Source organism: Gordonia desulfuricans NBRC 100010, assembly GCF_001485495.1.
GTDB classification, from domain to species: domain Bacteria; phylum Actinomycetota; class Actinomycetes; order Mycobacteriales; family Mycobacteriaceae; genus Gordonia; species Gordonia desulfuricans.
Map to the genome: position 1 here is coordinate 1 of NZ_BCNF01000004.1, position 57,671 is coordinate 57,671.

The following is a 57,671-nucleotide window of genomic DNA, read 5'->3' on the forward strand; positions in this document are numbered from 1 at the left end:
CACCCCAACCCGTTCAGTGGGCACCCCAACCCGTTCAGTGGGCACCCGGATCCGTTGACTGGGCCCCCGAACACGTTCAGTGGGCACCCGAACACGTTCACTGGGCCCCCGAATTCGTTCACCGGGCACCGCAGTGGTGCTATCAGCCGCCGACGAGTTCCCCCGCGACCTCGGCGCCGGTGGTCAGCACGAGATGCAGGACGGTCAGCAATCCGATGTCGGCGAGCCCACCGAAGGGAAACGTGTAGTACAGCAGGACATCGGTGGTCACCCCTTCCGGATCGGACCGCCGCAGACTGCCGAAACTGAGTCGGGCGTCGTGGTTTTCGACGTCGTCTCGTAGTTCGGGTGTATTGGGTAGATTCAGTGCGATCAGCTGGGTGATGGTCAGTACCCGCAGTTCCTCGGCGAGGTCGATCGCCCGCACCGATGCGCGGGTCCGGCCCACACGCACGACCACCGAGTCGGCGTCGGAGTCCACCACCTCGCCAACCTCGGCAAGCAGGTCGCGTACGCGTGAGATCGGTTCGGCAGCAGGAGTTTCCGGACTCATTGCGGTTTGACCCCGCCGAACCTGCGGTCACGCTTGGCGTACTCGACGCACGCATCCCACAGATCGCGACGATCGAAATCGGGAAACAGCTTCTCCTGGTACACCATCTCGGCGTACGCCGACTGCCACAACAGGAAGTTGGAGATACGCTGCTCCCCCGACGGTCGCAGGAACAGGTCGACGTCGGGCATGTCCGGCTCGTCGAGGTACTTGGCGAACGACTGCTCGTTGATCCGTTCCGGGTCGATCTCCCCGGCCGCGGCCCGACGGGCGATCTCCCTTGCGGCATCGGCGATCTCGGCTCGACCGCCGTAGTTGACGCACATCGTCAGCGTCATCACGTCGTTGTCGCGGGTCAGTTCCTCGGCGACCTCGAGCTCCTTGATGACGCTGCGCCACAGGCGAGGCCGACGCCCGGCCCACCGAACCCGCACACCCATCTCGTTCATCTCGTCACGCCGACGACGGATCACATCGCGGTTGAAGCCCATCAGGAACTTCACCTCGTCCGGGCTCCGCGACCAGTTCTCGGTGGAAAAGGCATACGCCGACAGCCATTTCACGCCCAGATCGATGCAGCCACACACGGTGTCCATCAGGACGGCCTCACCGCGTTTGTGACCCTCGGTGCGCGGAAGACCCCGTTCGGTGGCCCAGCGACCGTTGCCGTCCATCACCAATGCGACGTGCTTGGGCACGAACTCGGCAGGCAACGCAGGTGGTTTCGCACCGCTGGGGTGCGGGTCGGGCGGACGCACCGTCACCGGCCGGGTCGCACCGGCCTTGCGTGCCGACGATCCGGGACGTAACGCCATCAGCCGACTCCTCTCACCGCTTCCTCGACCAGCCTATGGGGAGCTGCCCGCTCGATCAGCGGCAGGGTGCGCAGCTGACGCTCGAGGTGCCATTGCAGGTGGGCGGCGATCAGCCCGCTGGCCTGACGCCGCAGCCCGTCGGTTGCCGACTCGGTGGCCTCCCACTGTCCGGCGAACATCGCCTCCATCAGATCCAGCACCCCGGGCGAGGGCGTCGCGGCACCGGGCGGGCGGCAGTGCAGGCACACCGCACCGCCGGCGGCGACGTGGAACGCACGGTGCGGCCCGGGCTGCGCGCAGCGGGCACACACCTCCAGGGCGGGCATCCAGCCGGCGCAGTGCATCGCGCGCAGCAGGTAGGCGTCGAGGATCAGCTGGTTGGGTCGTCGATGGTCGGCGAGGGCTTCCAGCGCGCCGACGGTGAGCCGGTGCAGCCGCGGTGCCGGTGCACGTTCTTCACCGGCCAGACGCTCGGCGGTCTCCAGCACCGCGCATGCGGTGGTGTAGCGGGCGTAGTCGGCGACGATCGCGTCGGAGAACGCGTGCAGGCTGTCCACCTGGGTGATCACGTCCAGGCTGCGCCCCGGATAGAGGTGCACATCGACATGTGCGAAGGGCTCCAGCCGCGCCCCGAACTTGGAGCGGGTGCGGCGCACGCCCTTGGCGACCGCACGCACCAGTCCGTGCTCGGCGGTGAGCAACGTGATGATCCGGTCGGCCTCGCCCAGCTTGTGCTGGCGCAGCACGACGGCCTCATCCCGGTAGAACCTCACCGGGTCATTGTCCCACCGGGCACCGACGGCGCGTGGCCGGGACACTCCGCATCCTGCTCACACCCGGGTCTCGTCGGGCTCCGCCTCCCCCGACGACTCGTCGGATCGTGCCCCGGCGGCGGCCCCGTCGTTCGGCACCCCGTCGCTCGGCGCCCCGTCGTTCGCACCCTCATCACTCGGCACCGCAACCTCATCACTCGGCACCTCGTCGGGTCCGGGATTCAGAACGGACTGACCGGCAGCAACCCTGCGCGGTGCCGTCCCGGCGACGTGATGCGGTGCCGGGACGGTGATGGTCGGGGTGCCGGTCTTGTCCAGTGCGGCGGCCAGCCTCGCCGGCAACTGCATGCCGCCCGGGTAACGATGCCATCCCTTGCGATCGTAGAACTTGGTGCCCAACCATCCCAGCAACAGCCCGACGCCCAGCCCGACGAAGGTCTGGATCACCGAGCGTCCGAGCCCGGCGTCCCAGTCGGCGTCGAAGAACAGGATCGCCCTCGCGCCCAGGTAGACCAGGTGCATCGGCTCGATCGCGGCGATCCACTCGAAGATCCTCGGACTGGCCTCCAAGGGGACCGTCCCGCCCGACGACGGCAGACCGAGGATCACGAAGAACACGAGGTTGACGATCAGGCCGGCATTGCCGAACACGGCCATCATCGAACTCGCCGACACCCCGACCGCGAAGATCACCAGCGTCCCGAACAGCCACAGCGAGAACGCATTGGGCAGGGAGGTACCGACGGCCGCGCACACACCGATGAACAGTGCCGACTGGATCACGGCGATGATCGCCATCACCGTCCACTTGGCGGCGAGGGTGCCCCATCGGGAGATCGCCAGACGCATCCGCAGTTGGTAGAAGGGACCGAACTCCACCGGTGTCTGACCCAGGATTCCGTCGACGACGATGCTCACCATCATCGCGCCGGTGAACCCGGCCAGGATCAGCAGCAACGTGTAGTAGAAGGCCGACAATCCGTTGCCGGAGCCGTCCGGCAGCGGCGTCGGTTCGATGATGTCCACCTTCACCGGATTCCACAGCGCCAGCTGCGCCGCGCCGGAGAAGTTGACGCCGGCCTTGGCCAGCTGGGACCGCACGGTCGCGGTGAGCTGTTCGCCCATCTGGTCGTTGACCTGCTCCGACACCCGCTCGGCGAAAGTCGTGGTGATCGCCGAGGCGAAGGTGCCCGACCCGCGGTTGATGTAGATGTCGATGGTCACCGGGTCCGGCCGCGCGGTCAGCACGGCGGCCCGGCCCAGGGAGATGGTCGAATTGGTGAAATTGGGTCCGATCACGACGACGCCGTAGACCGTGCCCGAGTTGAGTTCGTTGAGGGCGGTGGTGCGGTCGGCGCGGTGCACCACGATCCCGCTCTCGGCGGCGTTGGTGATGATCCCGTCGCCGACCTGTTTGCCGTAGTCGACGGCGGTGGTGGTGCCGTCACCGTTGTCGAGGGTGCCGCCGGAGTCCTCGTCGACGAGCGCGATCGGGAAGTCGTGCAGGTTCTTCTCGGGGTCGGCGATGGCACCCATGTACAGCGCCGCCATGAACGACATGACGACGACGACCAGCAGCACCGGCATCAGCCAGAAGCGGGGTGAGCCGAGAACCTCGGAGATGGTCTTGGTGGCCTGGGCCTCCACCTCGTGTGCCTCGTGGGCGCCCACATCGGGGGTCACGACTGTGTCGGACTCCCCGCCCACCTCATGCTTGCCCACCCGATGTTCTCCCTCCGGTCGGTGGGGCGCAACTCAGAAACCCATGCGCCCCAACTGTTTTGGATCACGCTGCCAGTCCTTGGCGACCTTGACGTGCAGATCGAGGTACACCTTGACCCCCAGCAGCGCCTCGATCTGGCCGCGCGCGGCGGTACCCACCGCCTTGAGCCGGGCACCCTTCTTGCCGATGATGATGCCCTTCTGGCTGTCGCGCTCGACGTACAGAATCGCATGGACGTCGACCATCGGCGTCTGCTCGGGGGTGCGATCCTCGCGCGGGATGATCTCCTCGATCACCACCGCCAGCGAATGCGGCAGTTCGTCGTGCACACCCTCGAGCGCGGCCTCACGGATGAACTCCGCCATCAGCACCTGTTCGGGCTCGTCGGTGAGCTCGCCGTCCGGGTAGAACGCGGGGCCCGGCTCCATCAGCGAGACCAGGACATCGCCGAGGACGTCCATCTGCTTGCCGGAGCGCGCCGACACCGGCACCACCTCCGACGACGGACCCAGCAGTTGCGACAGTGCCAGCAGCTGGGCGGCCACCTTCTCCTGGCCGACGGTGTCGATCTTGGTGACGATGCCCAGCACGGTGGTCCCGGGCGCCATCTGACGCACCTGCTCGACGATCCAGCGGTCGCCCGGACCGATCTTCTCGTCGGCGGGGATACACACGCCGATCAGGTCGACCTCGGAGTAGGTGTCGCGGACCAGGTCGTTGAGGCGCTGGCCGAGCAGGGTGCGCGGACGGTGCAGGCCGGGGGTGTCCACCAGCACGAGTTGTGCGTCGGGGCGGTTGACGATGCCCCGGATGGTGTGACGGGTGGTCTGCGGCCGGTTGGAGGTGATCGCGATCTTCTCCCCCACCAGCGCATTGGTGAGGGTGGATTTGCCGGTGTTCGGCCGGCCGACGAAACACACGAAGCCGGAACGGAATTCGCTCATCCCTCGGCGTCCAGACGGGTCAGCGGCGTACCGGCCGGGTCGGTGACGACGAGGGCGGCGGCCGGGCTGATCTCGGCGAGGGTGGCGCGGCCCGGGTCGTCGGGGTCTCCGCCGACGACCACTGCGGCCTCGAACGATTCGGCACCACTCGACAGGGCGGTGGCGACGGCGACCTGCAACGCCGACAACGTCAGCGTGGTGGTGGTGACGTCGGCGCCGGCGTAGGTGCGGCCGTCGCCGTCGCGCACCGCCGCCCCGGAGACGGACTGGGCGCGGCCACGCGCGCCGCGGGCCAGGACCACCAGTTTCTGGTCCTCGTCGGTGAGCGCTTCGCTCACATCGCCTCCTTGCGTGGGTTGTCCCCAGATCGGTTGTCCCGGGATCGGTTGTCCCGGGATCGGTGGTCGGCGTGCTCAGGGTATTCGGTGCGGTCGGTATCGGATTCGGCGACACGGGGTTCGGCGCGGGTCACCACCACGGTGGTGATGCGCTGACGCCCCTGCCGGTTGGGCCCGCCCTCGGCCACCAGGTGCAGGCCGTGGCTGAACACCTGGGCGCCGGGCAGCGGCACCCGGCCCAGTTCCAGCCCCACCAGGCCGCCGACGGTCTCCACCTCGTCGTCGTCGATGTCGACGTCGAACAATTCGCCGAGGTCCTCGACGGGCAGTCGTGCCGAGACCCGGTAGCTGCCGTCACCGAGGTCCTCGACGGGCGCGACCTCGCCGGTGTCGTACTCGTCGGTGATCTCACCGACGATCTCCTCGAGGACGTCCTCGATGGTCACCAGCCCGGCGATACCGCCGTACTCGTCGACGAGCAGTGCCATGTGGTTGTGGGTGCGGCGCATGTCCTCGAGCACCTTGTCGAGGGGTTTGGAGTCGGGGATGAACTCGGCCGGCCGCATCATCTCGGCCACCGGGACGGTCTTGCCGTCGTTTCCGGAGAGGCCTTGGGCGACGAGGTCTTTCAGATAGACGACGCCGAGGATGTCGTCGGGGTTCTCGCCGATCACCGGTATTCGCGAATGGCCGCTGCGCACGGCCAGGCTGACCGCTTGTGCGGCGGTCTTGTCGTGTTCGATCCAGATCATCTCCGGGCGCGGCACCATCACCTCGCGGGCATTGGTGTCACCGAGATCGAAGACCGACTGGATCATCCGGCGCTCGTCGGCATCGACGACGCCGCGGGCCTCGGCCAGGTCGACGACCTCACGCACCTCCACCTCGGTGGCGAACGGACCGTTGCGGAATCCCTTGCCCGGGGTCAGGCCGTTGCCGATCAGGATCAGCAGGCGGGTCACCGGCTTGAGGAGCACACCGATGGCCTGCAGCACGGCCGCCGACATCAGCGAGATCGAGTAGGCATGCTGACGTCCCAGCGTGCGCGGACCCACCCCGGCAGCCACATACGACACCACCGCCATCCCGAGGATGGTCACGGTCAGACCCCAGCCCAGACCGAGCCCGTCGACGGCGATCACCGCGATGAAGGCCACCGCGGCGGTCTCGCAGACCACCCGCAGCAGAACCGCCAGACCCACATAGGTGGCCCGCGATTCGAGCACTTTCACCAGCCGGGCCGCACCGGCGCGGTGCTCTTTGACCATGTCCTCCACGCGCGCCATCGAGACGGTGGAGACGGCGGTGTCGGCGGCGGCGAAGACCCCGCTGAGCGCGACGAGCAGGATCGCGCAGATCCCGAGCCAGATGTCGGTGGTGGTACTCACCGTTCGTCCGGGGTCGCGCCACCGAGCGCGGGACCGGATTCACCTCCGGCGGTCTCGGTGAACCCGATGTTGGTCAACAACCGGCTGTCCCGGTCGGACTGTCGTTGTCGTTGCGCGGCGCGGTGACGTTCGGCGTAGAACTCTTCGAGCAGCTGGTTCTGCAGACCGAACATCTCCTTCTCCTCCTCGGGCTCGGCGTGGTCGTAGCCGAGGAGGTGGAGCACGCCGTGGACGGTGAGCATCGCCAGCTCGTGTTCGAAGGACCGGTGCGCCTCACGGGCCTGCTTGGCCGCGAACTCCGGGCACAGGACGATGTCACCGAGGATCGCCGGGCCGGGTTCGGCGGCGTCGGGCCGGGCACCGGGCACCAGCTCGTCCATCGGAAAGCTCATCACGTCGGTGGGGCCGGGCAGGTCCATCCACTGCACGTGCATGTCGGCCATCGTCGGCTCGTCCACACACAGCACCGACAGTTCGGCGCCGGGATGGACGTCCATCGCGGCGATCGCGAACCGGGCGGCGTCCAGCACGAGGTCGGCGGGGACGTCGACCCCGGATTCGTTGGCGAATTCGATACTCATGAGCGTCGTCCATGGTTTCCAGCGCGCCGGGCGGCGCGGTTTCCGGGCAGTCGGTCGGTGTCGCGGAGTCGCGGGTTGGCGCGTTCGGCCTCTTCGGCACGTCCGTAGGCGTCGACGATGTCGGCAACGAGCCTGTGTCGCACCACATCTGCGCTCGTGAGAATCGAGAAGTGGATGTCGTCGATCCCCTCGAGGATGCGGCTGGCGGCCACCAGACCGCTCTGCGCCCCACCGGGTAGGTCCACCTGGGTGACGTCGCCGGTCACCACGACCTTCGAGCCGAACCCAAGGCGTGTCAGGAACATCTTCATCTGCTCGCCGGTGGTGTTCTGCGCCTCGTCCAGGATGATGAAGGCATCGTTGAGCGTGTTGTGGGTCAGCAGGAAATCCTCTGTCACATACAGCGAATCCGCTGCCGCCACCCGGATGCACACGGCCTCGTCGGTACCGGCCGATTCGATCGACTCGATGTAGCGTTCGGGCTGGTCGGACTCGGTGACCGCGTACTCCGCGATCTTCCCGACCGACCGGAACGGCATCATCCCGGCCGGCAGGCGGATGTCGAGTACATGGTCGTCGGCGACGGCGCGGCCCCCGGCTCCTCCGGCTGCCCGGCCCTCCGCGACACGGATACGCCGGGAGACGACGCCACCCAAGGACTGCACGAGGAACGTGACATCGTCGGCCAGCCGATCCGACACCGTCGTGTACTGCACCAGCGGGGTTCGTGCCGCCGCGATCACGAGGCCGTCATCGGTGTCCATGAGTCCCTGCAACACCGCGAGCCGAACATCTGCGGTGTTGAACAGGTACTGCCGTGGGATGGACTCCGAGATCGCGGTCTCCGACGCCTCCCCCGATCCGGGATCGGTGGAGGACGGCGTGGTCTGAGCAGCCGTGCCGCCGGCACCGAGCCGGAGCCCGAGCGCATACGGGTCGAGCGGAACCGGCTGCGACGCGAAGTCGACCGGCGCACTCAGCAGCGGGAGTTCGTATCGGAGACCGTGCGCGGCACGGAGGTTCCCGATCATCTCCTTGGTCTCGAGGACCCTCGGTCCCGCACCGCTGTGGCGATCGGACCGCGTGTACACCGACCACAGGTGGTCGGTCGAACACAAGGTGGTCGAGCCGTCCTGAGTCGTCACCCGCACGATGTCCTTGAACCCCTGCGGGTACACACCGAGGACCTCGGTGGGTCGTCCGTCCGAGCCGATCACCTCGTCCCCGACGCGCAGCTCACCGATCGGACGGAAACCCGACGGTGTCAGTACGGGCGTGGACACCGGTTGCGCGCGTCCCCGCATGTACGCCAGCGGCGCCACCTCGATCACCCCGGCCGCCATGAGCTTGGGGATCGACTCCGGATCCATCATGTCGTGCAGGGCGTCGTACAGCGGCCGGAGGTACGGGTCGATCTTCTCGCTGAGCGTGCCGGGCAGGAATCCCAGACGTTCACCGGCCTCCACCGCCGGGCGGGTGAGGATGATCCGGGTGACGTCCTTGGCCTGCAGCGCCTGCACGGCCTTCGCCATCGCCAGATAGGTCTTGCCGGTACCCGCGGGACCGAGCCCGAACACGATGGTGTTGTCGTCGATCGCGTCGACGTACTTCTTCTGGTTGAGCGTCTTGGGCCGGATGGTCTTGCCGCGCCGGGACAGGATGTCCAGCGACAACACATCCGCCGGCGACTCCGAGACCCCCTCGGACAGCATCGACACGCTGTGCCGCACCAGATCCGGGGTCAGCGGGGTGCCCCGCCCGACGAGGTCGACCAGTTCGGCGATCACCCGCTCGGAGGCTGCGACGTCGGCAGCCGTTCCGCGAAGGGTGATCTGATCGCCGCGGACGTGGATGTCGGCGGGCAGCAGTTGTTCCAGGGTGCGCAGGTTGACATCACTGGCACCGAGTAGCCCGAACACCACCTCGGAGGGAACCTCGACATTCGATGTGACCACAGGTCGGCCCGGTGGGGTCCCGCGCTTGGCGGCGCTCACGTCGGGGTCGTCGTCACTCACGTATGAGATCACTCCTGAAAAGTTCGGGGCACGCCCGGAACGTGGTGTCCCGGGCGTCGGGGTGTTGTCAGTCTATCCCTCGCCACCGACGCACCCACCACCGAATATTCCGGTTCGCGCATCGACGGTTCACAGACCCAGTGCGCGGATCGTCCGCCGATTGCACGCGCTACGCGGGTCCACGAAGGCGTCGTGGCCTTCCTCGCCGACGACGATGAGCTCCACCGACTGCCCGCGCTCGGCGACCCGGCGTACGTACTCGCGGCTGTGCTCCACCGCGATCGCGGTGTCCTTGTCGCCGTGGATCACCACGATGTGGGCGTCGATCGGCTCGAGATCCACCGGCGACGCCGAGCGATACCGTTCCGGGCGGGACTCGTAGGGGCCGCCGAGCAGGTTGACCACCGACGGTCGCGCAACCCGGCCTGCCGCAACGAGATCCAGTGCCGCGGCCTGCGCGACGACGGTGTCGATCCGGGTGGTGGCGGTGCGCGCACCGAGCTGGGCGGAGGCCCACACCGCCAGTTGCCCACCGGCGGAATGACCGACGACGGCCACCGCATCCCAGTCGACCCGGGCGGCCACGTCAGGGTCCAGACCCGCGCGGACCGGGCCGTCGAGGGCGCCGATCGCGGCGACGACATCGCGTCCGGTGTTCGGCCAGCCGCCGCCCTCCTCCCCGACCCGGCGGTACTCGATGTTCCACACCAGCGCACCGCGTTCGGCATACTGCCGGGCGATCGCGGTCTCGATGGTCAGCGCGAACTCGGTGGTCCAGTAGCCACCGTGGACGAGCACGATCGGACGCATCACCTCGGGCCGGTCGGCCTGATCGGCGGCGTGGTACAGGTGCCCGAACTGCGAGGGTCTGTCGGCGTAGTGCACCCGGGATCGGTGGACCGCACAGCGCTTCATCGTTTTCGGGGCTTCATCGTTTTCGGGTTCTCATCGTCGTCGGGGTTTCATGCTCGTCGGGTCGTCGCGGTCCGGTTGGGGTCATCGGGCCCACCGGTCGGTCAGTGCGCCGATCGCACCGAGTGCCACCGCCGCCGCGGTCGAGGTGCGCAGGACCTCCGGGCCCAGGATCACCGGTCGCGCACCGAGTGCGGTGAGGTCGGCGATCTCGGCGTCGTCGAGGCCCCCTTCGGGCCCCACCACCAGCACCACCTCGGGTGCATCTGCCAGCGGCAGGTCGCGCAGCGGTTCGGCGGCCTCCTCGTGCAGCACCGCCACCACCCCACCGGCGCCCACGACCTCGGCGCAGCGGGCACGGACGTCGGTCGTCGTCGCCAGGTCGGTGACCTCGGGAATCCAGGGGCGTCGGCTCTGTTTGGCGGCCGCCGACGCCGCGGCGGTCCACTTGGCGACCCCCTTGTCGGCCTTGCCGGTCCATCGGGACACACAACGGGCCGCCTGCCAGGGGACGATCCGGTCGGCACCGGCTTCGGTGGCGAGGTCGACGGCCAGTTCGGACCGTTCTGATTTGGGCAGCGCCTGCACCACCGTGACCAGGGGTGTGGCCCGGTCGGTGAACTCGTAGCGGCCGACGCGGGCATGGAGGGTGTCCTTGCCGCCGATGCCGGTCACCTCACAGGTGGCCAGCGATCCGGCGCCGTCGCCGAGCAGGACGGGCTCGCCGACACGCAGCCGTGCGACGGTCACCGCGTGCCGGCCCTCGGGCCCCGACAGCGTGGCCTGCGCCCCGGCGGAGGGGACGTCGTCGACCCAGAACAGCGGTGGGCTCACGCCGATCCGATCAGCGGCCGGCGAAGGCGTTGCGCAGCCGGGAGAACAGTCCGCCCGGTGCGGCCGCCGCTGCGGTGGTGACCAGGTCGATCGAGTCGTCGGAGGCATCCCGGAACTTCTTGAGCGCCTCGGTCTGTGCCGAATCCAGCTTGGTGGGCACCGTCACGTCCAGGTGCACGTGCAGGTTGCCACGCACACCGGTGTTCACGTGCGGCATACCCTGACCGCGCAGTTTGACGACCTGCCCGGGCTGGGTGCCGGCGTCGATGGTGACGGTGACGGCGTCGCCGAGGATGGTCTGCACGTCGAAGGTGCCACCGAGCGCGGCGTCGACGATCGGCACACGCAGCGTGCAGTGCAGGTCGTCCTTGTCCCGGATGAACACCTCGTGCGGACGTTCGGTGATCTCGACGTAGAGGTCACCGGCGGGACCGCCGCCGAGACCGACCTCGCCCTGACCGGCCAGACGCACCCGCATGCCGGATTCGATCCCGGCCGGGATGCGGACGGTCATGGTGCGGCGCGAGCGGACGCGGCCCTCGCCGCCGCACTTGCGGCAGGGATCGGGAATGATCTCGCCGACACCGTGGCAGGTGGGGCATTCGCGCACGGTCATCACCTGGCCCAGCAGGGAGCGCTGGACCGCCTGGATCTCACCGGCACCGTGGCAGGTGTCGCAGGAGACCGGCTTGGAGTCACCGTTGGTGCCCGCACCCTTGCAGACCTCGCACAGGATCGCGGTGTCGACGGTCAGTTCCTTGTTGACCCCGGCCGCACACTCCTCGAGGTCGAGTTCCACGCCGACCAGGGCGGGCTCGCCCGGCTGGACCCGCGAGCGGGGCCCACGGCCGGCGCCGAAGCCGCCACCGAAGCCTCCGCCACCGCCGCCGAAGAACGCCTCGAACACGTCGCCCAGGCCACCGCCACCGAACCCACCGGCGAAGCCGCCCTGGCCGGGGCCCGCGAGCGGGTCGCCACCGGCGTCGACGATGCGTCGCTTCTCCGGATCGCTGAGCACCTCATAGGCGGTGGTGACCTCTTTGAAGCGGTCCTCCTCGCCGGGGTTGACGTCGGGGTGCAGCTCCCGGGCCTTCTTCCGGTAGGCGCGCTTGATCTCCTGATCGGTCGCGCCCTTGGCAACGCCCAGCAGTCCGTAGTAGTCAGTTGCCACGGTCGTCTCGGTCCTTCGTTCTCACAAACTCACTGGTTGCGCAGCCTGATGCGTTCCGCAGGGCCGATTCCGGCCCGGGGACGCCCGGCCGCGGGCTCACCGTTCGGCGAGTACCTCGCCCACGTACTTGGCAACGGCGGCCACCGACGCAATGGTTCCCGGATAGTCCATGCGGGTGGGCCCGACCACGCCGACACTGCCGAACACGGTGCCCGAAGCACCGTACCCCGTGGACACCACCGAGGTACCACGCAGGTTCTCGGTCTGGGTCTCCTCACCGATCTGAACCGTCACCCGACCCATCCGCTGGGTGGTGGCGAGCAGTTTGAGCACCACCACCTGCTCTTCGAGCGCCTCGAGCACCGAGTCCATGCCGCCGTAGCTGGGCGCGAAATCCGCCGCCGCACGCGCCAGGTTGGACGTGCCGCCGAGCACCAGCCGGTCCTCGCCGCGTTCGACCAGGGTCTCCACCAGCACCGTGGCCACGGTGACCACGGCCTGACGCAGGTCTTCGGGGGCGGCGTTGGCCAGTTCGGCCACCGACGCCGACGCCTCCTCGAGCCGTTTGCCGTCGAGGGCCTCGGAGAACATGTCCCGCAGGCGCGCGGTCTCGTCGTCGGTGAGTTCGTGGGCCAGGGCCACCATGCGCTGTTCGACGCGGCCGGTGTCGGTGATCACCACGAGCAGCAGCCGCGACGGGGCCAGCGACACCACCTCCAGGTGCCGGACGGTGGCGGTCGAGAGCACCGGATACTGGATCACCGCGACCTGTCGGGTCAGATGCGCGAGCAGCCGCACCGAGCGGCGCAGCACGTCGTCGAGGTCGACCCCGGAATCCAGGACCGACAGGATCGCGCGGCGTTCGGCCGCCGACAACGGCTTGACCTCGCTGATCCGGTCGACGAACATCCGGTAACCCTTGTCCGTCGGCACGCGACCGGAACTGGTGTGCGGCTGGGCGATGTATCCCTCTGCCTCCAGTACCGCCATGTCGTTGCGGACCGTCGCGCTCGACACTCCCAGCTGGTGACGCTCCACCAGTGCCTTCGAGCCGATCGGCTCCTGCGTGGAGACGAAGTCGGTGACGATCGCGCGCAGAACCTCGAACCGTCGATCATCGGTGCTCGACACCGGCCAGACCTCCTCTCGGTCCCGCTGTCTGCCATACAGTGGGTGAGATCCATTCTACGAAACCGCAGCGCACCTCGGCGGTGCGTGATGCCGGCGAGCCGCCTGATCACGCGTCACCGCAGGTGAGGACCCAGCACAGGACGAATCACCATGATCTTCAAGGGGGTTCGGGAGGGCAAGCCCTATCCCGACCACGGACTCAGCCCGCGGGGCTGGGCCAAGATCCCGCCCCGTCAGTTCCGGCTCGACGAACTGGTGACGGTGACCACCGTCCTGGCGCTCGATCGACTCCTCAGCGAGGACTCCACCTTCTACGGCGACCTGTTCTCGCACGTGGTGCGCTGGCAGGGTGAGATGTACCTCGAGGACGGCCTGCACCGCGCGGTGCGTTCGGCACTGCGCAACCGGCATGTGATCCACGCGCGGATGCTCGACCTCGACGCCTTCGACCTGCGGCCGGGCGCCCCGACCCTCGACGAGCAGCTCGGCGACGCCCAGGCGCTGCCGATCGTCTCCGACACACCGCGGGATCCGGCCACCCGCGACGCGGGCGCGCACCGGCGTACCTCACGCTCCACCGGCTGGACCCCGCCGCCACCGCAACAACGCTGGTAGCAGGGCCGCGTCAGCCGCGATCGCCGGCCACGACGATGTCCCGGATCACCGCATCGGCGAGCAGCCGGCCACGGTCGGTGAGCACGAGGACGTCATCGCCGACGACGAGCAACCCGTCGTCGACGAGCCGCCGTGCCTGTGCGGCCTCGGCGGCGTCGAGCAGGGCCAGCGGCAGCCCGCTGCGGCAGCGCGTGGTGAGCATGACGGCCTCGAGGTGGCGGTCGGCGGGGGCCAGCACCTCGTGTGAGGCCACCGGGATGGCGTTGCCGGCGAGGGTCGTGGCGTAGCGGGCCGGGTGTTTCACCGACGACCAGCGCACCCCGTTGATGTGCGAGTGGGCGCCCGGGCCGACACCCCACCAGTCGTGGCCGTACCAGTAGGCGAGGTTGTGGTGACACTGCCCGGCGGTGCTGCGCGCCCAGTTGGAGACCTCGTACCAGTCGAAGCCGGCGCCGCGGAGCCGTTCGTCGATGCGCGTGTAGCGGGTGGCGAGGACGTCGTCGTCGGGGGCCGGGATCTCCCCGCGCCGCACGCGCCGGGCCAGCGCGGTGCCGTCCTCGACGATCAGCGCATAGGCCGACACGTGGTCGACCGGGGCGGCGAGCACCGCGTCGAGGCTGGCGTCGAGGTCGGCGTCGTGCTCCCCCGGGGTCCCGTAGATGAGGTCGAGGTTGATGTGGTCGAAACCCGCCGCAGCGGCCTCGTGGGCAGCGGCCACGGCCCGGCCCGGGGTGTGGGTGCGGTCGAGGGTGGCGAGCACGTGCGGGGCGGCCGACTGCATCCCGAGGGAGATGCGGGTGTAGCCGGCGGCGCGCAGCGTGTCGAAGAACTCCGGCGACGTCGATTCCGGATTCGACTCGGTGGTGACCTCCGCGTCGTCGGTCAGCTCGAATCGGGCCGTGATCGCGCCGAGCAGACGGGCCAGACCGTCGCCGCCGAGCAGCGACGGGGTGCCGCCGCCGACGAAGATCGTCGACACCGGCCGCGTCGGGTTCAGCGCCGCCGCGGCGATGTCGAGTTCGGCGGTCACGGCGTCGAACCACGACTCGGGCGAGGCGGATGTGCCGAGCTCACCGGCGGTGTAGGTGTTGAAGTCGCAATAGCCGCAGCGTGTGGCGCAGAACGGGACGTGGACGTAGAGGCCGAATCCGACGGTGGGGTCGACCGAGGCGGCCGCTGCCCGGATGTCCGATTCGGGTACCGACGCGGAGATGTCGGGGACCGACGGACTCATACTGCTCACCCGTCCATCATGCGCGTGAAGTCCGTCCACCCCAATTCGGCGCCGGGTGCGCGGAATACACCCGGACACAACCGTCGTTGTGTCCAAGATCACTGTCGGCGTCGTCCGAGGTCACCGGCAGTACCTCATGGAACGACTTTGACTCAGCGTGGCGAAAAGTATTCCCAAGTAGACGCGCGACAGACGGACGTGGCACTATGGGCAACGTGAATTTCCCCGGGGTGTGGCTCGCAGCTCGACGCCACGTTGATCTCAAGCGCGTCTGCAGCGCTTGCTGTCGTCTCTAGACGACGCTCCCGGCCCCGAGAAGCCCCGCCGCACGTTCGCGGGTGTGCCGTCACGTCACGTTCATTGCCCAGCCCTTGATCGGCCGGAGCACGCGTGCCCCGGCGCAGGAGAATCCATGACGTCTACGACCGATATCACCGCGACCGGCGACGCCGCCGCCGAGCCCGCAGCGCCGTCGGCCCGCGCCGAGCGTCCCGCTCGCGCCGCGGCGACCGGTGATCGCCCGGCCCGTGCTGCGGCCACCGGCGATCGTCCGGCGCGCAAGAAGGCCCGTCCGGCCAAGCGTCGTGCCGAGGGGCAGTGGAAGCTCGGCTACCGCGAACCGCTCAATCCCAACGAGCAGGCCAAGAAGGACGACAACCCGCTCAACGTGCGTGCGCGGATCGAGAACATCTACGCCCACCAGGGCTTCGAGTCGATCGACAAGCAGGACCTGCGCGGCCGGATGCGCTGGTGGGGCCTCTACACCCAGCGGGCCGAGGGCTACGACGGCACCTGGACCGGCGACGAGAACATCGACATCCTCGAAGACAGCCACTTCATGATGCGCATCCGCTGCGATGCGGGCGCCCTCAACGTCGAGCAGCTGCGCACCCTCGGCGGGATCTCCACCGAGTTCGCCAGGGACACAGCCGATCTCTCCGACCGCGAGAACGTCCAGTACCACTGGATCCGGATCGAGGACGTCCCGGAGATCTGGAAGCGCATCGAGGGTGTGGGCCTCAAGACCACCGAGGCGTGCGGCGACTGCCCGCGCGTGGTTCTCGGTTCGCCGCTGGCCGGCGAGGCCCTCGACGAGGTGCTCGACCCCACCCCCGCGATCGACGAGATCGTTCGCCGCTACATCGGCGACCCGCAGTACTCGAACCTCCCCCGCAAGTTCAAGACCGCGATCTCCGGTCTGCAGGACGTCGCGCACGAGATCAACGACGTCGCCTTCATCGGTGTCGAACATCCCGAGCACGGTCCGGGACTGGACCTGTGGGTCGGTGGCGGCCTGTCCACCAATCCGATGCTCGCGCAACGGGTCGGTGCGTGGATCCCGCTCGACGAGGTGCCCGATGTGTGGGAGGGCGTGGTCTCGATCTTCCGCGACTACGGTTACCGCCGCCTGCGCACCAAGGCCCGCCTGAAGTTCCTGATCAAGGACTGGGGCATCGAGAAGTTCCGGCAGGTCCTCGAGGACGAGTACCTGGGCCGCAAGCTGATCGACGGCCCGGCCCCCGAGCCGCTGACCGCCCCGCGTGACCACGTCGGCGTGCAGAAGCTCAAGAACGGCCTCAACGCCGTCGGTTTCGCCGCGATCGCCGGCCGCGTGTCGGGGTCCAAGCTCACCGCCGTCGCCGACGCGGCCGAGCGCGCCGGGTCCGACCGCATCCGCTTCACCCCGTACCAGAAGCTGATCGTCCTCGACGTCGCCGACGACAAGGTGGAGCAGCTCATCACCGAGCTGGCCGCCCAGGGGCTCTCCGCCCGGCCGTCCAACTGGCGTCGGAACCTGATGGCGTGCAGCGGGATCGAGTTCTGCAAGTTGTCGTTCACCGAGACCCGCAAGCGGTCGCAGGTGCTGGTGCCCGAGCTCGAGCAGCGTCTGGCCGACATCAACTCCGCACTCGACGTCCCGATCACCGTCAACATCAACGGCTGCCCCAACTCGTGCGCACGTTCGCAGATCGCCGACATCGGGTTCAAGGGTCAGCTCGTCGAGGACGGCGACGGCGGCCAGACCGAGGGCTTCCAGGTACACCTCGGCGGCAGCCTGGGCATGGACTCCGGCTTCGGCCGCAAGCTCCGCCAGCACAAGGTGCTCTCCACCGAGATCGGTGACTACATCGAGCGGGTGGTGCGCAACTTCATCGACCAGCGCGACGAGGGAGAGCGGTTCGCCCAGTGGGCCGTTCGTGCAGAAGAGGAGGCACTCCGATGACCACCGCCACCACTGACGCCGACACCGGCCGCCGGTTCGACGAGGACGAGCTGCGGGCGATCGCCGAGCGTGGTGCCGCCGAACTCGGTGCCGACGCATCGCCCGAGGATCTGCTGCGCTGGACCGCGGAGACCTTCGGCACCAACTTCGTCGTCGCCTCCAACATGCAGGACGCCGCACTGGTCGACCTCGCGGTCAAGCACGTCGATCGCGAACTGCTCGGTGGCGCACCGGTGAAGGTGTTGTTCCTCGACACCGGCTATCACTTCGCCGAGACCATCGGCACCCGTGATGCGGTGGAGCAGGTGTACGGCGTCGACCTGGTCAACCTGACCCCCGAGAACACCGTCGCCGAGCAGGACGAACTGTTGGGGCGCAACCTGTTCGCGCGTGATCCCGGCGAGTGCTGCCGGATGCGCAAGGTGGTTCCGCTCAAGGCCGGTCTGGCGCGATTCGACGCGTGGGTCACCGGCATCCGACGGGTGGAGGCCCCGACCCGGGCCAACGCCCCGCTGATCTCCTTCGACGAGGGGTTCGGTCTGGTGAAGATCAATCCGATCGCACCGTGGTCGGACGAGCAGATGAACGGCTACATCGCCGACAACGGTGTGCTGGTCAATCCGCTGGTCGAGGAGGGGTATCCGTCGATCGGATGCGCCCCCTGCACCGTCAAACCCGAACCCGGATCCGATCCCCGAAGCGGCCGGTGGGCCGGCCGCACCAAGACAGAATGTGGGCTGCACGCATGACCATCACCGATTCCTCGACCGGCGCCGCCCGCGACGTCGCCGAGTCCGACGACTTCACCACCCTCGACGCGCTCGAGTCCGAGGCCATCCACATCTTCCGCGAGGTGGCCGGCGAGTTCGAGCGTCCGGTGATCCTGTTCTCCGGCGGCAAGGACTCCACCGTCCTGCTGCATCTGGCGCTCAAGGCGTTCTGGCCTGCGCCGCTGCCGTTCTCGTTGCTGCACGTCGACACCGGCCACAACCTGCCGGAGATCATCCAGTTCCGCGACGAGATCGTCGAGCGGCACGGGCTGCGCCTGCACGTCGCCTCGGTCGAGGAGTACCTCGCCGACGGCCGGCTGACCGAGCGTCCGGACGGCATCCGCAACCCGCTGCAGACCATCCCGCTGCTCGATGCGATCACCGAGAACCGCTTCGACGCGGTGTTCGGCGGTGGCCGTCGGGACGAGGAGCGTTCGCGCGCCAAGGAGCGGATCTTCTCGCTGCGCAACGCCTTCGGTCAGTGGGACCCCAAGCGCCAGCGTCCGGAGCTGTGGAACCTCTACAACGGTCGCCACGCCCCCGGTGAGCACGTCCGCGTGTTCCCGCTGAGCAACTGGACCGAACTCGACATCTGGCGTTACATCGCCCGCGAGCAGGTACTGCTCGCACCGCTGTACTACGCGCACGAGCGTGAGGTGTACTCGCGGGACGGCATGTGGATGACCAGCGGTCCGTGGGGCGGACCGCGAGAGAACGAGACCGTCGAGACCCGCACCGTGCGTTACCGCACCGTGGGTGACGGATCGACCACCGGCGCAGTCCTTTCCGAGGCCGCCGACAACGAGGCCGTACTCGCCGAGGTCGCCGCGTCGCGGCTGACCGAACGTGGCGCCACCCGTGGTGACGACCGGGTGTCCGAGGCGGCCATGGAAGACCGTAAACGAGAAGGATACTTCTGATGACCGACGCCACCGCGGGCCTCGCCCCGGCCCCTGATCTTCTCCGCATCGCCACCGCAGGCAGTGTGGACGACGGCAAGTCGACCCTGGTCGGCCGGCTGCTCTACGACACGAAATCGGTTCTCGCCGACCAGATCGACGCCGTCACCAAGGCATCGGTCGATCGCGGACTCGACACCCCCGACCTGTCGCTGCTGGTCGACGGTCTGCGCGCCGAGCGCGAGCAGGGCATCACCATCGATGTGGCCTACCGCTACTTCGCCACGCCCGCACGCTCTTTCGTGCTGGCCGACACCCCCGGCCACGTGCAGTACACCCGCAACACCGTCTCCGGCGCCTCCACCGCACAGCTGGTGATCCTGCTGGTCGACGCCCGTAACGGTGTGGTTGCCCAGACGCGGCGCCATGCCGCAGTGATGGCCTTGCTCGGTGTGCCGCAGCTGGTGCTCGCGGTCAACAAGATCGATCTGGTCGACGACGCGGAGTCCGTGTTCGCCTCGATCAAGGCCGATTTCGCCGAACTGACCCGCACGCTCGGGTGGTCGGACGAGCAGGTCACCTCGATCCCGGTGTCGGCGCTGCACGGCGACAACATCGCGTCGCGGTCCGAGAACACCCCGTACTACTCGGGTCCCACGCTGATCGAGCATCTCGAGACCGTGCCGAACGTGACCGACCGTCACGAGGTGGGTCTGCGGTTCCCGGTGCAGTATGTGATCCGTCCGCGCACCGCCGAGTACCCCGACTACCGCGGGTACGCCGGTCAGATCGCCGCGGGTCGTGTCAGTGTGGGCGACGAGGTGGTGGTGCTGCCCAGCGGCACCCACACCACCATCACCCAGATCGACACCGCCGACGGCCAGCTGTCGACGGCGCACACCGGTCGTAGCGTCACGCTGCTGCTCGCCGACGACGTCGACATCTCGCGCGGCGACCTGATCAGTGCGGTGACCGATGCGCCCGAGCCGATCCAGCAGTTCACCGCAACGGTGTGCTGGCTGGCCGACAAGCCGCTGCGCCCCGGTGCACGTCTGCTACTCAAGCACGGCACGCGTACCACCCAGGCCATCGTCGGCGCGTTGGACACCCTGTTCGACGAGCAGAACCTGACGCTCAGCGATGCCCCGGATGTGCTGGAGCTCAACCAGATCGGTCGGATCTCGGTGCAGACCGCCGAGCCGATCCCGGCCGACGACTACCAGGTGAACCGCGAGTCGGGCAGCTTCTTGCTGATCGATCCGCAGGGCGGCAACACCCTGGCCGCCGGCCTGGTGGGGGACGCACTGGCGTCGCTGCATCTCAAAGAGCTGGTGTGAACGCACCGCACGACGACGTGACCGGCGGCGGCGCCGCGGGCACTCCCCCGACGCTGCTGCTCGTCGCGCACGGCAGCCGTGACCCCCGGTTCGCCGACACGGCGTGCCGGGTTCGGCGGGCGGTGGCCCGGCAGTTGCCGCATGTCGCCGTGCGGATCTCGTACCTGGATCTGAATTCTCCGCTGGTCGCCGACGAGGTGGCCGCGGTGTCGGGGGCGGCAGTGGTGGTCCCACTACTGCTGGCCCCGGGATATCACTCGTCGGTCGACCTGCCTGCGATCATCGCCGACGCGGCGCCTGCGGCACCGGTCGTGACGACCGATGTCGTCGGTACGACGTCGCTGGCCGAGGCGCTGGCCGACCGTCTGCACGAGGCCGGGATGCGGCCCGACGACGGCATCCTGCTGACCGCGGTGGGTTCGTCACAGCCGTGCGCCGAACGCCTCATCCGCCGTCGTGCGGTGGAGCTGTCGACCCGTCTGCACCGGCCGGTCGACGTCGTCTTCGCCACCGCATTGGGTGTCGGGAACATCAAGCTGCGCACCGCTGTTCGTCGCCTGCACTACGCCGGCGCCACCCGCATCGTCTTGAGCCCGTACTTCCTGTCGGCCGGTCTGCTGACCGAGCGCGCCGAGCAGGCGCTCGACACCCTGGCCCCGGGTTCCCTGGTGGCCGGTCCGATCGGTGCGCACCCCGCCCTGATCGACGCGATCTGCGACAAGTACCGCGCCGGTGTACGCCAGATGCAGCCCGATCACGTTCTCGCACCACGTCGCTGACGTCTCCCCATCGGTGGTCGAGCAGGACGATCCCAGACGATGGTTGGGCCAGACGCCGTCACACGATGGTCGAGCACGACACACCCCACACGATGGTTGAGCAGGACGTCCTCGCGCAGCGAGGCCGACCGTCCGTCGAAACCTCCCTGCACCATCACGCCCGAACGCAGCCACCACCGAGGTGCGTACGTTCCAACGTCGGCCTGCGGAGATTTCGACACGCGTCGTCGCTACGCTCCTCCGCGGCTCAATCACCAACAACCGCTCCCCACACGATGGTCGAGCACGACACACCCAACACGGTGGTTGAGCAGGACGTCCTCGCGCTAGCGAGGCCGACCGTCCGTCGAAACCTCTGCAAGCTCACGCCCGAACGCACCCACCACCGAGCGGGTCACCTACCGACACCAGCCGACGGAGATTTCGACACGCCTCGTCGCTACGCTCCTCCGCGGCTCAATCACCAAAAACCGCTCCCCACTCGATGGTTGAGCACGACGTTGCCCCCACGATGGTTGAGCAGGACGCCCTCGCGCCAGCGAGGCCGACCGTCCGTCGAAACCTCAGCACCGTCACGCCCGAACGCACCCACCACCGAGGTGCGTACGTTCCAACATCGGCCTGCGGAGATTTCGACACGCCTCGTCGCTACACTCCTCCACGGCTCAATCACCAAAAACCGCTCCCCACACGATGGTTGAGCACGACACACCCCACACGATGGTTGAGCAGGACGTCCTCGCGCAGCGAGGCCGACCGTCCGTCGAAACCTCTGCACCATCACGCCCGAACGCACCCACCACCGAGGTGCGTACGTTCCAACATCGGCCTGCGGAGATTTCGACACGCCTCGTCGCTACGCTCCTCCGCGGCTCAATCACCAACAACCGATGGTTGAGCAGGACGACCTCGCGCCAGCGAGGCCGACCGTCCGTCGAAACCTCTGCACCGTCACGCCCGAACGCACCCACCACCGTCATGCTTCGGTGAGTGCTGCCACCTTGGTCGCGCGGGCGTAGACGGTCTCTCCTGCCTGCAGGTTGAGGGCGTTCTGGTCGCCCCGGGTGATCTCGGCGGCGAATTCCTCGCCCGACGCGGACGCGATGAGCTCGACCCGGGTCTCGAATCCGAGGTTCACCACGCGCTGTACGGTCGCCTTGAGCACACCGGTGTCGAGCGATGCATCGGTGGACGGCGATGCCATCTCCGGGGTGCGGCCGAGCCGGATGTCGTGCGGGCGCACCAGATCGCCGTTGAGCCGCACCGTCGAACCGAGGAACGAGGCGACGAAGGTGTTGGTCGGGCGGTCGTAGAGGTCGTCAGGTGTACCGATCTGCTCGATCCGCCCCTTGTTGAGCACCGCGATGCGGTCGCTGACGTCGAGCGCCTCCTGCTGGTCGTGGGTGACCAGCACGGTGGTGACGTGCACTTCCTCGTGCAGACGACGCAGCCAGCGGCGCAGGTCGTCACGGACCTTCGCATCCAACGCGCCGAACGGTTCGTCGAGCAGCAGCACCTTGGGGTCGACGGCGAGTGCCCGGGCCAGCGCCATCCGCTGTCGCTGACCACCCGACAGCTGCGCCGGGAACCGCTTCTGGAAGACGGTGAGCCCGACGACGTCGAGCAGCTCGTCGACCTTGACGTCGATCTCCTTCTTGGGCCGCTTGCGGATCTTGAGGCCGAAGGCGATGTTGTCGCGCACGGTCAGATGTTTGAACGCGGCGTAGTGCTGGAACACGAACCCGATGTCGCGCTTCTGCGGCGACTTGCGGGACACGTCGTCGTCGTCGATCAGCACGGTGCCCGAGTCCAGGGTGTCGAGCCCGGCGATCGCGCGCAGCAGTGTGGACTTGCCCGAGCCGGAGGGGCCGAGCAGCGAGGTGAGCTGTCCGTCCGGGATGTCGATGGAGACGTTGTCGAGGGCGGCGAAGTCGCCATAGCGCTTGTTCGCGCCGATCACCTTGATGGACATGTCACACGCCTTCCTTGTGCTGGTGGACGAGCTGCTTGGCATCGACGGGTTCGGGACCATGCGGCGGGGTGAGGTCGGGTTCGACGAGTTCGACGTCGCCCGAGGTGGATTCGCTGGCGTCGGCCAGACGTGACTTGGCACGCCGTTCGATCAGCGACATGAGGATCAGCACCACGATGGCGACGAACATCAGCAGGGTCGCCGCGGCGTAGGCACCGAATTCGTTGTAGTCGTCGGTGTATCGGGAATGGACCAACAGTGTCAGGGTCTGCGAGATACCCGGATAGTTCGACGACACCATGGTGACCGCGCCGTACTCGCCGAGTGAGCGGGCCACGGTGAGGACCACGCCGTAGGTCAGACCCCAGCGGATGGCCGGCAGGGTGACCCGCCAGAACACCTGCCAGGCATTGGCTCCGAGGGTTGCCGCGGCCTCTTCCTGTTCGGTGCCGATCTCGCGGAGCACCGGCTCCACCTCACGGGCGACGAACGGCAGGGTGACGAACAGCGTCGCGAGCACCATGCCGGGGAATCCGAAGATCACCCGGAAGCCCAGGCTCTCGATGCCCCCGAACCAGCCGCCGTAGCCCCACAGCAGGATCAGCGCGACACCGGCGACCACCGGCGACACGGCGAACGGCAGGTCGACGACGGCCTGGAGCAGCCCCTTGCCGGGGAACTTGCCGCGGGCCAGCGCCAGGGCGGTGACCACACCGAACACCACGTTCAGCGGCACCACGATGACGACGATCAGCAGGCTCATCTGCAGGGCGGAGATCGCCGCGGGGGTGGTGATCCACTCCCAGAACTGCACGATGCCGTGTTCGAACGACCGGTAGAAGATGGTGCCGACGGGCACGATCAGCAGGATGAACAGGTAGACGAGTGCGATCGTGCGCAGCCCGTACTTGGTCAGTGGCGAAACCTTCATCGGTCGGCGTCCTCTCGCTTGGACTGCCACCGGCCCGCGACCCGCAGGACGAGCAGTGTCACGAACGCGATCAGTAGCAGGACCACCGAGATCGCGGCCGCGTCGACCGGGGCGTCGATCTCGATCTGCTGCTGGATGTACTGCGACGCCACCTGGGTGTCACCGGGGATGTTGCCACCGATCAGCACCACTGAACCGAACTCGCCGATGGCCCGGGTGAACGCCAGGCCGGCTCCGGTGAGGATGGCCGGCAGCAGCGACGGCATCACGATCTTGCGGAAGATCGTGAGGTTCTTGGCGCCGAGTACTGCCGCGGCCTCCTCGACGTCGACGTCGAGTTCGATGAGCACCGGCTGCACCTGCCGCACCACGAACGGGAGGGTGACGAAGGTCAGGGCGATCACCAGCGCCGGCTTGGTGGCGTTGAGCTGGATGTCGATGGGACTGTTGGGCCCGTACAGCGACAGCAGCACGAGGCTGGCGACGATGGTGGGCAGCGCGAACGGCAGATCGATGATCGCGTTGACGAACCCCTTGCCGGGGAACTCGTCTCGAACCAGCACCCAGGCGATCAGGGTGCCGAACACGACGTTGATCAGTGCCGCGATCACCGAGACGAGCACGGTGATCCACAGGGTGTCGAGGGCTGCGGGTGCGGTGACCGCATCCCAGAAGCCGCTCCACCCGTCGTCGAAGGACTGCACGGTGATCGCGGCGAGCGGCAGCAGCACGATGATGCTGAGCCACAGCCAGGCGATACCGATGGTCGCCGGGCTGACGCCGGCGAAGGTGCGCGAGCGTCCGAGGAATCCGCCCGGTGGGCGGGAATCGGGAACCGGCGTCGCGGTTGCCGACGTCGTCGAATCGACCGAGGTCACTGCCTACCCCCTGCGTCGTAGATCTTGGTGATGGCGCCCTTCTTGCCGAAGAGCGCTTCGTCGACGGCCTTCCAGCCGGTCAGGTCCTTGCCGTCATTGTCCTCGGCGGTGCCCTCACCGAGGACCTTGCCGAGTTCGTTGATGGTCCACAGCTTCTCGATGTCACCCGGGAACAGGTCACGGGTCTGCTCGATGATGGCCGGGTCGACGGGGCGGAAGCCCTGTTCGGCCCAGATCCGCTGTGCCTGCGGGGTGAACAGGTAGTCCACGAACGACCGGGCTCCGGCCAGATCGTCGGAGGTGTTCACCACCGCCACCGGGTTCTCGATCTTGAAGGTCTGCGGCGGGATCACATACTCGACCTGGCTGTTCGCACCGGCGATCGCATTGGCCCGATCGAGCATGATCGCCTCGTTCTCGTAGCTGATCAGCACGTCGCCCTGGCCCTGCTCGAAGGCCGTGGTGGCCTCGCGACCGGACTTGGGCACCACCTTGATGTGGTCGCGAACCAGTTCGGAGATGTAGTCGAGGCCGGCCTGGGAGTTGCGGCCACCGTCGCTGAGTGCGGCATACGGTGCCAGCAGGTTCCACTTGGCGGAGCCGGAACTGCCCGGGTTGGGGGTCACCACCTGCACACCCGGCTTCAGCAGGTCGGCCCAGTCGTGGATGTTCTTCGGGTTGCCCTTGCGGACCACCAGTGCGACCACCGAACCGAACGGGGTGCTGTTGTTGGGTGCCTGTTTCTTCCAGTCCTTGTCGACCAGACCGGCCTTCACCAGACGGGTGATGTCGGGTTCGACCGAGAAGTTCACCACGTCGGCGGGAACTCGGCGGGCGACCTTGCGGGACTGGTCACCGGAGGCGCCGTAGGACACCGAGAAACCGATGTCGTGGCCTTCCGGGGTGGCGCGGAACGCCGGGATAATCTCGTCGTAACCGGTCTTGGGAACTGCGTAGGCGACCAGATCGAGGTGCCGACTGCCGCTGGAGATATCCACTCCACCGGGTTCGTCGGTCGATCCGCCTCCACAGCCCGCGACGAGCACCATCGCCAGTGCCAACAAACACACCAGTACGGGGGTGCCGCGTCGCGTGACGGGGCCAGCGCTCACTGCTTCCTCCAGGGCTCAGCGGGGCCGGTCGAAAGGGCTGCGACCGGCGGGGACCGGATAAAACTAACAACCGCTGAGCCTGCCGATCGCCACCGGAAAACCGGGTCTGGAGTTACGCAGGGCGACGTGCTATCGGGTCAACAGCCACGCCAGGAGAACCAGAATGATGAGCGCCAGCAGCGCCATGGTCACGCGTGAACGGATCACGTCCTACAAACCCTTTCCGTCGTCGTCGGCGAACCGTCGACGATCGATCACCGACATCACGCCATCGACCAGCAGATTCAGCACGATCGCGACCGCGATGGCCAGTGGGACCACCACGATCAGCGTGACCAGCAGCTGAGGGACGAACGACAGTCCGGTGAGCCATTCCTCGACGCCGTCCCACCACGCGAGCACGCCGTCCACAGCCATCACCTCGTCCACTCCGGTCGCCACCGGACTTCAATTCAGCGTGATTCGAACTGGTCTCCCGAGCGCTCCAGGTCGAGCGACGCCGGAGGCGAGTCCGTGCCCATGGTATCGCCCGCGCCGAGCCGAAGAATTCCGCCACCACCACCGCGCCGGGCCAGGCACTGTGCGCCCGGCCGGCCGGGTTCAGTCCAGTCGCCAGTTCTCGTAGGAGCGCGCATCCTCGATCGGTTCGACGTGGATGGTGGGCCGGATGTGGTCGAGGCGGGCGGCGAGGGCGGTCTCGACCTCTTCGGCGAGGTCGTGGCCGCGGGCCACCGACCAGTCCCCCGGCACCAGCATGTGGAACTGGATGAACCGTTCGTGCGCCGATTCGCGGGTGCGCACGTCGTGGAATCGCACGTCGCGGTCGGCGAAGCCGGCCAGTACCTCGTCGATCACGGCGCGGTCGGCGGCGGGCATCGCCGCATCCATCAGACCGGCCGCCGACCGCCACATCACCCGGCCCCCGACGACGAGGATGTTGATCGCCACCGCGATCGCGACCAGCGCATCCAACGGCAGCCATCCGGTGAGTGCGACGAGCGCCACGCCGACGACGACGCCGGCCGACGTCCACACGTCGGCCATCAGGTGTTTGCCGTCGGCCTGCAGGGTCAGCGACCGGTATCGGCCGCCCGCACGCAGCAGCACCACCGCCACCGCCCCGTTCACCGCGGCGGCGATCAGCGAGATGATCAGACCCAGACCGATGCGTTCGAGTTCCTGCGGATGCAGCAGCCGGTCCACCGCGCTCATGATGATCACGACGGCCGCGACGACGATCAGCACACCCTCGAACACCGCCGAGAAGTACTCGGCCTTGGAGTGCCCAAAGTTGTGGCCGGCATCGGCCGGGCGCGCCGCGACCCGCAGGGCGAGGAAGGCCGCCACCGCCGCGGCGAGGTTGACCAGCGATTCCGCGGCATCCGACAGCAGACCCACCGACCCCGACACCTGCCACGCCGAGACCTTCAGCGCGATGGTCACGATCGCCGCGGCGATGCTGAGCAGCGCGAAGCGGGACAGGTCCGGACGTTCGTCGGCGGTCACCCGACCATCAGATCACAACGGTGACGGTGCCGCCGGTGGTCTCAGCCGTGGGCCTCGACCAGGCCCCGACGACGCATCAGCGGTTCGATCCCGGCCTTGCGGCCGATCAGCTTCTCGTGCGCCACAAGCGGATCCACACTGTCGCCGCGGGACAGCGTGGACTCGGCGAATCGGCGCCCGCTGTCCCGTCGGAGTCCGCCCTCGGCCAGGAACCACTGCTCGGTCTCGGCGTCGAGCACCTCCGACCAGATGTAGGAGTAGTAGCCGGCCGAGTACCCACCACCGAAGATGTGGTTGAAGTAGGCGCTGCGATACCGCGGCGGGATGAGTTCGGTACCCACCCCTGCGGTGCGCAGCGCGTCGGCCTCGAAGGCCTCCACGTCGGTGACGGCGGCCGCGGCCTCGGTGGACAGCCGATGCCAGGCCAGGTCGAGGGCCGATGCGGCGAGGTACTCGATGGTGCCGTGCGCGGTGTCGGCACCGGCGTTGGCACGGGCCGCCTCGGCCAGTTCGGCCGGGATCGGTGCGCCGGTCTCGTGGTGACGGGCGTAGTGCGCCAGCACCTGCGGGTGCAGCGCCCACATCTCGTTGACCTGGGACGGGAACTCGACGAAGTCGCGCGGCACCGAAGTGCCCGACTGGGACGGATAGGCCACCGCCGACAGCAACCCGTGCAGGGCATGCCCGAACTCGTGGAACAGCGTGGTGAGCTGGTCGATCGAGAGCAGGCACGGCTCACCGGCGTCGGGTTTGGTCAGGTTGAGCACGTTGACGATGATCGGCGCGGTGGCGAGCACCGCCGACTGGTCGACGATGTTGTTCATCCACGCCCCGCCACGCTTGGACGGCCGCGCGAAATAGTCACCGAGGAACAATCCGATGCTGGTCCCGGCCTCGTCGAAGACCTCCCACACCCGGACGTCGGGATGGTAGGCGTGCAGGTCGGGGCGTTCGGTGAAACTCAGCCCGTACAGGGCGCCTGCCGCGTAGAACACGCCGTCGGTGATGACAGTGTCGAGTTCGCAGTAGTCGGTGAACGCCTCGAGCGACACCTCCGACTGTGAACGTCGTTGCCGTGTCAGCCAATAGGTGACGTCGGCGGCGCCGATGCCTGCGCCGGCCCCCTGGCTGCCCGCGAACTCCGAGATCGCGGCAAGTTCCCGTTCCCCGGCGCGCATCGCCGATCCGATGAGCTCGCCGAGCAACTCGTCGACAGCGGCCGGACTCGGGGCGGTCTGTTCGGCGATCACGTACTCGGCGTGGTCGCGGTAGCCGAGCAGTTCGGCCCGGCGTGCCCGCAGCCGGACGATCTCGAGCACCATCTCCCGCGTGTCGAACTCGTTGTCCCGCGAGCACCGGTGCACCGACGCGTCGAAGACTCGCCGGCGGGTGGCCGGGTCGTTCAGTTCGGTGAGCACCGACTGGCTGGTCGGCAGTTCCAGGGTGATCAGGTGACCTGTGTCGTGGCCGGCCTCGGCGGCCGCACGCCGGGCCGCGGCGATCTCCGCGGCACCGAGGCCGTCGAGGGCCTCGGCGTCGTCGACGAGTACCGCCGAGGCGTTCGTGTCGTCGAGGATCCGCTGCGAGAAGGTGGTGGTCAGGTAGGCCAGCCGGGAGGAGATGGTGCGCATCTCCTGCTGTCCGGCGTCGTCGAGACCCGCGCCCGCGCGCACCGCCTCCCGGTAGCGGGTGTCGAGCAACCGCCGCCGGTCCTCGGTGAGGTCGAGGGTGTCGGCAGCATCGTGCAGCGTCGAGATCCGCTGGAACAGACCCTGATTCATCGCGATGGTGTTCGCATGGTCGGTCAGCAGGGTGGACAGTTCCTGCGAGATCTCGTTGCGCCGCGGGTTGGTGTCGGGCCCGACGAGATTGAAGAAGACACCCGCTGCCCGCGCCAGATCGCGGCCCGACAGTTCGAGCGCCTCGATCGTGTTGGCGAAGGTCGGCGGCTCCGGGTTGTCGGCGATCGCCGACACCTCGCCCAGCTGCGTGGCCGTCGCCGCGGCGAACGCGGGCAGGAAGTCGTCGTCCGAGATCGACGCGAAGTCCGGGAGCCCATGAGGCAGATCACTCTGTGCGAGAACAGGATTCACGTTCGATTCGGCAGACGCCATTACTTCCCCTTCGGTTTGTCACCCGCCGAGTCGGTCGAGAGTGCCGCCACGAAGGCCTCCTGCGGCACCTCGACCCGCCCGATGGTCTTCATCCGCTTCTTGCCTTCCTTCTGCTTCTCGAGCAGCTTGCGCTTACGGCTGATGTCACCGCCGTAGCACTTCGCGAGCACGTCCTTGCGGATCGCCCGGATGTTCTCGCGCGCAATGATCTTCGATCCGATCGCGGCCTGCACCGGAACCTCGAACTGCTGGCGCGGGATCAGCTCCTTGAGCTTGGTGGCCATCTTGTTGCCGTAGCCGTAGGCCGCGTCGCGGTGCACGATGGCACTGAATGCGTCGACGGCCTCTCCCTGCAACAGGATGTCGACCTTGACCAGATCGGCCTCCTGCTCGCCGGCTTCCTCGTAGTCGAGGCTGGCGTAGCCGCGGGTGCGGGACTTCAGCGAATCGAAGAAGTCGAAGATGATCTCGGCCATCGGCATCGTGTAGCGCATCTCCACACGGGTCTCCGACAGGTAGTCCATGCCGCCGAGTTCGCCGCGGCGGGTCTGGCACAGCTCCATGATCGCCCCGATGAACTCGCTGGGCGCGATGATGGTGGTCTTGACGATCGGCTCGAAGATGTTGCGGGCCTTGCCGTCCGGCCAATCCGACGGGTTGGTGACGATATACTCGGTGCCGTCCTCCATCACCACGCGGTAGACCACGTTGGGTGCGGTGGAGATCAGGTCCAGGCCGAACTCGCGCTCGAGCCGCTCCCGGGTGATCTCCATGTGCAGCAGACCGAGGAAGCCGCAGCGGAAACCGAAGCCCAGCGCCACCGACGTCTCCGGCTCGTAGGTCAGTGCGGCGTCGTTGAGCTGCAGCTTGTCCAGTGCGTCACGCAGCACCGGGTAGTCCGAACCGTCCAGCGGATACAGGCCGGAGTACACCATCGGGCGCGGTTCGCGGTAGCCCGTCAGCGGTACGGTCGCACCGTTGCGGGCCGCGGTGACGGTGTCACCGACCTTGGACTGGCGCACATCCTTCACGCCGGTGATCAGATAGCCCACCTCGCCCACGCCGAGCCCCTTGGACGGCTTGGGCTCGGGCGAGACGATGCCCACCTCGAGCAGCTCGTGCGTGGCGCCGGTGGACATCATCGCGATCTTCTCGCGCGGGACGATCTTGCCGTCGACGACGCGGACGTAGGTCACCACACCGCGGTAGGTGTCATAGACCGAGTCGAAGATCATCGCGCGGGCCGGGGCGTCGGGATCGCCGACCGGGGCCGGGATCTGCCGGATCACCTCGTCGAGCAGCGCCGGCACACCCACACCGGTCTTGCCCGACACCCGCAACACGTCGTCGGGTTCGCAGCCGATGATGTGCGCGATCTCCCCGGCGTAGCGGTCGGGGTCGGCGGCGGGCAGGTCGATCTTGTTGAGCACCGGGATGATGGTGAGGTCGTTCTCCATCGCCAGGTACAGGTTCGCCAGGGTCTGCGCCTCGATGCCCTGTGCGGCGTCGACGAGCAGCACCGCACCCTCACACGCCTCGAGGGCACGCGACACCTCGTAGGTGAAGTCGACGTGCCCGGGGGTGTCGATCAGGTGCAGGACGTACTTGTCGTCGCCCACCGTCCACGGCAGCCGCACGTTCTGCGCCTTGATGGTGATGCCGCGCTCACGCTCGATGTCCATCCGGTCGAGGTACTGCGCACGCATCTGCCGCTCCTCGACGACTCCGGTGAGCTGCAGCATCCGGTCGGCCAAGGTGGACTTGCCGTGATCGATGTGCGCGATGATGCAGAAGTTCCGGATCTGCGCGGGATCGGTGAACGTGGTGTCGGCGAAGCTGGAAATCGGGATCGGCTCCTGGTTGGCGCGCCCGGCGGCACGACAGGCGAGGTGGGTGTTTCCCTCCAGTTTGTCATGTCGCCCCGTCCGGGCACCGGGCAGCGGCTCCGATCAGGCCCGGGCGGGGCCTACGCTTGCTGTCCATGACGGTCTCGCCCTTCACCGCCGACGGTGTCGTCGCCGATGTGCACCGCCCCCACACCGACCCGATCGGGCTGGTCGTGCTCGCCCACGGCGCCGGCGGCAACCGCGACGCGAAAATCCTGCACGCCTATGCCGACGAGTTCTGCGGGCGCGGATTCGTCGTCGCCCGCATCGACCTGCCGTACCGGCAACGCCGCCCCAAGGGGCCGCCGAGTCCGTCGACCGCCCCCGCCGACCGGGACGGTATCCGGGCGGCCGTCGCGTCGCTGCGCGGTGAGGCCGACGGCCCCCTCGTGGTCGGCGGTCACTCCTATGGCGGCCGCCAGGTGTCGATGGTGATCGGCGAGGACGGGGGTGGCGCCGACCTGCTCCTGCTCAGCAGCTACCCGCTGCACCCGCCGGGCAAACCGGAACGGGCACGCATCGAGCATCTGCCCGACATCACCGTGCCGACCGTCGTGGTGCACGGTTCCAACGACCCGTTCGCCACCACCGACGAGATCACCGAGGCCCTCACGCTGATCCCGGCACCGACCCGGCTCGTCGAGATCGACAAGGGCGGCCACGACCTCAAACCCGACCGCAAACCCACCGCACCGGAGGCCGCCGACGCGGTCACCGCCCTGCTCGCCGGAGAGCCCTCATGACCCGTCCCACGCCCCGGCACGCCCCGCGTCGCGCCGCCACCGCCGACCTCGCCCGGCGGGTGCTCTACACGCCGCGACTCGACGGCGACGCCGATCCCGGTGAGATCGTGTGGACCTGGGTGCCCTTCGAGGACGACCCGTCCCAGGGCAAGGACCGGCCGGTGCTCGTCGTCGGACGCGACCCCCGTGACGACGATCCCGATCACGTGCTCGGACTGATGCTCTCGAGCAAGGGGCACCGGCGCGACGACGAGAACTGGATGTCGCTGGGTGCCGGCGCGTGGGATTCCGAGCAGCGGGAGAGCTTCATCCGTCTCGACCGCGTGCTGGTGATCGACGACGACGCGATCCGACGCGAGGGCGCGATCCTCGACGAGTCGCGGTTCGCCGTCGTCGCCGCCGAACTGCGGGGCCACTACGGCTGGCGGTGACGCCCACCGATCCGGCGGTTCAGGCCAGGCGGGTGATCTCCACGACGACGTCGAGGTCGCTGGCCTGCCCGCCGGTGTAGATGCCCTTGAGCGGCGAGACATCCGAGTAGTCGCGGCCCACACCCACCGACACGTGCTGTTCGGTGATCGGGGTGGCATTGGTGGGGTCATAGCCCCACCAGGCGCCGGTCCAGGCCTCGATCCAGGCGTGGCTCTGCCCCTCGACGGTCTTGTCGATCTCGGCGTTCGGCTTGGGATGCAGATAGCCCGACACGTAGCGGGAGGGAATCCCCAGCCCGCGCAACATCAGCAGGGTCAGGTGCGCATAGTCCTGGCAGACACCCTTGCGCTCGTTCCACGCGTCGACGGCGGTGGTGTGCACCCCGGTGGTGCCGGGTACGTACTCCATCTCCTCGTTCACGAACCCGCAGACCGCCTCGACCGCCGCCTCCGGATCGAGGCCCTTGGCCAGCCGCCGGGCGGTGGCCACCAGCGACCGGTTCTTGGGGACATAGGCGGTGTTGGAGAGCATCTCGTCGTAGCGGTCCTCGACCGCCTCGGTGCGGATCCCGTCCCAGTCGCGGGCGCGTTCGGGGCCGGGCCGCTCCCCCGGCTCGGTCTCCACCACCGACATCCCCGACACCTCGAGTTCCTCGTGCGGGGCGTGCAGGTCGAAGGCGGTGACCGCGGTACCCCAGTAGTCGGTGTAGCGGTAGGAGCGGGTGGCCGGCACGGTCTCGACGCGATTGACGATCACGTTCTGCCGGTTGTCGCTGCGCGGCGTCAGCCGGGCCTCGTTGTAAGACGAGGTGACCGGGCTCAGGTAGGCAAAGCCCGTCGAATGCACGACCCTCAGTCGCCAGCTCACAGTTCACTCTCCTCGATGACATGCTCCTCGCCGTTGCTGACCCGGGCGTCGGCCCACGACACATACGGCGAGACATGGAAGTACTGGGCGGTGACCGCCTCGTTGACCGACCGGCAGGTGTCCTGCAGGTCGAGCAACCGTTCCTGCAGACCGTCGAGCAGATCGCCGGGTTCGAGGAACTCCAGCGAGCTGCGGGCCCGCCCGAGCAGCAGCAGCGCCTCGGCCTGGGCACCGGTGCGGCTCGGCCCCTTCTCCAGTTCGGCGAGATTCTGCTCGGCCACCCGCAGGGCGTGGAACACCGACCGCGGGAACAACCGGTCCAGAAGCATGAACTCGACGATGTTCTGGGCGTTGATCACGCCGCGGTAGGTGCGCAGAAAGGTGTCGTGGGCGCCGGCCGACACCAGCACGTTGACCCACGCCGGCGAGCCGGAACGGTCACCGGCACGGGCCAGCAGCATGCGGATGGTCATGTCGACGCGTTCCACCGAACGGCCCAGCAGCAGATAGCGGTAGCCGTCGTCGTGGCTGAGGGTGGCGTCGGCGAGACCGGCGAACATCGCCGCCCGGTTCTTCACGTACGAGAGGAACTCGTGCGGACCCAGTCGGCGCGAACGCCGTTCGGCGTCGCCGAGCCCGTTGTAGGTGGTGTTCAGGCACTCCCACATCTCGCTGGAGGTGACCTCGCGTGCGCCGCGGGCGTTCTCGCGGGCCGACCCGATCAGGTCGACGATCGACCCCACCGAATCCGGGTCGTAGGCAACGCGTTCGGTGAGTGACCAAACGTCCAGCGTCGCACCGGGTTCGGGCGGGGTGAGGCCGAGCACCTGGATCACCAGACGCACCAGGCCGTCGGCGTTGGCGGTGGTGTCCTCGAGCAGCTGGTGGATCGAGACGTCCAGAATGCGCGCCATGTCGTCGGCGCGCTCTACGTAGCGGCCGATCCAGTACAGCGATTCGGCGTTGCGGGCCAACATCATTGGTTTGTACCTCCCACATCTGACATGCCACCGCCGACCTGGCCCTGCTGCTGTTGCTGGGTCTGGGTGTGCAGCGGATCGGGGGCGCTCTCGGCGGGCCGGGCCGCGGCCACACCGCTCTTGGTGACGACCTTGGTGCCGCTCATCTCCCGTTCCTCCGGCGAACTGCGCGAGGCCAGCACCCAGGTATCCTTGGAACCGCCGCCCTGGCTGGAGTTCACCACCAGCGACCCCTCGGGCAGGGCGACGCGGGTCAGGCCGCCGGGCAGCACCCACACCGACTCGCCGTCGTTGACCGCGAACGGCCGGAGGTCGACGTGGCGGGGGCTGAGATAGTCGCCGGCCTTGGTCGGCACGGTCGACAACTGCACCACCGGCTGGGCGATCCAGCCGCGCGGATCGTTGCGGACCTTGCGGGCGAGGGTGTCGAGCTCGGCCTTGGTGGCCTCCGGCCCGAAGACGATGCCGTATCCGCCCGATCCCTCCACCGGCTTGACGACGAGTTCGTCGATGCGGTCGAGGACCTCCTCGCATTCTTCGGGCAACCAGCACCGCAGGGTGTCGACGTTGGCGATGATCGGCTTCTCGCCGAGGTAGTAGTCGATGATCTCGGGCACATAGGTGTAGATCAGCTTGTCGTCACCGACACCGTTGCCGACCGCCGAGGAGATCACGACGTTGCCGGCGCGGGCGGCGTTGAGCAGCCCGGCCACACCGAGCATCGAGTCCGGCCGGAACTGCATCGGATCGAGGAAGTCGTCGTCGATCCGCCGGTAGATCACGTCGACGCGCTGCTCCCCCTCGGTGGTGCGCATGTAGACGACGTTGTCGCGGCAGAACAGATCTCGGCCCTCGACGAGCTCCACGCCCATCAGCCGGGCGAGCAGGGAGTGTTCGAAGTAGGCCGAGTTGGCCACACCCGGGGTGAGCACCACGATGTTCGGATCGGCCTCGTTGAACGCCGCCGAGGCCCGCAGTGCGCGCAGCAGATGACTCGGATAGTCGGCGACCGCCCGAACCCGATGCGAGGAGAACAGATCCGGGAAGACGCGCGCCATGGTGCGGCGATTCTCCATCACGTACGACACACCCGACGGTGACCGCAGATTGTCCTCGAGGACCCGGAAGTCGCCGTTGGCATCCCGGATCAGGTCGATGCCCGCGACGTGGATACGAACTCCGTTGGGCGGCCGGATGTTTGCCGCCTGACGGTGAAAGTGCTCACACGAGTGGACAAGTCGCTTCGGCAACACACCGTCGCGCAGGATCTCCTGCTCGCCGTAGATGTCGTCGAGGAACAACTCGAGGGCCTGCACCCGCTGGGTGATACCGGATTCCAGCTTGGTCCATTCCGACGACGAGATCACCCGTGGCACAACGTCCAACGGGAACGGACGCTCCTTGCCCGACAACGAGAAGGTGATGCCCTGATCGATGAACGCCCGCCCGAGGGCGTCGATCCGGGCATCGATGTCCGAGCGCTCGGATTCGGCCATCACCTTGAAGATGCCCTTGTACGCCGACCGGACATCACCGTCGTTGTCGAACATCTCGTCAAAGGCGCGGCCGAATGATCTCGCATCCTCGTAGCCGGCGAAAATACCGGTGTCCGTGGGCTTTACGGAGACCTTTGCCGATTTCGACCTGGCCGTGCGGACATTCGATTTCGCCTTGCCCTCGGCTTTCACCGCGCCCTCGGTCTTCGCCGCAGCCTTGGTGGTGGCCTTCGTGGGGCTGGATTTGCGCGCCTTCTTCGCAGGCACATTCGTCGACGCGGGACTCATAACCTGACATGGTGCTACAAAACCGTCAGTTCGGCACGACGGTCGGCAATTGCGTTCGCCACTACCGGTTCACCGACCATGCCACCGACTGTTCACCGACAGTGCCACCGACTGTGTACCGACCGGGCCCACCGCCTGGTCACCGGCGGTGGGCACCCCGGGCGAGCCGCCCCGCTACGAGCCCTGGTCGAGGCCCATCGAGCGGCGCACGGCCAGCGCCTTGCGCCGGGCCCGGCGCACCACGTTCATCGCCCGCGTCCGCGGCCCCGGTCCCCGTCTGGGCATCGGCATCGTCTTGACGAGTTCGGAGAGGGTGTCGAGTGCCACATCGAGCACTTCCTCGGTGGTGGGCTCGACGTGGCTGTCGGTGTCCTCGCGTGGCACCCGCAGGTCGTCGAGGCTGCCCACCACCTGGTAGCCGGCCGAGGTGACCGCGTTGACCATCACGTCGGCCTGATCGGCCGCCCACAACCGTTGCGCCGGGGACAGACCCTGCGGGACACCCTCCCGATCCTTGAACAGGATCTGGCCGATCAGCTCACCCTTCACGACGCGCTCATAGCGTTCCCAGGCGATGTCGTCGGGTTGTAACCGCAGGTTCAGCGCACGCAGGAACTCGGTCTGGGGCGCCGACAACGACGAGTTGAGACCGGGCACCGGGATGGTGAGCGCGGCCGGGTCCACACCGAGGACGTGCAGGAAGCGTTCCCACAGGCCGTCCCCGGGCACCCCGCGGGTGCGCGGGACGGTCACCACGTGCACATGGTCGGCGCCGACGACGTGCGCCCAGCGCCGCAGGATCCCGACGTGGTCCTGGAACTCCCAGAACGGCTCCTCGTCGGGCAGCAGTCCCCCGACCGACAGCGACAGCTGACCGTCGACCGGCCTGGTGTGCACCCGCACCGAATCGACGAACTCGCCGAACGACGCCCGCCGCTGGTTCTTCACGTTCTCCTGCCACACCGACGGGAGCTGCCGTCCGAGATCGCGGACCGTGGCCACCACGTGCACCTCGTCGGCGAAGGAGAGATCGCCGACGAGCTTGGCGATGTGCTCCTCGGTGGCCGTGGCGAACAGCTCGTGGGAGATCAAGGAGGTCTGCGGCCACGCCTGCATCTGGGCGACCAGCGTCGGCCAGGCATGGTCGAAGGCCGGGTCCACCCAGTCGAGGTATCGCTCGGGCTGCAGGTGCACCGCCGCATGGAAGTGGTCGGAGATGACATTGCCGGGATAGAGGAGCCCGGATTCCCGCAGCGCGAGGTCGCGATTGCGCCACAGCCGATCCTGCAGATGAGTGGTTCCGGTCTTGGGCAACCCGACGTGGACGTAAACGGCAGACATGATGACTGCAGAGCCTAGGGGACGGACCTGTCAGTTCGATCGGGACGGTATCGTTGCGGTGCGATCGGTTGCCGGCACTGCCCCGACCTCCCGCCCGAACCCCCGATCCGGGTACCGTTCTGCCGGGATTTGGGGCGCTACGTGTCCGGCTGGTAAACTCGATCGCTGTCGCAGCGTCGGTCGTGATCACCCTCGGGGGTCGCCGTCGGAGCTGCTCAGGAGCAGTCCCGACCGAGTCGGCGCCCCACACACCCACGGCGACGTGGGTGGCGGGTTGTCCGGGCGAGACCACCCGACAACCGCACGAGAAGACATTCCCGAACAGACAGACGAGGTATATACGCGTGGCTAACATCAAGTCGCAGGTCAAGCGCAACCGCACCAACGAGATCCGCCGTCAGCGCAACCAGTCGATCAAGTCGTCGCTGCGCACCGCGGTCCGTGGCTTCCGCGAGGCCGTCGACGCCGGTGACAAGGACAAGGCCGGCGAGCTGCTGGCCAGCACCAGCCGCAAGCTCGACAAGGCTGCCAGCAAGGGCATCATCCACGCCAACCAGGCCGCCAACAAGAAGTCGGCGATGGCCCTGGCGCTGAACAAGCTCTGAGCCTTCTGACTCTTCCGGGTTCACACCTCCCGACCGGTCGCCTCGCGCGATCGGTCGGCGGCTCCCGCCTTCGGCGGTCCTGAGCCGGTGATCCCAGCACTCACCCCGGTGACGCCACGCGGTCACCGGGGTGAACTGCGTTCCCAGGTGGGATGGTCGGGCGGAGCCACCGTGACGGGCGTATGCCCGCCACGCGGTTCTCACCCCGCCCGGCGACGTCCCGCCGGCCGCAGCTCGGCCACCTTCGACACCGCACTGACCAATGCGAAATCGGCGTCGGCGGCTTGGCCTTTCACGTCCCCGTTGAGACCGGCGACCACCACGACGGCCTGCGCGATCGACGCCGAATCCCACGCCTTCGCCTGCGTCTGGACCTTCTGCACCCGCGTCGGCGGCATACCCAGTTCGGATGCCGCCGACGCCGCCCCGACGTTGCCCATCGCACGTACCCGGGCGATCGAGTGGACCGCCTCGGCGAGCGCATCGGCGAGCAGCACCCGCGCCACGCCATGGTGCAGCGCCCACGCCAGTGACTCCAGCGCCCCGGCACGATCGCCCGCGACGGCGCAGTCGGCGACCTCGAAGCCGGTGACCTCGGGGCGTCCCTGGTAGTAGAGGCGGACCTTCTCCTCGGTGACCTTGCCACCGGTGTCGGCGACGAGCTGGGCACACGCTGCGGCCAGTTCACGAAGCTGTGCACCGACGGATTCGACGACGAGTTCCACGATGTCGTTGGACGCTCTCACCCCGAGTTGCCGGAACTCGTTGCGGACAAAGGTCATCCGCTCCGACGGCCATCGGGGCGTCTCGCAGGAGTGCTCGGCGGCTCCGGCCTTGCGCAGATCCGACACCATCGACTTGGCGCGTCCGCCACCGGTGTGGATCACCATCAGGGTCACACCGTCGGGCAATGCGGCGGCGGTCTCGGAGATGAGGGCAGCCGGGGCCTTACCCGCCTCGGCAGCTGCCTCGACCACCACGATCCGTTCCTCGGCGAACAGGGACGGGCTGAGCAGCTCGGCGATCTCCGGGCCGGTGACGTCACCGGCGCGCACCCGGGTCACCGGGACGTCGGTGCCACTGGCCTCCGACCGCTCGGTGGCCACCGCATCGATCACCCGCCCGGTCAGAAAGTCGTCGTCCCCCAGCAGCAGATGCAGACGTTCGCTCACGCGTCCATGCTGCCAGGTGGCACCGACAGCCGGTTCTCGGGTCGGTGGTGATCACCCCGACGACAGAGCCAACCACGTCGACCACCAACCCACCACGATGATTGAGCCGACATAACCCGCAGACTTCGAACCCAGCACGATGATTGAGCCGACGAGGAGCGCAGCGACAAGTCGAGTCGAAATCTCCGCAGGCCGAACCCGCCAACGCGACCACCCCCGACGCAACCAGCACCAGCACCACCACCACCACCACCACGATGATTGAGCCGACGAGGAGCGCAGCGACAAGTCGAGTCGAAATCTCCGCAGGCCGAGCTCGCCGACGCGACCACCCCGAACATCACCACCACCACGATGATTGAGCCGACGAGGAGCGCAGCGACAAGTCGAGTCGAAATCTCCGCAGGCCGAACTCGCCGACGCGACCACCTCCGACGTAACCACCTCAACACGGTCACCGTTGTCCCTCGACGACGCGGCGACGCAGCCACACGGTCCCCGCGCCGACGACCAGCGTCACCCCGCCGACGAGCACCGCACCCACCCAGCCGTCGGGCACCGAGATCTGCGCCCACTCCCACGACCCGAGATGCCGGGCGCAGAAGATCATCCACCACATCTCCGCCGACAACGACCGGATCAACAGCTCCGCCGCCACCACCGACCACCCGTCGGACGGCCCGAGCGCCGCGAGCACGGCCGCCCCGGTCCCGACGATCCCGATCACCCCGACCACCGGCGCCACCGCCACGTTCGCGATCACCGACACCACCGAGAACGTGCCGAACCCGAGTGCGATCAACGGGGCGGTCACCACCTGCGCGGCGATCGCCATGGCGAGCACCTCCGCCAATCCCGGCGGGACCCACCATGATCGGAGCACATCCCGCACCGACGGCGACAACATGACCAGGCCCGCGGTCGCCGCCACCGACAAAGCGAACCCCGGGGCACGCGCGAGTTCGGGCCACCACAGCACTCCCCCGATCACCGCCGCCCCCAATGCCGGCAACGCCTGTGAGCGGCGCGCCGTCACCAGCGCCAGCAACCCGATCACCCCCATCATCGCCGCCCGCAACACACTCGGCGTCGGCCGCACCACCACGACAAAACCCAGGATCACCAGCACTCCACACACGGCGACCACTTTCGGCGGTGCACCGAGCAACCGGATCAGCCCGATCACCGCTCCACACACGATCGCGAAGTTGGCCCCACTGACCGCGGTCAGGTGACTCAGCCCGGCTGCGCGGAAGTCGTCCTCGAGGTCCGGGGCGAGCGCGCTGTCGTCGCCGAGTACCAGACCCGGGAACAGCCCTGCGGCGTCGGCTGGGAGCGACCGTGAGGTGGCCTGCTGCAGCCGATCCCGGATGTGCGTCGCCGCCCGTTGCAACGGTGGCGGCCGCCCCAGCAGGCGGGGTTGCCCGGATGCGGTCAGCCGCGCGACGACGAGTCCCGGCATCGGTGCCGCCCGAATCGACACCAGTGCGCGGACGTGTTGTCCCGGGGACAGCGCGCTCCATGTCTCGGTGGCGATCACCTCCACCGGGGCCGGCCGGACGGTGCGGGATCCGATCGCGCCGATGTCGGCCCGGATCCGTACCCGTCCCCCGCCTGCGGGTCCGAAGTCCACCGGGTCCTCACGCACGGTCACCACCACGGTGGCCTTCCCCCGCATGTCCCGCAGCGGATGGGCGTCACGGACCTCGAGCCGCAATGCCATTGCGGCCGCACACGTGGCGGCCATCGCGGCGCCCACCACGATGGGACCGGCGAACTCCCAGCGCAGCAGCCCTTTCCGCTGCGCGATGAGGGTGGCGGCACCGATGACGAACGCGCCCACCGCGATGACGGCGGCAGTCGTCGGCGACACACCGAGGCAGATCGCGGTGATCACCCACACCACCAGGGCCGGAAGTGCCAGGCGCAGATCCACCGACGTCAGACCGTGACCAGCGACCGGAGTTTCGCCAGTCGTGCCGGGCCGATCCCGTCGACCTCCCCCAACTGATCGACCGACCCGAACCTCCCGTTGCGCGTTCGCCACTCGATGATCGCCTGCGCCGTCACCGGACCCACTCCCGGCAATGCGTCGAGTTGTTCGGCGGTGGCGGTGTTCAGGTCGACCAACCCCGATGCCGGTGCGGCGCCGCCAGTTCCAGGCGACGCCGCGCCGCCCGAACCCCCAGACGCACCCGGGGCGGCTGCACCTGCGGTGGCGACGACGGTGCTGCGCAACGACATCTGCCCCTCACCACCGGCATATCCGACGAGCACCTGGTCTCCGTCGTGGACGATCTGGGCCAGGTTCAGCGAGACCGTGTCGGCGCCGGTCCGTGCACCGCCCGCCGCCGCGATCGCCTCGGCGACACGGGAGTTCGGCGGCAACCTCACCAGACCCGGTTTGTGGACGAGTCCGACCACGCTCACCACCACCTCGGTCGCCGGCGTCGCGGGCGGCACCGCAGGTTGGCCTGCCCCCGACGCCCCGTCCCCGCTCGGCACCGCCCCGCTCGGTATGGCCCCGCTCGATGCCGCCGCCGTCGGACCCGCTGCGGGAAACTCCACCAGCGGCGCCGACTCCGATTCACCGAACAGGCCGTAAGCGGCCACCGCACAGGCGATCACACCGACCAGGATGATCGCGATCGCACCCGGTGGTGCCACCGCGAATCGCCGACGCGGGCGGTGACCGGGGTCGTCGTCGGGGTCGGCATCGGCATCGTCGTCGAGGTCGTCGATGTCGAAGTCGGATGCCGAGGTGTCGAGCCACGCCGGGATGGCGGCCGGCGACCAGCCCGGATCGGGCGCCTGGTCGGCATCGTCGGCGTCGTCGGGGTCATCGACCGGCACCGGAGCCGGCAGTGGAGACAGCCGGTCCAGCCCCGACGCTCGGCGCGGGCCGGATCGTGCTGTCCGAGAGGTCTCGCTCATGCGGCCACGGTAGGTTCCCCGGGGACCGATTCCGACAGGCTCGGTCGAGTCGAGGCCGATCTGTGGACCGTGACGGTTCTGTGGACAATAGCTCGGTCGGTTCCGATGGCCGATGCCGTTCACGCAGCGTAATCGGCGCGCCGACTCCGGGTTCGGTGCGTTTCGGCACGGTAGGCTGCCACCGTGAGCGCACTCATCAAAGGCCAGAACGGTCCGCTGACGTCCCCCGAGATCATAGTCGACGTGGAGTTCGCGGCGCTCGCAGACGTGTCGGCCCTGCTGGTGACCGATCAGGCGGTGGTGCGCAACGACGCCGACTTCGTCTTCTACAACCAACCGAGCGGACCGGGCGTCGACCTGCGGCCCGGCCCCGGACGACTGGGCCGTCTGCACATCAGCACCGGACGAATCCCTGCCGAGATCGCCGCCGTCCGCACGGTTCTCACCCTCGACGACGCCGGGCTGACCTTCGGCGGGTTCCCCGCACCCACCGCCCGGCTGCTCGACCAGAACGGGACCGAGCTGTACTCGTTCGCCATCGACGGACTCTCGAGCGAGTCGGTGGTGGTCGCCGTCGAGGTCTACCGACGCAACCGGGAATGGAAGGTCCGTGCCATCGGGCAGGGATATGCCGGCGGTTTCGCCGAGTTGGTCCGCGACCACGGGGTGAGCGTCGATGACGAACCCGCACCGCCCCAACCGATGCCATCCCAGCCGGCACCATCCCAGCCGATGTCACCGCCGGATGCGCCGACGCCTGCCGCGCCACCGGCCCCGGAGATCAGTCTCAGCAAGGCCCGCCCGGTGAACCTGACCAAGGGCCAGCGGGTGGTGCTGCGCAAGGACGGTGGCGTCCCGCTCACCGACATCACCATGGGCCTCGGCTGGGACCCGGCCCGCGGCGGCCGGATCGACCTGGACGCCTCGGTGCTGATGTACTCCGGCGGCGAGTGTGTGGAGATCGTCTGCTTCTACCATCTGCGCAGCCAGGACGGCTCCATCGTGCACTCCGGGGACAACCTCACCGGCCGTGGTGACGGCGACGACGAAACCATCTCGCTGGCACTGCAACGGATTCCACCCCACATCGACAGACTCGGCTTCACCGTCACCTCGTTCATGGGGCAGTCGTTCAAATCGGTGCGCAACGCCTACTGCCGCCTGGTGGACTCCACCACCGGCGCCGAACTCGCCCGCTACACCCTCAACGAGAAGGTGCCGTACACCGCGATGCTGATGGCCGTCATCGACCGGCAGAACGGTGAATGGAAGCTGCGGGCCGTCGGCGAGGGATTCCGGGCCCGGACACCGAAGAAGGCCGCCAAGCAGGCGCGGCAGTTCCTCTGATGCAGCGCCCGGTCGACGAGAAGTGGCGCCCGATCAACGAGAAGTAGCGCCCGGTCAACGAGAAGTAGCGCCCGATCAACGAGAAGTAGCGCCCGATCAACGAGAAGTAGCGCCCGGTCAACGCAACGAGGCGCCCGGTCAACGGGATTCGGGCCGGTCGGATCGCGTACCGGTCAGTGGGATCGCACCGACCGCCCGCTCAGCATCCCGACCGCCCACCCATCCCGGCCACCCCAGGATCCCGGCCACCCAGCGATCCGAGCCACCCAGTCTGGCGACCGTTCCGGGAGGAGCGACTAAACTACTCCGGGATGACGTCGGCGCAGGGGATCGGGTCGAGGTGTGTGGTGAGCGAGGCACCCACGGCCCCGGGACCGATGTGCGAGCCCAGGATCGGGCCGAGGTCGACGGTCAGCTGCGAGGTCACCACCCGCAGTTTCGACCGCAGTTCACCGGCGAGTTCGGTGGCCGCCTCGGGGGCCTGGCAATGCTGGATTCCGAGGGTCACCGCGCGACCGTCGGCGAATTCCACGGCCGTCTCGACGAGCCGGGTGATCGCCTTGGAGAACGTGCGATGCCGGTCCCGGAGCACCAGCATGCCGTCGTCGAGGGCGAGGATCGGCTTGATCGACAATGCCGATCCGAGCAGTCGGCTGGCGGCGCTGATCCGTCCGCTGTTGCGGAGGTTGTCCAGCTGTTGCACCGCGATCAGCGACTCGATGGTCGCCGCCTGCCGGATCGCGGCCTCATAGGCACGGTCTCGGTCGGCGCCGGCCTCGGCGGCCTGGGCGGCGGCGATCGCGGCGAAGCCCACCGCCAGTCCCACCGACCGCGAATCCACCACCCGGATCAGTCCGGGGTACTTCTCGGCGGCCAGACGCGCGGCACTCCATGTCCCCGACAGCCGGCGCGACATCATCACCGCCACCACCCCGGCACCCTCGCTGGCCTCGACGGCCTCGCCGAAGACCTCACCGAGATCGTGGGGGTTGGCCCCCGACGTGGTGACGCCGGGACTGGTCAGCAGATCGTCGGGGATGTCGTCGACACCCTCGCGGTAGTCGACGCCGTCGAGCGACAGATGCAGCGGCACCACACCCATGCGGTAGTGCTCGACGATCCCCGCCGGAAGGCGCGAGGAGGAATCTGTGACGACGACGACAGGCACGTACCTACGTTAGCCGGTGCGGACCCGGCTCATGCGTGGGGCGTCGACACTCCGGTGGCCCGCGCGATCACCGGGACCGCGGCCACCGCGATCTGCCGGTGACACTCGAAGCCCCAGTGGATGCCGTCGGGATTCATCTCCGACATCGGGTCGTCGAAGGCATCCCGAGTGATCGGGTACAGGTCGACAGTCGGTGCTCCCGCGGACTCCGCCCAGCGCAGCATCGCTGCGGTGGTCGGGATCCGGCCGCGATGCACATTCCCGTAGTAGGGGCTGCGATGTGTGGACGGCAGGACCACCACGATCGGCAGGTCCGGCCGCAACTGTCGCAGTGCCCCACCGATTTTCGCGAGATACTCGGTGGTCACGCGCGGCGGCAGCGCCATCGGCCAGCCGAGGTGGGCGGCCCGGGGCTGCACCCACTGGTATCCGTCGCGCACGATCTGCCGCAGCCGCGACGGACGCAGATACCGGATCTGTTCGCGGACCGCGGTCGGCAGCGGCGACGGCAACGAGTCCATCCCGCCGACGGCGAGCACCACCACCGACGCGGTCGGTACCGACGCCCAGATGTTGGGGTCCTGGGTCAGCGCCCACCACACGTCACGCGAGGTCCAGCCGACCCGCCCGAACAGCTTCACCCGCATACCGAGTTCGTCGCCGACGAGGTTCGGCCAGATCCGCGGGTCGTCGGCGGGCAGCCCGCCCTTGGGTCCGTAGTAGCTCAGCGAGTCGGTCAGCACGAGGATCTCCCCGGCCGGGGCCTGCGCGTCGCCCGATTCCGGATTCCCCTGCTGCAGGTGCTCCGGTCCGGGGCCCGCGGGTGTCGTGGTCACTGGATCGCGGCGTCGGAGCTCTCCGCCGACGCATTCCAGACGTCCAGCCGCCAGTGCGGCCGGGCGTCGGCGACGCCGTGCCCGGACAGCTGCACCCAGCTGGTGTTGGCGAGTCCACCGAACACCGGCCACTTCTCCACCGGCAGGTCCAGCAGCGCGGCGGTCAGCGCGGCGATCACCCCGCCGTGGGCGACCAGCACCACCGGCGCCTCCGGGGTGTCACCGGTACCCCACCCGGGGACACCGGCGACCAGTTCGTCGATCAGCGGGGTGACGCGGGCGGCCACGTCCACGCGGCTCTCGCCGCCCGGCGGACGCCAGGTCGCGTCGTCGCGCCACGTGCCGCGGGCACCGGGCATCGCCACGTCGACCTCGGTGTGGGTCATGCCCTGCCACTGCCCGAGATGGGTCTCCCGCAGCCGCACATCGGTGTCGACGTCGAGTCCGGTCGCCACCGACAGCGCCTCGGCGGTGTCGCGGGCCCGGCGCAGATCCGACGAACGGATCAGGATCGGATTCTTCTCGGCGAGTGCGGTCGCAGCCGTCTTCGCCTGCTGCACACCGAGTTCGGACAGATCGGTGTCGAGTTGCCCCTGCATCCGGCCGCCGGCGTTGTAGCCGGTCTGGCCGTGGCGCAACAGGATCAGACGCCGCACCACCGGGGTGAGGCGTTCGACGGAGGTGTCACTCTGATCGGGGCCGCCGCTCACGCGGAGCCCCCGGATCGGCCGTCACCGAGCTCCACCGTCGGGCAGTCCTTCCACAGGCTCTCCAGCGCGTAGTAGGAGCGCTCGTCGCTGTGCTGGATGTGCACGACGATGTCGATGTAGTCCAGCAGCGTCCAGCGGCCCTCACGGGTGCCTTCGCGGCGCACCGGCTTGTACCCGGCGTCACGCATCTTGTCCTCGATCTCGTCGGTGATCGCGTTGACCTGACGCTCGTTGTCGGCGGATGCGATGACGAACAGGTCGGTGATCACCAACTGCTCGGACACGTCGATGACGGTGACGTCGACTCCGAGCTTGTCCTCAGCGGCCGCCGCGGCGACCGTCGCCATCTCCAATGCCTCGGGTGATGCAGTCACACGATTCCTTCCATCGGTGGAGCGCTCACGGCGCCGACACCCTCGACGAGTTGTTTCGCAGCGGACGATACAGCCTGCGCTTGGCGATGTACTGAACGACTCCGTCGGGCACCAGGTACCAGACCGGTCGGCCCTGGGCGGCGCGCTCCCGACATTCGGTGGAGGAGATGGCCAGTGCGGGGATCTCCAGCATCTGCAGGGTCTCCGGCGGCAGCTTCTCCAGATGCTGTGACAGATGACTCGCCGACAGCTCGTAGCCGGGTCGGCTCACGCCGACGAAGTTCGCGAGGTCGAACAGTTCTTCCCAGTTCTGCCACGACAGGATCGACTCGAGGGCGTCGGCACCGGTGATGAAGAACAGCTGGGCGTCGGGCAGGATGGCGTGCAGGTCACGCAGGGTGTCGACGGTGTAGGTGTCGCCCTCGCGGTCGATGTCGACACGACTGACCGAGAACCGCGGATTCGACGCGGTGGCGATCACCGTCATCAGATAGCGGTCCTCGGCGGGGCTGACGTGTTTGGCGGCGTGTGAGCCGTCGGTCTCGTCGGTCTCCCCCACCTTCTGCCAGGGCCGGCCGGTGGGGACGAAGATCACCTCGTGCAGGGAGAACCGGTGGGCGACCTCGCTGGCGGCCACCAGGTGACCGTTGTGGATCGGGTCGAAGGTGCCACCCATGACTCCGATGCGACGACGCACGGGGGGACGCTCGGCAGACATGAAGGGAAAGTCTATCGGGTCACGATTCGGCGCGACGGTCAGCTCGGCTCACACCGGCAACAGGTCGGCGATGACCTTGCCCAGCTGCTGTGCGTTGCGGCACTCGAACATGTCGATCACCTCGCCGTACACGTCGGCCGCGGAATCACCGGTCCCCCAGTCCCGGCCGGCCTCCGGGTTGAGCCAGTACGAATGACGCACCCGCTCCACCAGGTCGCGCAGGATCTCGACGTTGGGATCGTGGTAGTTGTTGCGGGCGTCACCGAGGATCAGCAACGCCCCGCGGTGGGTGAGCGAGTCCGCGTAGTTCTCGACGAATCCGCGCAACATGTGGCTGTAGTCGGAATGGCCGTCGCGCGTGACGATCCGGGCGGTGGTGATCATCTCGTGCATGGCCGCCTTGGCGTCCACACCGAAGCCCGCCTTGTCGCCGGTGGACGGGTCGAACATCTCGGTCACCTCGTCGACGGTGTCGACGAAGGCGAACACCCGAACCTTCGAGAACTGTTGGCGCAGTGCGTACACCAGGTTCAGGGTGAACTGGGAGAACCCGGCCACCGATCCGGACACGTCGCAGATGACGATCAGCTCGGGCCGTCCGGGCCGGGGTTTGCGGTGTTTGAGTTCGATCGGCACACCGCCGGTCGACATCGACGCCCGCAGGGTCTGGCGCACGTCCACCGCCCCGCGGTGGGCGCGGCGACGCCGGACCTCCAGCCGCGAGGCCAGCAACCGGGCCAGCGGATCGATGGTGCGCCGCAGCTCCGCCTGCTGTTTGGCGCCGGCGGACAGGAAGTTGATGTGTTCGGGCAGCGTCGGGACCGCATACTCGCCGACGCGCTCCCGGCCGTTGCGTTCGGCCATCCGGCGCTGGGTCTCGCGTTCGACGGCCGCACGGACCTGATTGGCCTTCTCGCGGGCGGCACGGCGGGTCACCGGGTCGGTACCGGCGCCGAGGTCGGTGGGATCACCGCCGGCCATCGCCGCGGCGATCCGCGCGATCAGCGTCTGCGGGTCGATCGCCGAGAGCGCCTGATACGCCGAGTACGCCTGCCCTCGTGCGGAGTCGTAGCGGCCGAGTTCCTCGACGATCTGGGCGACCATCGCCCCGAGCCGGCCGTCGGCCTCGGCGGTGGGATCGGCCAACATCTGGGCCAGCATGTCCCGGGCCGCCGGCACGTCGATCTCACCGTCGTCGGTGCGCGGCAGTTCGTCGTCGGCGGTGCGGGCACCCGGCGCCGCCGGGAACCACAGGTCGAAGAGCCGGTCGAAGGCCGGGCGATGCAGGTGGTCGTCGAGCAGGGTGGTCGCCAGCCCCTCGCGCAGGCTGGTGCGGTCGAGCAGGTCGAGAACCTCCACCGCCCGGGCCGCATCGATCAGCGCCGACGGTCCCACCACCATGCCGCGGCGACGCATCTCGTCGACGAAGTCGGTGAGGTGGGCGACGAACGGTGCGGTCTGCACCGCCTGCGCGGGGCCGGTCATCCGCGGAGTTTGAGTTCTTTGATCGCGGTGGTCAGGTCGGGCCGATGCTTGAGCACCACCCCGAGCGTGCGGGCGATCAGCCCGTCGTCGAGGCCGCGGCCGGACTTGCCGGTGGTCTCCTCGCCGACGCCGAGCGCGAGCAGCGTGTTGGCCCAGTCGATGGTCTCGGCGACCGACGGCTTCTTCCGGATGTCCAGCGTGCGCAGCACCCCCACCACCCGAACCAGTTCGTCGGCAAGCGAATCCGAGAGCCCCGGCACACGCGAGGCGAGGATCTCCTTCTCGCGCTGCGCATCCGGGAAGTCGATGTAGAGATAGAGGCAGCGGCGTTTGAGTGCCTCGGACAGTTCGCGCGTCGCATTGGAGGTGAGCAGCACGATCGGACGGCGCTGCGCCACCACCGTTCCCATCTCCGGGATCGTCACCGCGAAGTCGCTGAGCACCTCCAGCAGCAGGCCCTCCATGTCGACGTCGGCCTTGTCGATCTCGTCGATCAGCAGCACCGTGGCGCCCGGCCGGGAGATCGCGGTGAGCAGCGGTCGCGGCAGCAGGAACTCCGACGAGAAGATGTCGGTCTTGGCGTCGGCCCAGTCGCGGGTGCCGGTGGCCTGGATGTGCAGGATCTGCTTGGCGTGGTTCCACTCGTAGAGTGCGCGTGCCTCGTCGATGCCCTCGTAGCACTGCAGGCGGACGAGTTCGGCGTCGGTGGCGGCGGCGATCGCCTTGGCCAGTTCGGTCTTGCCCACACCGGCCGGCCCCTCCACCAGCAGCGGTTTGCCGAGGCGGTCGGCCAGGAAGGTGGAGGTGGCGGTGGCGTCGTCGGCCAGATAGCCGGTCTCGCGCAACCGCGAGACCACCTCCGGCACAGCGTCGAACGAGGGCACGACCGGAGCGTTTCCGGGCACGGCGGATGCCGTGGTCTGCTCCGACATCACGCCGGCCGAATCTGGCCGTCGCCCCACACAACCCACTTGGTGGAGGTCAGTTCGGGCAGCCCCATCGGTCCGCGGGCGTGCAGCTTCTGGGTGGAGATACCGATCTCGGCACCGAACCCGAACTGCTCACCGTCGGTGAAGGCGGTGGAGGCGTTGACCATCACCGCGGCGGCGTCGACCCGCTCGGTGAACTCGGTGGCGGCGGCGAGATCGGTGGTGATGATCGCCTCGGTGTGCCCGGTGCCCCACTGGTCGATGTGCGCGACGGCGGCGTCGAGGTCGTCGACCACCTTCATCGCGATGTCCAGCGACAGGTATTCGTCGGCCCAGTCGGCCTCGGTGGCCGGTTCCATACCCGGTTCGTCGCCGTGGATCACCACCCCCTGCGACTGCAGGGCCTGGGCGATCTTCGGCAGTGCGTCGGCGGCGATCTTCTTGTCGACGAGCACGGTCTCGGCGGTGTTGCACACACTGGGCCGGCGGGTCTTGGAGTTGAGCACCACGCGGGTGGCGAGCTCGACGTCGGCGGCGGCGTGCACGTAGACGTGGCAGTTGCCGGTGCCGGTCTCGATGGTGGGCACGGTGGCGTTGGTGACCACGGCGTTGATCAGGCCGGCACCGCCACGCGGGATCACCACGTCGACGAGTCCGCGGGCGCGGATCAGCGCGGTGACCGACGAGCGGTCCTCGCTGGGCAGCAGGGCCACGGCGTCGGCGGTGACCCCCTTGTCGCTCAGGGTCTCCCGCAGGATTCGCACCAGTTCGGCGTTCGACGACGCCGCCGACGACGAGCCGCGCAGCAGTACCGCGTTACCCGACTTGAACGCGATCCCGAAGGCGTCGACGGTGACATTGGGCCGGGCCTCGTAGACGATGCCGACCACGCCGAGCGGCACCCGCTGCTGCCGCAGCCGCAGACCGTTGGGCAGTGTCTTGCCGGCGATGACCGCACCGATCGGATCGTCGAGGGCGGCGACCTGGCGCAGACCGTCGGCGATCCCGGTGACCCGGGCGCCGGTCAGGCGCAGACGGTCGAGCAGCGACTCCTCGATCCCGGCCGCCTCGGCGCGGGCGATGTCGTCGGCGTTGGCCGCGAGCACCGACTCCGAGGCCGCCTCGATCGCATCGGCCGCGGCGAGCAGCACGTCGTTCTTGGTGGCGGTGGTCAGCTGCGCCAGCGACCGCGAGGCCGCCTTCGCAGACCGGGCCAGGCCGGTGACGACCTGCTCGACGTCGGCGTGACCCGATGCCGGATCGGCCGGGGACACAGTGGGTGCGCTCATGGATTCCTCGATGTCGCCTGCTCGGTTATGTCGACCACCAGAGTACGTGTGCTCGATCACGCCACGCCTCCCGGGATCGGCCGTGTGCGCACCGGTCGCGCACGGATCGCACGCCCGGCGGGCGGGCGACGGGCGGGCGACGGGCGGGCGACGGGCTCAGCATCGGGCCAGCACATCGTCGAGCACCTCCCGCGAATCGGCGTCCACCGCGAGCCCATAGGCGGCGACCACCGTGACGAACTGGATGGCGTAGCGACACCGGAACGCCGCGAGCGGCGGCATCCACCGGCCCGGCGGGGCGTCGCTCTTGGCCTGGTTCGACGCGGCGTCGACGGCGATCAGGTTGGCCGGGTCGTTGGCGAGGTCGGCCCGGCGATCGGCCGGCCACGCCCAGGCCCCCATGTCCCAGGCGAGGGCCAGCGCGACGATGTGGTCGATCTGGACCGCACCGGCGGTACGGCCGCGCCGGAACACGATCCACTCGCCGGTGTACGGACTGCGCAACCGCCCGGTGAGCACCGCGCGCCCGCAGGTGTCGACCGCTCCGGTATGCACCTCCACGAGGTCGCGGCCGAGGATGTCATTGCGGGTGTCACAGCCGTTGCCGCCGCCGGCCACCGACACCGCATCGGTCCACGCCGAGCCGAACGCCGAGCGTTGATAGTCGTTGCGGTGCAGTCGATGTGGGAACACATCCACGGCCGTCAGCAACTGCCGGGTCTGCTGCGCCGCGGCGTGGACGTGTGGGTCGGCCGGCGGCCGGTCACGCCGGACCACCACGGCCACCGCCACCGCGGTGGTCACGCACAGCAGCAGGATCAGCCAGCGCCGTACCGACCACACCACGCGATGGTCGGCGGCGGTCTGCCCGACCTGCAGCCCGCACCGGGCCAGGAGCCTACGACTTGTCCAGGTAACGGATCTTGTTCGGAGCCAGGACCGCATCCACCAGACCCGCCAGCGCAGGGCGTCCGAGGAGTTCGACGTCACCGTCGACCACACCGCGGGCGAAGACCTGTGCGTCGGCGAGGATGTCGGCGTCGTCGAGGAGCGAGAGGAAGCGCAACGACGAGGTGCCGCCCGACTGGAGCGAACCCAGGACATCACCCTCCCTCCGCTGCTGTAGATCGATCCGGGCCAATTCGAATCCATCATTGGACGCAGCGACGGCCTTCAACCGTTCCAATGTCGGCGAACCATCTCGGGAACGGGTCATCAGCAGGCACAGTCCCGGGTGCCCGCCACGGCCGACACGGCCACGGAGCTGATGCAGCTGGCTCACCCCGAACCGCTCGGCGTCGACGATGATCATCATGGTGGCGTTGTGGACGTCCACACCCACCTCGATCACCGTGGTCGACACCAGGATGTCGATCTCGCCGCGGCCGAAGGCATCCATCACATCGGCCTTGTCCTCGGCCGGCATCCGTCCGTGCAGCATCGCGATCCGCGACCCGCCCAGCGGGCCGGCGAGCAGGTTCTCGTACTGGTCGAGCACCGACGTGGTCTCGACCTCCGCGACCTCCGGATCGTCGGACGAATCGGGCATGTCGAGCATCTCCGGGTCGTCGGCGCCGGACTTCTTGGCGCCCTTGCCCTTACCCTTCTTGGGTTGCTCCTCGTCACCGATCCGTGAGCACACCACATAGATCTGGCGGCCGTCGGCGATCTCCTCGGCCACCCGCTCCCATGTCCGGTCCACCCATTTCTGGTTGGTCAGGGGCACCACGCTGGAGCTGATCGGCTGTCGTCCACGCGGTAGTTCGGCCAGTACCGAGGTGTCGAGGTCGCCGAAGGCGGTCATCGCGACCGTCCGCGGGATCGGGGTCGCGGTCATCACCAGCACATGCGGCACCACACCGTCACGGCCGCGACGGCGCAGCACATCGCGTTGCTCCACACCGAAGCGGTGCTGCTCGTCCACCACCACCATGCCGAGATCGAAGAACGACACGTTCTCCTCGAGCAGGGCGTGGGTGCCGATCACGATCCCGGCCTTGCCGGTCACCACGTCGAGCAGTGTCTCGCGCTTGTCCTTGGTGCGCATCGACCCGGTGAACAGTGCCACCGCGGTGGCACCGTCGGCCGCGCCGAGCTCCTCGGCCTTCCCCAGCTCGCCGAGCTGCGTGGTGATGGTCCGATAGTGCTGTGCGGCAAGCACTTCGGTGGGCGCCAGCAGAGCACACTGGTGGCCGTTGTCGACCACGCGGAGCATCGCGAGCAGGGAGACGAGGGTCTTGCCCGAACCCACCTCACCCTGCAGCAGACGGCTCATCGGCTCGGTGGTGGCCAGGTCGTCGGCGATCTCGGCGAGGACCGTCTCCTGTCCGTCGGTGAGGGTGAACGGCAGCTTCTCCCGCAGCCGGTCCTCCAGTCCGCCGGGCACATGCGGACAGGCCGGCCCCGACTGGCCGCGACCGGCCACCCGGCGCTGTGCGAGGACGAGCTGGATGGCCAGGGCCTCGTCGAATTTCATCCGCTCGCGGGCGGGCTCGATCTCCGACTCGCGCTCGGGCAGATGTACCGTCCGGATCGCGGTGTCGGCATCCATCAGACCCCGTTCGGCGCGTTCGGCGTCGTCGAGTGGATCGGGGATGGTGTCGATCAGGTCGAGGACCCGCCGTACCGCCGACCAGATCTCCCACGTCTGACACGTGCGGTTGGCCGGGTACATCGGCAGGATCGGACGCTCGAACTGGGCCATCGGATTCGGGGCGGGGGCGTCGGCCTTGCTCGCATTGGCCCCGGTCAGCTCGAACTCCAGCGCATACATCTCGGCCATCACGGGTGAGCCGACGATCTTCTCGAGTTCGGCGTCCGGCTCGGGCAGCACCATCCACTGCGGGTGGGTCAGCTGCGGTGTGCCGCGGAACAGCTTGATCGCGCCGGCCATCATCACCCGGACGCCGGGTTTCAAGGCGTTCTGGATCGCCCAGGCGTTGAAGAACGACGCCTCGTAGACATGTTTCTCGTCGGAGACGGTGACCTTGAGGAACTTGCCGTGCCGCCGCTTCATCGGGATCATCTGGGACTTGCCGATCCGGCCGACGACGGTGATCCACTCACCTTCTTCGAGCTCCTGTCCGGCCGAGGCCTGACCACGGTGCAGGTAGCGTCGCGGGGCGTAGCGCAGCAGGTCGCCGACGGTGTGCACACCGAGTGTGCCCAGCCCTTCGGTCATCTTCGGCCCGAGGATCTCCTCGAGCGGGTCGGTCAGCGCGACCACCTATTCCACCCCCACCTGGATCAGGTCGTCGGACTGGCCTGTTGGATACACCGCGAGTTCGATACCCGCGAAATTGCGACGCATGTGGTCGGCGAGCGCCGTCAGCGCCGCCTCGTCCACGTCGGCTCCGGCGAGTACCGTCACCAGCTCGCCGCCGGTGGCGAGCATCAGGTCCACCAGCGCCGTGGCGGCCTGCGTCTGATCGTGGGCGATCACCAGCACATCCGATCCGATCAGACCGAGCACGTCACCCACCTCGCAGGTACCGGCGAGGGTCATCATCCGGGTGTCGGCGCGGCGCAACGCCCCCCACCGCGCACCGGCGGCGGCCTCGGCCATCGCATAGGCGTCGGCGTCGGCGGTCTCGGTGGGGTCGTGCACGGCCAGCGCGGCCAGACACTGGGTCATCGACATGGTCGGCAGCGTGATCACCGATCGCTGCGCCGACCGCACCTCGGCACCCACCGAGACCAGGTCCTGGCTGGTCATGGTCCCGTTCGCCATCACGATCACATGGGCCGCATCGGTGTCGCGGATCGCCGCGGCCAGCTCCTCGGGCCGCAGTGACCCGTCGGCACGCACCACCGCCGCACCGGCGTCGGTGAACAGGCTCGCCGCACCCTCCCCGCGGACCACCGCCACCACGGCCCGTTTGTGCCGGGGCGGCGGTTCGGCGGTGTCGATCTGGGAGCGGATGGCGTCGAGCGCGAAACAGCTCACCCGGATGTCGGACATGTGGCCGGTGGCCAGGCCCGCCTCGATGGCCTTGCCCGGCTCGCAGGTGTGCACGTGCACCGAGAAGCGTTCGCCGTCACCGCCGGAGGAGTCGCCGACGATCACCACCGCATCACCCAGATCGTCGAGCGCGGCGCGCAGCCGGCCGATCCCCTCGCCGGCGGGGCCGTCGAGCAGGTACATCACCTCGAAGTCCATCTCCGACGACCCGCCACACGCGTCGTCGGGGTGCCCGGGCCGGCCACCCCCGGTGAGTGATCCCCGATACCGGCGGCGGCGGACCGCGACACCGGTGACCACCCCGACCATCGCGTCGAGCAGCACCAGGAAACCGCGGGCTCCCGCGTCGACCACCCCGGCCGAGGTGAGCTCGGGAAGCTGATCGGTGGTGTGCTCGAGCGCCTCGGCGCACTCGTCGGCGATCGCCCGGACGAGGTCGGTGGGGGCGTCGTCGGCGTGGGCCACCGCGGTCTCGGCGGCCACCCGGATCACGGTGAGCACCGTTCCCTCACGCGGTTCGCTGACGGCCCGGCGCGCGGCGAGTCCGGCCAGCCGGAGCCCCGCCACCGCCAGATAGGTCATGGTGAGGTCGTCGGGTCCGGCGACCGCCGCGGCGTCGGCGATCCCGACGAGCACCTGCGACAGGATGATCCCGGAGTTGCCCCGCGCCGAGGCCACCGCGCCGTCGGCCATGGCCCGCGCCACCGCGGCGACGTCGGCGTCGTCGGGCAGTGTGCGCACGGCGGCGGCGGCGGCACGCATGGTGAAGGCCATGTTGGAGCCGGTGTCGGAGTCGGGGATCGGGAAGACGTTCAGATCGTTGATCTCGCCCCGCAGTGCATCCAGACCGTCGGCGCTCGCCTGCGCCCAGTCCCGCAGCAGATTCGGGTTGATCATCTGTGCCGGCCCGACGTCGAATGCCGCCATGCAACCTCCTCGGACACCGCGGTGACAATTGGGTTCGAGGCTACTCGGACATACCGACAGCACCGGCCCATGTCGACATCGTGTCCACCGGCGGGCACCATGATCTCCACACGCGCACCGCTCGCCGGCACCGGCTTCCGGGACGTCGGGGTGGATTCGCCCGGGGCGGATTTGGCCGAGGCGGGTGGCCCCCGCTATCCTTGCACGGTTGCCTTGCCGCGACCGTGGGCTTCATGCACCCGGCCGCACGGCGGGGCCAAATGTGAACCAACCCTCTATCCAAGGAGTTCGATATGGCTGCCGTCTGTGACGTCTGCGGCAAGGGTCCGGGCTTCGGCAAGTCCGTTTCGCACTCGCACCGCCGCACCAACCGTCGCTGGAATCCGAACATCCAGTCGGTCCGCGTCGAGGTCGCCCCGGGCAACCGGAAGCGCAAGAACGTGTGCACCTCCTGCCTCAAGGCCGGGAAGACCACGCTGGTCTGATCCCGACGCCCGTCAGGGCACCGGTCTTCACGAGCAAGACCCGACCCACCGAGCGAACGCTCGGCCCCAGGGTCGGGTCTTTTTCGTGTCGGCGATACAGTGACCCACATGACAGCGACCACGAACTCATCCACTCCGTCTCCCACCTCACCGGTGAGCATCTCCGGCGAGGTCCTGACCATCGCGGTGTCCTCTGCAGCGGCCGGGACCTCCCTCGACGACGTCGCGCTCGTCGAGGGCGCCCGTGTACTGAACGAGGTGGCCCGCGGTGAACACAACGTCGGCGCCATCGTGCTGACCGGCTCGGGACCGAACTTCTGCGCCGGCGGCAACGTCCGGGCGTTCGCCGGGGCCGAACACCGCCCCACCTATCTGCGCGAGATCGCCGACACCTTCCACACCTTCGTCAACGCGCTCGTCGGCGCCGACCGACCCGTCGTCGCGGCGGTGAAGGGCTGGGCCGCGGGCGCCGGGATGAGCCTGGTGCTGCACGCCGACGTCGCGATCGGTGGCGCGGGCACCAACCTGCGCCCGGCATACGGCGGCATCGGTCTCACCCCCGACGGCGGGATGACCTGGACCCTGCCGCGCATCGTCGGGGTGGCCCGCGCCCGCGACATCATCCTCACCAATCGCGTCGTGTCCGCCGACGACGCACTCGCGATGGGCATCCTGTCGCGTCTGGTCGACGACGCCGAGGTGGAGTCACAGGCTCAGGCGGTGGCCGCACAGCTCGCCGCCGGCCCGCGCGCGGCGTTCGTCGCCACCCGCCGGCTGCTGACCGACTCGGCCCAGCGGTCACTGCCCGAACAGCTCCTGGCCGAGGCGGCCTCCATCTCGACCCGCAGCGGCGAGCCCGAGGGCGCCGAGGGCGTCGACGCCTTCATCGGCAAGCGCGCACCGGATTTCGCCGCGGCCCGCAACGCCGCACGGTGACGCCGACAGTCCCGTGACACCGACAGTCCCGTGACACCGGGCGCCTGCCGATCCGATCAGGACGGCAGGCGCCAGTCCACGGGTTCGCCGCCGAGATCCTCGAGCTCGGTGTTGGCCCGGCTGAACGGACGCGACCCGAAGAATCCGCGGCTCGCCGACAACGGCGACGGATGCGCGGAGACGATGGTCGGAACATCGGGCATCCACTGCGCC

The 57,671-nt window shown here is 68.5% G+C and carries 52 protein-coding genes and 1 pseudogene (1 of these 53 running past the window's edge); 12 read left to right on the top strand and 41 right to left on the bottom strand.

The features are described 5' to 3' along the window. Window positions 1-142: 142 nt before the first annotated feature. The 13 genes and pseudogenes from GD1_RS00410 to hrcA form a co-directional block, all read right to left on the bottom strand. Window positions 143-553 carry a hypothetical protein gene (locus GD1_RS00410; RefSeq protein WP_020793106.1) on the bottom strand — a complete coding sequence of 137 codons (411 nt, stop codon included), beginning with the start codon at window positions 551-553 and terminating at the stop codon, window positions 143-145. Further along, a complete protein-coding gene (locus tag GD1_RS00415; RefSeq protein WP_020793107.1) occupies window positions 550-1,368 on the bottom strand; it encodes an isoprenyl transferase in 819 nt (272 codons plus the stop codon). The genes GD1_RS00410 and GD1_RS00415 overlap by 4 nt, the downstream gene beginning before the upstream one ends. Next, a complete protein-coding gene (gene recO / locus GD1_RS00420) occupies window positions 1,368-2,141 on the bottom strand; it encodes a DNA repair protein RecO (protein ID WP_053777616.1) in 774 nt (257 codons plus the stop codon). Before recO ends, GD1_RS00415 begins: the two co-directional genes overlap by 1 nt. Window positions 2,142-2,468: 327 nt before the next feature. After that, window positions 2,469-3,863: pseudogene (locus tag GD1_RS00425) on the bottom strand (YhgE/Pip domain-containing protein); the annotation flags it as partial. Window positions 3,864-3,896: 33 nt separating this feature from the next. Next, window positions 3,897-4,808: a GTPase Era gene (gene era / locus GD1_RS00430; protein ID WP_059034958.1), complete on the bottom strand. Its 912-nt coding sequence runs from the start codon at window positions 4,806-4,808 to the stop codon at window positions 3,897-3,899. Continuing rightward, window positions 4,805-5,146 carry a cytidine deaminase-like protein gene (locus tag GD1_RS00435; RefSeq protein WP_059034960.1) on the bottom strand — a complete coding sequence of 114 codons (342 nt, stop codon included), beginning with the start codon at window positions 5,144-5,146 and terminating at the stop codon, window positions 4,805-4,807. Before GD1_RS00435 ends, era begins: the two co-directional genes overlap by 4 nt. Further along, window positions 5,143-6,534 (bottom strand): hemolysin family protein, encoded by a 1,392-nt coding sequence (locus tag GD1_RS00440; protein WP_083533763.1) that lies wholly within the window; start codon window positions 6,532-6,534, stop codon window positions 5,143-5,145. Before GD1_RS00440 ends, GD1_RS00435 begins: the two co-directional genes overlap by 4 nt. Further along, a complete protein-coding gene (gene ybeY / locus GD1_RS00445; protein WP_020789569.1) occupies window positions 6,531-7,115 on the bottom strand; it encodes an rRNA maturation RNase YbeY in 585 nt (194 codons plus the stop codon). The genes GD1_RS00440 and ybeY overlap by 4 nt, the downstream gene beginning before the upstream one ends. After that, window positions 7,112-9,130, bottom strand: coding sequence for a PhoH family protein (locus GD1_RS00450; RefSeq protein WP_059035027.1), 2,019 nt, complete (start codon window positions 9,128-9,130; stop codon window positions 7,112-7,114). Before GD1_RS00450 ends, ybeY begins: the two co-directional genes overlap by 4 nt. A gap of 129 nt (window positions 9,131-9,259) precedes the next feature. Next, the gene (locus GD1_RS00455) at window positions 9,260-10,045 is read right to left on the bottom strand and encodes an alpha/beta hydrolase family protein (protein ID WP_059034961.1); all 786 of its coding nucleotides are present in this window, start codon (window positions 10,043-10,045) and stop codon (window positions 9,260-9,262) included. Between the two features lie 81 nt (window positions 10,046-10,126). Next, complete coding sequence (locus GD1_RS00460) at window positions 10,127-10,876, bottom strand: 16S rRNA (uracil(1498)-N(3))-methyltransferase (protein ID WP_053777582.1); 750 nt, start codon at window positions 10,874-10,876, stop codon at window positions 10,127-10,129. Between the two features lie 10 nt (window positions 10,877-10,886). Next, window positions 10,887-12,047 (bottom strand): molecular chaperone DnaJ, encoded by a 1,161-nt coding sequence (dnaJ, locus tag GD1_RS00465; protein ID WP_053777583.1) that lies wholly within the window; start codon window positions 12,045-12,047, stop codon window positions 10,887-10,889. 96 nt (window positions 12,048-12,143) lie between these two features. Continuing rightward, window positions 12,144-13,178 (bottom strand): heat-inducible transcriptional repressor HrcA, encoded by a 1,035-nt coding sequence (gene hrcA, locus GD1_RS00470; RefSeq protein WP_059034963.1) that lies wholly within the window; start codon window positions 13,176-13,178, stop codon window positions 12,144-12,146. Window positions 13,179-13,328: 150 nt separating this feature from the next. Between hrcA and GD1_RS00475 the strand changes: the two genes are divergently transcribed. Continuing rightward, complete coding sequence (locus GD1_RS00475; protein WP_053777584.1) at window positions 13,329-13,793, top strand: type II toxin-antitoxin system VapB family antitoxin; 465 nt, start codon at window positions 13,329-13,331, stop codon at window positions 13,791-13,793. 10 nt (window positions 13,794-13,803) lie between these two features. Here GD1_RS00475 and hemW read toward each other — a convergent pair whose 3' ends face one another. Further along, complete coding sequence (gene hemW, locus GD1_RS00480) at window positions 13,804-15,027, bottom strand: radical SAM family heme chaperone HemW (RefSeq protein ID WP_083533764.1); 1,224 nt, start codon at window positions 15,025-15,027, stop codon at window positions 13,804-13,806. 412 nt (window positions 15,028-15,439) lie between these two features. On the opposite strand from hemW, the gene GD1_RS00485 reads away from it, so the two are divergent. From GD1_RS00485 to GD1_RS00505, 5 genes are read left to right on the top strand one after another with little or no spacing between them, the layout of a single operon-like run. Continuing rightward, the gene (locus GD1_RS00485; RefSeq protein ID WP_053777585.1) at window positions 15,440-17,251 is read left to right on the top strand and encodes a nitrite/sulfite reductase; all 1,812 of its coding nucleotides are present in this window, start codon (window positions 15,440-15,442) and stop codon (window positions 17,249-17,251) included. Continuing rightward, window positions 17,248-18,000: a phosphoadenylyl-sulfate reductase gene (locus GD1_RS00490; protein WP_020792014.1), complete on the top strand. Its 753-nt coding sequence runs from the start codon at window positions 17,248-17,250 to the stop codon at window positions 17,998-18,000. Before GD1_RS00485 ends, GD1_RS00490 begins: the two co-directional genes overlap by 4 nt. Then, the gene (gene cysD, locus GD1_RS00495) at window positions 17,997-18,941 is read left to right on the top strand and encodes a sulfate adenylyltransferase subunit CysD (protein WP_020792011.1); all 945 of its coding nucleotides are present in this window, start codon (window positions 17,997-17,999) and stop codon (window positions 18,939-18,941) included. The genes GD1_RS00490 and cysD overlap by 4 nt, the downstream gene beginning before the upstream one ends. After that, window positions 18,941-20,257 carry a sulfate adenylyltransferase subunit 1 gene (locus tag GD1_RS00500; protein WP_059034965.1) on the top strand — a complete coding sequence of 439 codons (1,317 nt, stop codon included), beginning with the start codon at window positions 18,941-18,943 and terminating at the stop codon, window positions 20,255-20,257. Before cysD ends, GD1_RS00500 begins: the two co-directional genes overlap by 1 nt. Then, window positions 20,254-21,036: a sirohydrochlorin chelatase gene (locus GD1_RS00505; RefSeq protein WP_244882440.1), complete on the top strand. Its 783-nt coding sequence runs from the start codon at window positions 20,254-20,256 to the stop codon at window positions 21,034-21,036. The genes GD1_RS00500 and GD1_RS00505 overlap by 4 nt, the downstream gene beginning before the upstream one ends. A 976-nt stretch (window positions 21,037-22,012) precedes the next feature. Here GD1_RS00505 and GD1_RS00510 read toward each other — a convergent pair. From GD1_RS00510 to lepA, 8 genes are all read right to left on the bottom strand, one after another. Then, on the bottom strand, window positions 22,013-23,008 hold the full coding sequence (locus tag GD1_RS00510; protein ID WP_059034967.1) for a sulfate/molybdate ABC transporter ATP-binding protein: 996 nt from the start codon (window positions 23,006-23,008) through the stop codon (window positions 22,013-22,015). A 1-nt stretch (window position 23,009) separates the two neighbouring features. Further along, the gene (cysW, locus tag GD1_RS00515) at window positions 23,010-23,939 is read right to left on the bottom strand and encodes a sulfate ABC transporter permease subunit CysW (RefSeq protein ID WP_020792786.1); all 930 of its coding nucleotides are present in this window, start codon (window positions 23,937-23,939) and stop codon (window positions 23,010-23,012) included. Continuing rightward, window positions 23,936-24,817, bottom strand: coding sequence for a sulfate ABC transporter permease subunit CysT (cysT, locus tag GD1_RS00520; protein WP_020792784.1), 882 nt, complete (start codon window positions 24,815-24,817; stop codon window positions 23,936-23,938). Before cysT ends, cysW begins: the two co-directional genes overlap by 4 nt. Continuing rightward, the gene (locus GD1_RS00525; RefSeq protein WP_059034969.1) at window positions 24,814-25,929 is read right to left on the bottom strand and encodes a sulfate ABC transporter substrate-binding protein; all 1,116 of its coding nucleotides are present in this window, start codon (window positions 25,927-25,929) and stop codon (window positions 24,814-24,816) included. Before GD1_RS00525 ends, cysT begins: the two co-directional genes overlap by 4 nt. A 210-nt stretch (window positions 25,930-26,139) precedes the next feature. Continuing rightward, on the bottom strand, window positions 26,140-26,346 hold the full coding sequence (locus GD1_RS00530) for a hypothetical protein (RefSeq protein WP_053777620.1): 207 nt from the start codon (window positions 26,344-26,346) through the stop codon (window positions 26,140-26,142). 183 nt (window positions 26,347-26,529) lie between these two features. Beyond that, window positions 26,530-27,435 (bottom strand): cation diffusion facilitator family transporter, encoded by a 906-nt coding sequence (locus tag GD1_RS00535; protein ID WP_059034972.1) that lies wholly within the window; start codon window positions 27,433-27,435, stop codon window positions 26,530-26,532. A 41-nt stretch (window positions 27,436-27,476) separates the two neighbouring features. Next, complete coding sequence (locus GD1_RS00540; protein ID WP_059034974.1) at window positions 27,477-29,549, bottom strand: M3 family metallopeptidase; 2,073 nt, start codon at window positions 29,547-29,549, stop codon at window positions 27,477-27,479. After that, window positions 29,549-31,456, bottom strand: coding sequence for a translation elongation factor 4 (gene lepA / locus GD1_RS00545; protein ID WP_152972788.1), 1,908 nt, complete (start codon window positions 31,454-31,456; stop codon window positions 29,549-29,551). The genes GD1_RS00540 and lepA overlap by 1 nt, the downstream gene beginning before the upstream one ends. 74 nt (window positions 31,457-31,530) lie before the next feature. On the opposite strand from lepA, the gene GD1_RS00550 reads away from it, so the two are divergent. After that, window positions 31,531-32,178, top strand: a complete 648-nt coding sequence (locus GD1_RS00550) for an alpha/beta hydrolase family protein (protein ID WP_059034976.1) — start codon at window positions 31,531-31,533, stop codon at window positions 32,176-32,178. Beyond that, window positions 32,175-32,609, top strand: a complete 435-nt coding sequence (locus tag GD1_RS00555; RefSeq protein WP_059034978.1) for a type II toxin-antitoxin system PemK/MazF family toxin — start codon at window positions 32,175-32,177, stop codon at window positions 32,607-32,609. Before GD1_RS00550 ends, GD1_RS00555 begins: the two co-directional genes overlap by 4 nt. Before the next feature lie 19 nt (window positions 32,610-32,628). Here the strand turns inward: GD1_RS00555 and GD1_RS00560 are convergent, their stop codons facing one another. The 4 genes from GD1_RS00560 to GD1_RS00580 all read right to left on the bottom strand — a co-directional run bounded on the left by GD1_RS00560 (window position 32,629) and on the right by GD1_RS00580 (window position 37,582). Beyond that, a complete protein-coding gene (locus GD1_RS00560) occupies window positions 32,629-33,477 on the bottom strand; it encodes a transglutaminase family protein (RefSeq protein WP_053777591.1) in 849 nt (282 codons plus the stop codon). Then, window positions 33,474-34,457 (bottom strand): alpha-E domain-containing protein, encoded by a 984-nt coding sequence (locus tag GD1_RS00565; protein WP_020791015.1) that lies wholly within the window; start codon window positions 34,455-34,457, stop codon window positions 33,474-33,476. Before GD1_RS00565 ends, GD1_RS00560 begins: the two co-directional genes overlap by 4 nt. Beyond that, on the bottom strand, window positions 34,454-36,241 hold the full coding sequence (locus GD1_RS00570; RefSeq protein ID WP_020791018.1) for a circularly permuted type 2 ATP-grasp protein: 1,788 nt from the start codon (window positions 36,239-36,241) through the stop codon (window positions 34,454-34,456). The genes GD1_RS00565 and GD1_RS00570 overlap by 4 nt, the downstream gene beginning before the upstream one ends. Window positions 36,242-36,415: 174 nt before the next feature. Beyond that, entirely contained in the window at window positions 36,416-37,582 is a 1,167-nt protein-coding gene (locus tag GD1_RS00580) for a hypothetical protein (protein ID WP_059034979.1), read from the bottom strand. Window positions 37,583-37,926: 344 nt separating this feature from the next. Here GD1_RS00580 and rpsT point away from each other — a divergent pair, with 344 nt between their 5' ends. Then, on the top strand, window positions 37,927-38,187 hold the full coding sequence (gene rpsT / locus GD1_RS00585; RefSeq protein WP_020792205.1) for a 30S ribosomal protein S20: 261 nt from the start codon (window positions 37,927-37,929) through the stop codon (window positions 38,185-38,187). A 200-nt stretch (window positions 38,188-38,387) separates the two neighbouring features. Here rpsT and holA read toward each other — a convergent pair whose 3' ends face one another. The 3 genes from holA to GD1_RS00600 form a co-directional block, all read right to left on the bottom strand. Then, window positions 38,388-39,359: a DNA polymerase III subunit delta gene (holA, locus tag GD1_RS00590; protein ID WP_059034981.1), complete on the bottom strand. Its 972-nt coding sequence runs from the start codon at window positions 39,357-39,359 to the stop codon at window positions 38,388-38,390. A gap of 454 nt (window positions 39,360-39,813) precedes the next feature. Beyond that, complete coding sequence (locus GD1_RS00595) at window positions 39,814-41,295, bottom strand: ComEC/Rec2 family competence protein (RefSeq protein ID WP_059034983.1); 1,482 nt, start codon at window positions 41,293-41,295, stop codon at window positions 39,814-39,816. Between the two features lie 5 nt (window positions 41,296-41,300). Further along, on the bottom strand, window positions 41,301-42,293 hold the full coding sequence (locus GD1_RS00600; protein ID WP_059035032.1) for a ComEA family DNA-binding protein: 993 nt from the start codon (window positions 42,291-42,293) through the stop codon (window positions 41,301-41,303). A gap of 183 nt (window positions 42,294-42,476) precedes the next feature. Between GD1_RS00600 and GD1_RS00605 the strand changes: the two genes are divergently transcribed. Then, on the top strand, window positions 42,477-43,640 hold the full coding sequence (locus GD1_RS00605; protein ID WP_059034985.1) for a TerD family protein: 1,164 nt from the start codon (window positions 42,477-42,479) through the stop codon (window positions 43,638-43,640). A 301-nt stretch (window positions 43,641-43,941) separates the two neighbouring features. Here the strand turns inward: GD1_RS00605 and GD1_RS00610 are convergent, their stop codons facing one another. The 11 genes from GD1_RS00610 to fakA form a co-directional block, all read right to left on the bottom strand. Next, a complete protein-coding gene (locus GD1_RS00610) occupies window positions 43,942-44,808 on the bottom strand; it encodes a DegV family protein (protein ID WP_059034987.1) in 867 nt (288 codons plus the stop codon). Window positions 44,809-44,837: 29 nt separating this feature from the next. Continuing rightward, window positions 44,838-45,608 (bottom strand): diglucosylglycerate octanoyltransferase, encoded by a 771-nt coding sequence (gene octT / locus GD1_RS00615; protein ID WP_059035034.1) that lies wholly within the window; start codon window positions 45,606-45,608, stop codon window positions 44,838-44,840. Between the two features lie 32 nt (window positions 45,609-45,640). Further along, window positions 45,641-46,354, bottom strand: coding sequence for a histidine phosphatase family protein (locus GD1_RS00620; protein WP_053776616.1), 714 nt, complete (start codon window positions 46,352-46,354; stop codon window positions 45,641-45,643). Next, window positions 46,351-46,728: a ribosome silencing factor gene (rsfS, locus tag GD1_RS00625; protein ID WP_020792627.1), complete on the bottom strand. Its 378-nt coding sequence runs from the start codon at window positions 46,726-46,728 to the stop codon at window positions 46,351-46,353. The genes GD1_RS00620 and rsfS overlap by 4 nt, the downstream gene beginning before the upstream one ends. 25 nt (window positions 46,729-46,753) lie before the next feature. Further along, on the bottom strand, window positions 46,754-47,446 hold the full coding sequence (gene nadD, locus GD1_RS00630; protein ID WP_053776617.1) for a nicotinate-nucleotide adenylyltransferase: 693 nt from the start codon (window positions 47,444-47,446) through the stop codon (window positions 46,754-46,756). A 48-nt stretch (window positions 47,447-47,494) separates the two neighbouring features. Continuing rightward, window positions 47,495-48,931 carry a vWA domain-containing protein gene (locus tag GD1_RS00635; RefSeq protein WP_059034989.1) on the bottom strand — a complete coding sequence of 479 codons (1,437 nt, stop codon included), beginning with the start codon at window positions 48,929-48,931 and terminating at the stop codon, window positions 47,495-47,497. Continuing rightward, the gene (locus GD1_RS00640; protein WP_059034990.1) at window positions 48,928-49,863 is read right to left on the bottom strand and encodes an AAA family ATPase; all 936 of its coding nucleotides are present in this window, start codon (window positions 49,861-49,863) and stop codon (window positions 48,928-48,930) included. Before GD1_RS00640 ends, GD1_RS00635 begins: the two co-directional genes overlap by 4 nt. Next, the gene (locus GD1_RS00645) at window positions 49,863-51,149 is read right to left on the bottom strand and encodes a glutamate-5-semialdehyde dehydrogenase (RefSeq protein ID WP_059034992.1); all 1,287 of its coding nucleotides are present in this window, start codon (window positions 51,147-51,149) and stop codon (window positions 49,863-49,865) included. Before GD1_RS00645 ends, GD1_RS00640 begins: the two co-directional genes overlap by 1 nt. Window positions 51,150-51,305: 156 nt before the next feature. Next, window positions 51,306-51,992, bottom strand: a complete 687-nt coding sequence (locus GD1_RS00650) for an HNH endonuclease family protein (protein WP_244882441.1) — start codon at window positions 51,990-51,992, stop codon at window positions 51,306-51,308. A 55-nt stretch (window positions 51,993-52,047) separates the two neighbouring features. Continuing rightward, window positions 52,048-54,375: an ATP-dependent DNA helicase RecG gene (gene recG / locus GD1_RS00655; RefSeq protein WP_059034994.1), complete on the bottom strand. Its 2,328-nt coding sequence runs from the start codon at window positions 54,373-54,375 to the stop codon at window positions 52,048-52,050. Further along, a complete protein-coding gene (gene fakA / locus GD1_RS00660; RefSeq protein ID WP_059034996.1) occupies window positions 54,376-56,037 on the bottom strand; it encodes a DAK2 domain-containing protein in 1,662 nt (553 codons plus the stop codon). Between the two features lie 293 nt (window positions 56,038-56,330). Here fakA and rpmB point away from each other — a divergent pair, with 293 nt between their 5' ends. Then, a complete protein-coding gene (rpmB, locus tag GD1_RS00665; protein ID WP_020792652.1) occupies window positions 56,331-56,522 on the top strand; it encodes a 50S ribosomal protein L28 in 192 nt (63 codons plus the stop codon). A 108-nt stretch (window positions 56,523-56,630) separates the two neighbouring features. Further along, window positions 56,631-57,458, top strand: coding sequence for an enoyl-CoA hydratase/isomerase family protein (locus tag GD1_RS00670; protein WP_174518987.1), 828 nt, complete (start codon window positions 56,631-56,633; stop codon window positions 57,456-57,458). A gap of 56 nt (window positions 57,459-57,514) precedes the next feature. Here GD1_RS00670 and GD1_RS00675 read toward each other — a convergent pair whose 3' ends face one another. Continuing rightward, window positions 57,515-57,671, bottom strand: partial view of a uracil-DNA glycosylase gene (locus tag GD1_RS00675; protein ID WP_020791049.1) — the 3' portion only. It continues 533 nt past the right edge of the window; 157 of the gene's 690 nt are visible here — the last part of the coding sequence; its start codon lies beyond the right edge, outside the window — the gene reads right to left on this strand; it ends in the stop codon at window positions 57,515-57,517.

Excerpts from the sequence above, each read along its gene's own strand:
- GD1_RS00475 (WP_053777584.1), top strand. The coding sequence starts at position 13,329 with ATGATCTTCAAGGGGGTTCGGGAGGGCAAGCCCTATCCCGACCACGGA.
- GD1_RS00645 (WP_059034992.1), bottom strand. The coding sequence starts at position 51,149 with ATGAGCGCACCCACTGTGTCCCCGGCCGATCCGGCATCGGGTCACGCC.
- GD1_RS00485 (WP_053777585.1), top strand. The coding sequence starts at position 15,440 with ATGACGTCTACGACCGATATCACCGCGACCGGCGACGCCGCCGCCGAG.
- GD1_RS00565 (WP_020791015.1), bottom strand. The coding sequence starts at position 34,457 with ATGATGTTGGCCCGCAACGCCGAATCGCTGTACTGGATCGGCCGCTAC.
- GD1_RS00455 (WP_059034961.1), bottom strand. The coding sequence starts at position 10,045 with ATGAAGCGCTGTGCGGTCCACCGATCCCGGGTGCACTACGCCGACAGA.
- GD1_RS00640 (WP_059034990.1), bottom strand. The coding sequence starts at position 49,863 with ATGTCGGAGCAGACCACGGCATCCGCCGTGCCCGGAAACGCTCCGGTC.
- ybeY (WP_020789569.1), bottom strand. The coding sequence starts at position 7,115 with ATGAGTATCGAATTCGCCAACGAATCCGGGGTCGACGTCCCCGCCGAC.
- GD1_RS00635 (WP_059034989.1), bottom strand. The coding sequence starts at position 48,931 with ATGACCGGCCCCGCGCAGGCGGTGCAGACCGCACCGTTCGTCGCCCAC.
- GD1_RS00410 (WP_020793106.1), bottom strand. The coding sequence starts at position 553 with ATGAGTCCGGAAACTCCTGCTGCCGAACCGATCTCACGCGTACGCGAC.
- GD1_RS00550 (WP_059034976.1), top strand. The coding sequence starts at position 31,531 with ATGACGGTCTCGCCCTTCACCGCCGACGGTGTCGTCGCCGATGTGCAC.
- GD1_RS00540 (WP_059034974.1), bottom strand. The coding sequence starts at position 29,549 with ATGGCGTCTGCCGAATCGAACGTGAATCCTGTTCTCGCACAGAGTGAT.
- GD1_RS00580 (WP_059034979.1), bottom strand. The coding sequence starts at position 37,582 with ATGTCTGCCGTTTACGTCCACGTCGGGTTGCCCAAGACCGGAACCACT.
- GD1_RS00530 (WP_053777620.1), bottom strand. The coding sequence starts at position 26,346 with ATGGCTGTGGACGGCGTGCTCGCGTGGTGGGACGGCGTCGAGGAATGG.
- GD1_RS00570 (WP_020791018.1), bottom strand. The coding sequence starts at position 36,241 with ATGAGTCCCGCGTCGACGAATGTGCCTGCGAAGAAGGCGCGCAAATCC.
- GD1_RS00555 (WP_059034978.1), top strand. The coding sequence starts at position 32,175 with ATGACCCGTCCCACGCCCCGGCACGCCCCGCGTCGCGCCGCCACCGCC.
- hemW (WP_083533764.1), bottom strand. The coding sequence starts at position 15,027 with ATGAGTCCGTCGGTCCCCGACATCTCCGCGTCGGTACCCGAATCGGAC.
- cysW (WP_020792786.1), bottom strand. The coding sequence starts at position 23,939 with ATGAAGGTTTCGCCACTGACCAAGTACGGGCTGCGCACGATCGCACTC.
- GD1_RS00600 (WP_059035032.1), bottom strand. The coding sequence starts at position 42,293 with ATGAGCGAGACCTCTCGGACAGCACGATCCGGCCCGCGCCGAGCGTCG.
- GD1_RS00510 (WP_059034967.1), bottom strand. The coding sequence starts at position 23,008 with ATGTCCATCAAGGTGATCGGCGCGAACAAGCGCTATGGCGACTTCGCC.
- rpmB (WP_020792652.1), top strand. The coding sequence starts at position 56,331 with ATGGCTGCCGTCTGTGACGTCTGCGGCAAGGGTCCGGGCTTCGGCAAG.
- GD1_RS00500 (WP_059034965.1), top strand. The coding sequence starts at position 18,941 with ATGACCGACGCCACCGCGGGCCTCGCCCCGGCCCCTGATCTTCTCCGC.
- era (WP_059034958.1), bottom strand. The coding sequence starts at position 4,808 with ATGAGCGAATTCCGTTCCGGCTTCGTGTGTTTCGTCGGCCGGCCGAAC.
- fakA (WP_059034996.1), bottom strand. The coding sequence starts at position 56,037 with ATGGCGGCATTCGACGTCGGGCCGGCACAGATGATCAACCCGAATCTG.
- cysD (WP_020792011.1), top strand. The coding sequence starts at position 17,997 with ATGACCATCACCGATTCCTCGACCGGCGCCGCCCGCGACGTCGCCGAG.
- GD1_RS00490 (WP_020792014.1), top strand. The coding sequence starts at position 17,248 with ATGACCACCGCCACCACTGACGCCGACACCGGCCGCCGGTTCGACGAG.
- GD1_RS00670 (WP_174518987.1), top strand. The coding sequence starts at position 56,631 with ATGACAGCGACCACGAACTCATCCACTCCGTCTCCCACCTCACCGGTG.
- nadD (WP_053776617.1), bottom strand. The coding sequence starts at position 47,446 with ATGTCTGCCGAGCGTCCCCCCGTGCGTCGTCGCATCGGAGTCATGGGT.
- GD1_RS00415 (WP_020793107.1), bottom strand. The coding sequence starts at position 1,368 with ATGGCGTTACGTCCCGGATCGTCGGCACGCAAGGCCGGTGCGACCCGG.